This window comes from Streptomyces sp. NPDC057271, from assembly GCF_042668715.1.
In the GTDB taxonomy this organism is placed as follows: Bacteria; Actinomycetota; Actinomycetes; order Streptomycetales; family Streptomycetaceae; genus Streptomyces.
The window spans coordinates 1-43,039 of the sequence record NZ_JBHUYJ010000007.1; the positions used below are offsets into that span (position 1 = coordinate 1).

Annotated in this window: 43 protein-coding genes, 2 pseudogenes and 1 riboswitch; of the genes and pseudogenes, 25 read left to right on the top strand and 20 right to left on the bottom strand. The window is 72.4% G+C overall.

Going from position 1 to position 43,039, the window contains the following annotated elements:
- Positions 1–500: DUF2690 domain-containing protein (locus ACFUJR_RS05175; RefSeq protein ID WP_383450227.1), on the top strand; the 500-nt coding region annotated here is incomplete at its 5' end.
- A gap of 188 nt (positions 501–688) precedes the next feature.
- The gene (locus tag ACFUJR_RS05180) at positions 689–1,678 is read left to right on the top strand and encodes a malate dehydrogenase (protein WP_383181569.1); all 990 of its coding nucleotides are present in this window, start codon (positions 689–691) and stop codon (positions 1,676–1,678) included.
- 189 nt (positions 1,679–1,867) lie between these two features.
- On the opposite strand, the pseudogene ACFUJR_RS05185 reads toward ACFUJR_RS05180, so the two are convergent.
- A pseudogene (locus tag ACFUJR_RS05185) lies at positions 1,868–2,104 on the bottom strand (isocitrate lyase/phosphoenolpyruvate mutase family protein); the annotation flags it as partial.
- Positions 2,105–2,163: 59 nt separating this feature from the next.
- Positions 2,164–2,676 (bottom strand): carboxymuconolactone decarboxylase family protein, encoded by a 513-nt coding sequence (locus ACFUJR_RS05190; RefSeq protein ID WP_383163309.1) that lies wholly within the window; start codon positions 2,674–2,676, stop codon positions 2,164–2,166.
- A gap of 47 nt (positions 2,677–2,723) precedes the next feature.
- Here ACFUJR_RS05190 and ACFUJR_RS05195 point away from each other — a divergent pair, with 47 nt between their 5' ends.
- Positions 2,724–4,136, top strand: a complete 1,413-nt coding sequence (locus ACFUJR_RS05195; RefSeq protein WP_383163308.1) for a PLP-dependent aminotransferase family protein — start codon at positions 2,724–2,726, stop codon at positions 4,134–4,136.
- A gap of 297 nt (positions 4,137–4,433) precedes the next feature.
- Here the strand turns inward: ACFUJR_RS05195 and ACFUJR_RS05200 are convergent, their stop codons facing one another.
- The gene (locus ACFUJR_RS05200; RefSeq protein WP_383163321.1) at positions 4,434–5,252 is read right to left on the bottom strand and encodes a hypothetical protein; all 819 of its coding nucleotides are present in this window, start codon (positions 5,250–5,252) and stop codon (positions 4,434–4,436) included.
- A gap of 90 nt (positions 5,253–5,342) precedes the next feature.
- On the opposite strand from ACFUJR_RS05200, the gene ACFUJR_RS05205 reads away from it, so the two are divergent.
- Complete coding sequence (locus tag ACFUJR_RS05205) at positions 5,343–5,633, top strand: hypothetical protein (protein WP_383163306.1); 291 nt, start codon at positions 5,343–5,345, stop codon at positions 5,631–5,633.
- 29 nt (positions 5,634–5,662) lie between these two features.
- Positions 5,663–6,847 (top strand): glutathionylspermidine synthase family protein, encoded by a 1,185-nt coding sequence (locus ACFUJR_RS05210; RefSeq protein ID WP_383163304.1) that lies wholly within the window; start codon positions 5,663–5,665, stop codon positions 6,845–6,847.
- Here ACFUJR_RS05210 and ACFUJR_RS05215 read toward each other — a convergent pair.
- A complete protein-coding gene (locus tag ACFUJR_RS05215; RefSeq protein WP_383163302.1) occupies positions 6,837–7,529 on the bottom strand; it encodes a polysaccharide deacetylase family protein in 693 nt (230 codons plus the stop codon). The genes ACFUJR_RS05210 and ACFUJR_RS05215 overlap by 11 nt on opposite strands.
- Before the next feature lie 230 nt (positions 7,530–7,759).
- Complete coding sequence (gene rocD / locus ACFUJR_RS05220) at positions 7,760–8,965, bottom strand: ornithine--oxo-acid transaminase (protein WP_383163298.1); 1,206 nt, start codon at positions 8,963–8,965, stop codon at positions 7,760–7,762.
- A 109-nt stretch (positions 8,966–9,074) separates the two neighbouring features.
- A riboswitch (ZMP/ZTP riboswitch) is annotated at positions 9,075–9,165 on the top strand.
- A 79-nt stretch (positions 9,166–9,244) separates the two neighbouring features.
- Here rocD and glyA point away from each other — a divergent pair.
- The 3 genes from glyA (at position 9,245) to ACFUJR_RS05235 (ending at position 12,579) form a co-directional block, all read left to right on the top strand.
- Complete coding sequence (glyA, locus tag ACFUJR_RS05225; RefSeq protein ID WP_383163297.1) at positions 9,245–10,534, top strand: serine hydroxymethyltransferase; 1,290 nt, start codon at positions 9,245–9,247, stop codon at positions 10,532–10,534.
- 343 nt (positions 10,535–10,877) lie between these two features.
- Positions 10,878–11,891 (top strand): tryptophan--tRNA ligase, encoded by a 1,014-nt coding sequence (gene trpS / locus ACFUJR_RS05230; RefSeq protein WP_383163295.1) that lies wholly within the window; start codon positions 10,878–10,880, stop codon positions 11,889–11,891.
- A gap of 94 nt (positions 11,892–11,985) precedes the next feature.
- A complete protein-coding gene (locus ACFUJR_RS05235) occupies positions 11,986–12,579 on the top strand; it encodes a 2'-5' RNA ligase family protein (protein ID WP_383163293.1) in 594 nt (197 codons plus the stop codon).
- Positions 12,580–12,610: 31 nt separating this feature from the next.
- On the opposite strand, the gene ACFUJR_RS05240 is transcribed toward ACFUJR_RS05235, so the two are convergent.
- Together ACFUJR_RS05240 and ACFUJR_RS05245 are read right to left on the bottom strand one after the other, a co-directional pair.
- Complete coding sequence (locus tag ACFUJR_RS05240; RefSeq protein WP_383163291.1) at positions 12,611–13,366, bottom strand: decaprenylphospho-beta-D-erythro-pentofuranosid-2-ulose 2-reductase; 756 nt, start codon at positions 13,364–13,366, stop codon at positions 12,611–12,613.
- 76 nt (positions 13,367–13,442) lie between these two features.
- Complete coding sequence (locus ACFUJR_RS05245; protein WP_383163289.1) at positions 13,443–14,807, bottom strand: FAD-binding protein; 1,365 nt, start codon at positions 14,805–14,807, stop codon at positions 13,443–13,445.
- Between the two features lie 539 nt (positions 14,808–15,346).
- Here ACFUJR_RS05245 and ACFUJR_RS05250 point away from each other — a divergent pair.
- Genes ACFUJR_RS05250 through ACFUJR_RS05260 form a run of 3 tightly spaced genes read left to right on the top strand, consistent with a single transcriptional unit; the run spans position 15,347 to position 17,790 of the window.
- Positions 15,347–15,700: a hypothetical protein gene (locus ACFUJR_RS05250; RefSeq protein WP_383450229.1), complete on the top strand. Its 354-nt coding sequence runs from the start codon at positions 15,347–15,349 to the stop codon at positions 15,698–15,700.
- Positions 15,693–16,661 carry a decaprenyl-phosphate phosphoribosyltransferase gene (locus ACFUJR_RS05255; protein WP_383163287.1) on the top strand — a complete coding sequence of 323 codons (969 nt, stop codon included), beginning with the start codon at positions 15,693–15,695 and terminating at the stop codon, positions 16,659–16,661. Before ACFUJR_RS05250 ends, ACFUJR_RS05255 begins: the two co-directional genes overlap by 8 nt.
- Positions 16,662–16,713: 52 nt before the next feature.
- On the top strand, positions 16,714–17,790 hold the full coding sequence (locus tag ACFUJR_RS05260; protein WP_383163286.1) for a YhjD/YihY/BrkB family envelope integrity protein: 1,077 nt from the start codon (positions 16,714–16,716) through the stop codon (positions 17,788–17,790).
- Between the two features lie 346 nt (positions 17,791–18,136).
- Here the strand turns inward: ACFUJR_RS05260 and ACFUJR_RS05265 are convergent.
- A pseudogene (locus tag ACFUJR_RS05265) lies at positions 18,137–19,177 on the bottom strand (D-alanyl-D-alanine carboxypeptidase); the annotation flags it as partial.
- Between ACFUJR_RS05265 and ACFUJR_RS05270 the strand changes: the two are divergent.
- From ACFUJR_RS05270 to ACFUJR_RS05280, 3 genes are all read left to right on the top strand, one after another.
- Entirely contained in the window at positions 19,116–19,361 is a 246-nt protein-coding gene (locus ACFUJR_RS05270) for an SCO4848 family membrane protein (RefSeq protein WP_383163284.1), read from the top strand. The pseudogene ACFUJR_RS05265 and the gene ACFUJR_RS05270 sit on opposite strands and share 62 nt — an antisense overlap.
- Before the next feature lie 12 nt (positions 19,362–19,373).
- On the top strand, positions 19,374–20,699 hold the full coding sequence (locus tag ACFUJR_RS05275; RefSeq protein WP_383163282.1) for a metallophosphoesterase: 1,326 nt from the start codon (positions 19,374–19,376) through the stop codon (positions 20,697–20,699).
- Positions 20,700–20,946: 247 nt separating this feature from the next.
- Complete coding sequence (locus ACFUJR_RS05280; RefSeq protein ID WP_383163281.1) at positions 20,947–22,503, top strand: ABC transporter substrate-binding protein; 1,557 nt, start codon at positions 20,947–20,949, stop codon at positions 22,501–22,503.
- Between the two features lie 63 nt (positions 22,504–22,566).
- On the opposite strand, the gene ACFUJR_RS05285 is transcribed toward ACFUJR_RS05280, so the two are convergent.
- Genes ACFUJR_RS05285 through ACFUJR_RS05295 form a run of 3 tightly spaced genes read right to left on the bottom strand, consistent with a single transcriptional unit; the run spans position 22,567 to position 24,234 of the window.
- On the bottom strand, positions 22,567–23,340 hold the full coding sequence (locus ACFUJR_RS05285; protein ID WP_383163319.1) for a TetR/AcrR family transcriptional regulator: 774 nt from the start codon (positions 23,338–23,340) through the stop codon (positions 22,567–22,569).
- A gap of 29 nt (positions 23,341–23,369) precedes the next feature.
- The gene (locus tag ACFUJR_RS05290; RefSeq protein WP_383163280.1) at positions 23,370–23,792 is read right to left on the bottom strand and encodes a thiol-disulfide oxidoreductase DCC family protein; all 423 of its coding nucleotides are present in this window, start codon (positions 23,790–23,792) and stop codon (positions 23,370–23,372) included.
- A gap of 10 nt (positions 23,793–23,802) precedes the next feature.
- Positions 23,803–24,234, bottom strand: a complete 432-nt coding sequence (locus tag ACFUJR_RS05295; RefSeq protein WP_383163278.1) for a hypothetical protein — start codon at positions 24,232–24,234, stop codon at positions 23,803–23,805.
- 156 nt (positions 24,235–24,390) lie between these two features.
- Here ACFUJR_RS05295 and ACFUJR_RS05300 point away from each other — a divergent pair, with 156 nt between their 5' ends.
- Positions 24,391–25,176, top strand: a complete 786-nt coding sequence (locus ACFUJR_RS05300) for an alpha/beta fold hydrolase (protein ID WP_383163317.1) — start codon at positions 24,391–24,393, stop codon at positions 25,174–25,176.
- Here the strand turns inward: ACFUJR_RS05300 and ACFUJR_RS05305 are convergent.
- The gene (locus tag ACFUJR_RS05305; RefSeq protein WP_383163276.1) at positions 25,148–27,619 is read right to left on the bottom strand and encodes a DUF4132 domain-containing protein; all 2,472 of its coding nucleotides are present in this window, start codon (positions 27,617–27,619) and stop codon (positions 25,148–25,150) included. The two genes, ACFUJR_RS05300 and ACFUJR_RS05305, sit on opposite strands and share 29 nt — an antisense overlap.
- Before the next feature lie 441 nt (positions 27,620–28,060).
- Here ACFUJR_RS05305 and ACFUJR_RS05310 point away from each other — a divergent pair, with 441 nt between their 5' ends.
- Positions 28,061–28,594, top strand: coding sequence for a MarR family winged helix-turn-helix transcriptional regulator (locus tag ACFUJR_RS05310; protein WP_383163274.1), 534 nt, complete (start codon positions 28,061–28,063; stop codon positions 28,592–28,594).
- Here ACFUJR_RS05310 and ACFUJR_RS05315 read toward each other — a convergent pair.
- The 7 genes from ACFUJR_RS05315 to ACFUJR_RS05345 all read right to left on the bottom strand — a co-directional run bounded on the left by ACFUJR_RS05315 (position 28,581) and on the right by ACFUJR_RS05345 (position 33,882).
- The gene (locus ACFUJR_RS05315) at positions 28,581–28,787 is read right to left on the bottom strand and encodes a hypothetical protein (RefSeq protein ID WP_383450231.1); all 207 of its coding nucleotides are present in this window, start codon (positions 28,785–28,787) and stop codon (positions 28,581–28,583) included. The two genes, ACFUJR_RS05310 and ACFUJR_RS05315, sit on opposite strands and share 14 nt — an antisense overlap.
- A 182-nt stretch (positions 28,788–28,969) precedes the next feature.
- Positions 28,970–29,512, bottom strand: a complete 543-nt coding sequence (locus ACFUJR_RS05320; RefSeq protein ID WP_383163272.1) for a hypothetical protein — start codon at positions 29,510–29,512, stop codon at positions 28,970–28,972.
- A gap of 113 nt (positions 29,513–29,625) precedes the next feature.
- Positions 29,626–30,384 (bottom strand): succinate dehydrogenase iron-sulfur subunit, encoded by a 759-nt coding sequence (locus tag ACFUJR_RS05325; protein ID WP_331907562.1) that lies wholly within the window; start codon positions 30,382–30,384, stop codon positions 29,626–29,628.
- Positions 30,384–32,138 carry a succinate dehydrogenase flavoprotein subunit gene (gene sdhA, locus ACFUJR_RS05330; RefSeq protein ID WP_383163270.1) on the bottom strand — a complete coding sequence of 585 codons (1,755 nt, stop codon included), beginning with the start codon at positions 32,136–32,138 and terminating at the stop codon, positions 30,384–30,386. The genes ACFUJR_RS05325 and sdhA overlap by 1 nt, the downstream gene beginning before the upstream one ends.
- Before the next feature lie 25 nt (positions 32,139–32,163).
- A complete protein-coding gene (locus ACFUJR_RS05335; protein WP_260229269.1) occupies positions 32,164–32,637 on the bottom strand; it encodes a succinate dehydrogenase hydrophobic membrane anchor subunit in 474 nt (157 codons plus the stop codon).
- An 8-nt stretch (positions 32,638–32,645) separates the two neighbouring features.
- Positions 32,646–33,026, bottom strand: a complete 381-nt coding sequence (gene sdhC, locus ACFUJR_RS05340) for a succinate dehydrogenase, cytochrome b556 subunit (RefSeq protein ID WP_352191932.1) — start codon at positions 33,024–33,026, stop codon at positions 32,646–32,648.
- 172 nt (positions 33,027–33,198) lie between these two features.
- On the bottom strand, positions 33,199–33,882 hold the full coding sequence (locus tag ACFUJR_RS05345) for a 2-oxo-4-hydroxy-4-carboxy-5-ureidoimidazoline decarboxylase (protein WP_383163268.1): 684 nt from the start codon (positions 33,880–33,882) through the stop codon (positions 33,199–33,201).
- A gap of 335 nt (positions 33,883–34,217) precedes the next feature.
- Between ACFUJR_RS05345 and ACFUJR_RS05350 the strand changes: the two genes are divergently transcribed.
- From ACFUJR_RS05350 to ACFUJR_RS05360, 3 genes are all read left to right on the top strand, one after another.
- The gene (locus ACFUJR_RS05350; RefSeq protein ID WP_383163266.1) at positions 34,218–35,840 is read left to right on the top strand and encodes a glycoside hydrolase family 20 protein; all 1,623 of its coding nucleotides are present in this window, start codon (positions 34,218–34,220) and stop codon (positions 35,838–35,840) included.
- A 94-nt stretch (positions 35,841–35,934) separates the two neighbouring features.
- A complete protein-coding gene (locus tag ACFUJR_RS05355; RefSeq protein WP_383163264.1) occupies positions 35,935–36,585 on the top strand; it encodes a DUF4328 domain-containing protein in 651 nt (216 codons plus the stop codon).
- A gap of 58 nt (positions 36,586–36,643) precedes the next feature.
- Complete coding sequence (locus ACFUJR_RS05360; protein WP_383163262.1) at positions 36,644–37,195, top strand: hypothetical protein; 552 nt, start codon at positions 36,644–36,646, stop codon at positions 37,193–37,195.
- A 246-nt stretch (positions 37,196–37,441) separates the two neighbouring features.
- Here the strand turns inward: ACFUJR_RS05360 and ACFUJR_RS05365 are convergent, their stop codons facing one another.
- A complete protein-coding gene (locus ACFUJR_RS05365) occupies positions 37,442–38,176 on the bottom strand; it encodes a Clp protease N-terminal domain-containing protein (RefSeq protein WP_383163260.1) in 735 nt (244 codons plus the stop codon).
- Between the two features lie 75 nt (positions 38,177–38,251).
- Between ACFUJR_RS05365 and ACFUJR_RS05370 the strand changes: the two genes are divergently transcribed.
- The 6 genes from ACFUJR_RS05370 (at position 38,252) to ACFUJR_RS05395 (ending at position 42,867) form a co-directional block, all read left to right on the top strand.
- Positions 38,252–38,944: a maleylpyruvate isomerase N-terminal domain-containing protein gene (locus tag ACFUJR_RS05370; protein ID WP_383163258.1), complete on the top strand. Its 693-nt coding sequence runs from the start codon at positions 38,252–38,254 to the stop codon at positions 38,942–38,944.
- A gap of 56 nt (positions 38,945–39,000) precedes the next feature.
- The gene (locus ACFUJR_RS05375) at positions 39,001–39,444 is read left to right on the top strand and encodes a hypothetical protein (protein WP_383163256.1); all 444 of its coding nucleotides are present in this window, start codon (positions 39,001–39,003) and stop codon (positions 39,442–39,444) included.
- Positions 39,445–39,561: 117 nt separating this feature from the next.
- Complete coding sequence (locus tag ACFUJR_RS05380; protein ID WP_383163255.1) at positions 39,562–40,140, top strand: RNA polymerase sigma factor; 579 nt, start codon at positions 39,562–39,564, stop codon at positions 40,138–40,140.
- The gene (locus tag ACFUJR_RS05385) at positions 40,137–40,817 is read left to right on the top strand and encodes a hypothetical protein (protein ID WP_383163253.1); all 681 of its coding nucleotides are present in this window, start codon (positions 40,137–40,139) and stop codon (positions 40,815–40,817) included. The genes ACFUJR_RS05380 and ACFUJR_RS05385 overlap by 4 nt, the downstream gene beginning before the upstream one ends.
- Before the next feature lie 260 nt (positions 40,818–41,077).
- Positions 41,078–41,740, top strand: a complete 663-nt coding sequence (locus ACFUJR_RS05390; protein ID WP_383163315.1) for an RNA polymerase sigma factor — start codon at positions 41,078–41,080, stop codon at positions 41,738–41,740.
- Positions 41,740–42,867, top strand: coding sequence for a hypothetical protein (locus ACFUJR_RS05395; protein ID WP_383163251.1), 1,128 nt, complete (start codon positions 41,740–41,742; stop codon positions 42,865–42,867). The genes ACFUJR_RS05390 and ACFUJR_RS05395 overlap by 1 nt, the downstream gene beginning before the upstream one ends.
- Positions 42,868–43,039 lie beyond the last annotated feature (172 nt).

Genomic DNA, 43,039 nt, shown 5'->3' on the forward strand with positions numbered 1-43,039 from the left:
TCCTCGGCCCCTTGTTCGCCGTCGTCGCCGCTGTCTTCCTCACCGACCTCGGTACCGACTTTGGCACCGACGCCCGGGGCGGCACGGCCGCGGGGCCCCTCACCGCCGCCCCGGGCACCGCGCCGAGCACGACGCTTCCCGCCGGAGTGAAGTGCACCGGCGCCGGCTGCACCGGCCAGGACCCCGAGGCGATGGGGTGCGGCGGCACCTCCGCCACCACCGTCTCCCGGACCCCGTTCGGCGTCGCCGGGCTGCTCGAAGTGCGGCACAGCAGGATCTGCGGCGCCGCCTGGGCCCGGATCGCCGGGTCCGGGCCCGGCGACACCCTGCGCATCACCACCGGCGGCGCCGACACGAGCCAGGACGCCGTCGGCCAGGACGCCACCGTGGGCGCCGACCCCGACGCGTACAGCCCCACGGTCGCCGTCACGCACGCGGCGGACGCGACCGCGTGCGTGACGCGGACGAGCGGCGCGCGGGTGTGCACCGGCGGTCGCTGACCCCGGTCGGGTGGCAGTGAGCCGGACCACAAGGGGGCGGGGGTTGGACGGGTCCCGGGTCGGATAGCCTGACCGCTGGATATCTCTTCACGTCGAGACATCGGGCCGACCGATCGATCGTCGATCAGGAGAGGTGTCCGACACCAGGGGCAGGGACCCCCACCGCCAGCTGTCTTACGGAGATCGCCATGACCCGCACTCCCGTGAATGTCACCGTCACCGGCGCGGCCGGCCAGATCGGCTACGCGCTGCTCTTCCGCATCGCCTCCGGCCACCTGCTCGGCGCGGACGTGCCGGTCAAGCTGCGCCTCCTCGAGATCCCGCAGGGCGTCAAGGCCGCCGAGGGCACCGCCATGGAGCTCGACGACTGCGCCTTCCCGCTGCTCAAGGGCATCGACATCTTCGACGACCCGAACCAGGGCTTCGAAGGCGCGAACGTGGCCCTGCTCGTGGGCGCCCGCCCGCGTACCAAGGGAATGGAGCGCGGTGACCTGCTCGCCGCCAACGGCGGCATCTTCAAGCCGCAGGGCAAGGCCATCAACGACCACGCCGCGGACGACATCAAGGTCCTCGTCGTCGGCAACCCGGCCAACACCAACGCCCTGATCGCCCAGGCGGCGGCCCCGGACGTCCCGGCCGAGCGCTTCACCGCGATGACCCGCCTGGACCACAACCGCGCGCTCTCCCAGCTCGCGGCCAAGACGGGCGCGTCCGTCGAGGACATCAAGCGCCTCACCATCTGGGGCAACCACTCGGCCACCCAGTACCCGGACATCTTCCACGCGGAGATCGCCGGCAAGAACGCCGCCGAGGTCGTCGACGACGAGCAGTGGCTGGCCGACACCTTCATCCCGACCGTCGCCAAGCGCGGCGCCGCGATCATCGAGGCCCGTGGCGCGTCCTCGGCCGCCTCGGCCGCCAACGCCGCCATCGACCACGTCCACACGTGGGTCAACGGCACGGCCGAGGGCGACTGGACCTCCATGGGCATCCCGTCGGACGGCTCCTACGGCGTTCCGGAGGGCCTGATCTCCTCGTTCCCCGTCACCTGCAAGGACGGCAAGTACGAGATCGTCCAGGGCCTGGACGTCAACGAGTTCTCCCGCGCCCGCATCGACGCCTCGGTGCAGGAGCTGGCGGAGGAGCGCGACGCCGTCCGCGAGCTCGGCCTCATCTGAGACCACCGCGTGGCGCGACCGACGGGTTGACGCACCGACGTACCGACGACCGCCCCCGGCCTTCCAGGCCGGGGGCGGTCGTGCGTGAGCCCCCGGCGGCCCCCCGCGGCCCCCGGCGGCCCCCCGGCGGCCCCCCGGCGGCCCCCGGCGGCCCCTCCGCGGTCCCCCGCGGGCCTCGCGGATCTAAGCCCTGGGCGGCAGCCCGTAGCCGCCCTCCAGGTCGGCCGTGACCGGTACGGAGACGGCCCGCACGATCCTCGCCACCGCCGCGAACATCTCCTCGGCCGGGGTCTGTCCGTCCTCGTACCCGAGGGAGGCGGCGATCCCGGCGCTCGGCGTGGCGAGCGTCGGGAATCCCGCCTCCTCGAAGACCCGGGCGGACGCGGCGTCCCAGGGGCCCGGGACGATCAGCGGTGCTCCACCCATCCGCCGGGCGTGCAGGGCGCGCACGGTCCGGGCGGCGGGTGCCTCGGGGGTCGGCCCGGTCAATTCCCGTACTGCCCGGGGGTGTAGTGGCCGGGGGTCATGCGGGTGGTCACGGCGATCCGGTTCCAGGCGTTGATGACGGTGATGGCGCCGATGACCCGCGAGAGCTCCGTCTCGTCGAAGTGGGCTGCGGCCCGCGCGTACACCTCGTCCGGGACGAAGCCGTCGGTCAGGACGGTGACGGACTCGGTCAGGGCGAGGGCGGCGAGCTCGCGTTCGGTGTAGAAGTGACGCGACTCCTCCCACGCGGACAGCTGGACGATCCGCTCGACCGACTCGCCCTCCGCCAGCGCGTCCTTGGTGTGCATGTCGATGCAGAACGCGCAGTGGTTGATCTGCGAGGCCCGGATCTTGATCAGGTGGTAGAGGGTCGGGTCGATGTCCTTCGCCGCGGCCTGTTCGAGCCGGAGCATCGCCCGGTAGAACTCCGGAACCCGCTCGGCGAGGTTGAGGCGGGGGGCGTGCTCGTCGGCGTGGGCGTGGGTGGCGACGTCCTTCGTCGTGGTGGTCATGGCTCTCACCGTACGAGCGCGATGGCGCAGGAGTATGGTCCATTCGCATGGCAGAAGACCGGGCCACTCTCGGGGTCGACCTCCATCTGGACCTGCGCGGATCCGGCCTGCGTACGGGGCTGATGGACGCGCTGCGGGAGGCGGTGCGCAGCGGGCGTCTGAAGGCGGGCGTACGGCTGCCGTCCTCCCGCTCGCTCGCAGCCGACCTGGGGATCGCGCGCAACACCGTCGCCGACGCCTACGCCGAGCTGGTCGCCGAGGGCTGGCTGACCGCACGGCAGGGGTCCGGGACCCGGGTCGCCCCGCGGGCCGTGCCGCGCCGGCAGGTCACGGCGGGCGTCCGTCCCACGACGGCGGCCCGGCGGGAGGCCGCGCGGCCGACGTACGACCTGAAGCCGGGCTCGCCGGACCTCGCGTCCTTTCCGCGCGCCGGATGGCTCAAGGCCTCCCGGCGTGCCCTGACCGCCGCGCCCAACGAGGCCTTCGGGTACGGCGATCCGCGCGGCCGGATCGAACTGCGCACCGTGCTCGCCGAGTACCTCGCCCGGGCGCGGGGCGTCCACGCGCGGCCTGAACGGATCGTCGTCTGTTCGGGGTTCGTGCACGGGCTGATGCTGATGGCGCAGGTGCTGCGGGCGCGGAAGGTGCGGGAGGTGGCGGTCGAGTCGTACGGGCTCGACGTGCACTGGGAGCTGCTGACCGGCGCCGGGCTGAGGCTGCCGGCCCTGCCCTTCGACGAACTCGGCACTCGGACCGAGGAGTTGTCCGGGATGAAGGGTGTGGGGGCGGTGCTGATGACGGCCGCCCACCAGTTCCCCCTGGGCGGGGCGCTCCACCCCGACCGGCGGTCGGCGGCGGTCGACTGGGCGCGGGCCGCGGGCGGGCTCGTCCTGGAGGACGACTACGACGGGGAGTTCCGCTACGACCGGCAGCCCGTGGGCGCGCTCCAGGGCCTCGACCCGGAGCGCGTGGTCTATCTGGGCACCTCCAGCAAGTCCCTGGCGCCCGGGCTGCGGCTGGCGTGGATGGTGCTGCCGGAGAGTCTGGTGGACGAGGTGGTCGCGGCGAAGGGCCGGGTGGACTGGGTGTCCAGCTCGCTGGACCAGCTGACCTTCGCGGAGTTCCTGGGCTCCGGGGCGTACGACCGTCACGTACGGGCGATGCGGCTGCGGTACCGGCGGCGCCGGGACGAGCTGGTGGCGGCGGTGGCCGAACAGTGCCCGAAGACGCGGGTGAGCGGGATCGCGGCGGGTCTCCACGCGGTCCTGGAACTCCCGCCGGGCCAGGAGCGGGAGGTCCTGCGGTCCGCGGCCTGGCAGGGCCTCGCCCTCCACGGCCTCGACCGCTTCCGCCACCCGGACGTCCCGCAGACCCAGGACGGCCTGGTGGTCGGCTACGCAACCCCGCCGGACAGCGCCTGGTCCGGCGCGCTGGCGGCCTTGTGCCGCGTGTTGCCGTGAGGCCGAGGGCCACGAGGAGGGAGCCGACGGCTCCGGTGGCTGGGGGGTTTCTGGCGGGGGAGCGTGACGGCTCGGGTGGCTGTCGGGTTTCTGGCGCGGGAGCCTGGCGGCTCCTGTGGCTGCGGGGCCCTTGGCGCGGAGCCTGACGGCTCCTGTGGCTGGGGGGTTTCTGGCGCGGGAGCCCGGCGGCCCCTGAGGCTGCTGATTCCTCGGCGCCGGAGCCCGGTGGCTCGCGCCGGATCCCGGCGTGAGGCCGCCGTGGCCTCGCCGTGGGCCTGGCAGCCGCGGCCGGGTCACTCAGCGTGCGGCCGGTGCCGGGGGTTCTCCGAAGCGGGCCAGGAGCAGCGCGCCGCCCACCGCCACCGTGAAGCCCAGGATCGCCAGCCATCCGAACCCCTCCCGCGTACGGTCGCCCAGCCAGACCACGCCGACCAGCGCCGGGCCGATCGTCTCGCCGACGACCGCGCCGGCCGTCGCCGTCGTCACCGAGCCGCGCTGGAGCGCGGAGGTCAGCAGGACGTACGCCGCCCCGCCACCCAGGAGCAGCGCGTACACCGCGGGGTTGGCGAGGTCCCAGCTGTCGATCAGCCGGACCGCCACCTCCACCACCCCGAAGCCGAAGCCCGCGCAGAGGCCGAGCGCCAGCGCCCGCCGCCGGCCGGGCAGCCGCCCGGCGGCCGCGCCGAAGCCGAGGACGGCGAACGCCGCCGCGAGCATCGTCCACCGCAGCGCTTCCGACGAGCTCTGCTCGCCCTCCGGGCCCGAGGCGAGGGCGAGCATCACGAGCCCCGCGCAGACCACGGCCACCGCCGCCCACTCCATCCGGTGCAGCCGGACCTTGAGCAGCCAGGAGGCAACCACGGCCGTGACCGCCAGACTCGCGGCGAGCGCCGCCCCCACCACGTAGATCGGCAGCGTCAGCAGGGCGACGACCTGAAGCCCGAAGCCGATGCCGTCGAGCGAGAGTCCGGCCAGATATCGCCACTGCCGCATCACCCGCAGTTGCAGGACCACGTCGACGCCGGCACCCGTTCCGAGCTCCGCCGCCCGTGCGCCGAGTGCCTGCAACACCGACGCCATGCCGAAACAGAGCGAGGAACCCAGAGCGCAGATCATCCCAAAGAGCACGAATGGACTCTAGTGCGAGGCCGCTCCGCCACCGGCCTAAACTGTGCGGTCGCGACCACGGGATGGGGAGGCTGTTTCATGCGCAGGCTGAGGTCGAGCACGGTCGTGCTCGGCGGTATGGGGGTTCTCGCGGCGACCATCACGTCCTGCGGCTCCGAGCCCGACAGGCGGTGTGTCGACCCGCTGACCCGCGAGAAGCTGCCGAGCTACGAGTGCGAGAGCGGCAGCGGCAGCGGCAGTAGCGGCTCCGCCCGCGGCTCGTACTACTACGGCGGCAGCGTCAGCGACAACCGGGTCAGCGGCGGCAGCTTCGACAAGACGGCCGTCGACACCGGCGGCTTCGGCTGCTCCGGTTCCGGTGGCGGCTGAGCGTACCGACGACGGACGGACCGAGCGACATGCGGCGGCACACGATCGACCCCCGGCCGGGGTGGCAGCAGACGGTGGAGGAGCAGGGGCTCGTCTACCCCCTGACCCGCTACCCCGACGGCTCCCTGCGCCCGTACTGGGACGAGAGCGCCTACTACTCCTTCACCCTGCCCGAGGTCGAGGCCCTGGAGGAGGTCGTCGAGGAGCTGCACGCGATGTGTCTCGCGGCGGCCGCCCACATCGTCGAGAAGGATCGTTTCGCCGATCTCGGTGTCACCGACCCCCGGCTCGCCTCGCTCGTCGCCGAGTCCTGGCGCCGGCGCGCTGAACTGCCGTCGCTCTACGGCCGGTTCGACCTCCGGTACGACGGTGCGGGCCCGGCCAAGATGCTGGAGTACAACGCCGACACGCCGACCTCGCTGGTCGAGGCGGCGAGCCCGCAGTGGTTCTGGATGGAGGAGCGCTTCCCCGGCGCCGACCAGTGGAACTCGCTCCACGAGCGGCTCGTCGACGCCTGGAGGCGGCAGGCGAAGCTGCTTCCGCCGGGCAGCCCGGTGCACTTCGTCCACTCCGACGGTGACGAACTCGGCGAGGACCTGATGACGGTCGCGTATCTGCGCGAGACCGCTCAGCAGGCCGGGCTCGACACGGAGGCGCTGTCGGTCGAACAGATCGGCTGGGACCGGCTGTCGGGGCGGTTCGTCGACGACCGGCTGCGGTTCATCCGCAGCTGCTTCAAGCTCTACCCGTGGGAGTGGCTGACGACCGACCGCTTCGGCCCGTACGTGCTCGACACCCTCGACAACGGCGGCGGTACGGGCACGACGTGCTGGATCGAGCCGGCCTGGAAGATGCTGCTCTCCAACAAGGCCCTCCTCGCGATCCTCTGGGAGCTCTACCCGGGCCATCCGAACCTGCTGCCGGCCTACCTCGACGGCCCGCGCGAACTCGCCGCGACCGGCGGCTACGTCGCCAAGCCGCTCCTCGGCCGCGAGGGCGCGGGCGTCACCGTCCACGAGCCGGGCGCGGCGCCGGTCGTACGCGACGAACCCTGCTGCTACCAGGGGTTGGCCCCGCTCCCGGACTTCGAGGGCAACCGCGTCGTGCTCGGCGCGTGGGTCGTCGAGGACGAGGCGGCGGGGCTCGGCATCCGGGAGTCGGCGGGCCTGATCACGGACGAGTACGCCCGCTTCCTGCCGCACGTCATTCTGTGACGTACTCCCTGAGCGGTGCGGGCCTCAGGCCGGCGGCCTCGGCGGCGGCCAGGGCGCGGGGCAGATCCTGCTCCAGTGTCTCGTTGAAGTGCAGCAGGACGATGTCGCCGGCCCTGAGCGTCGGCGTCGGCGGGGTCCACTGACCCCAGGTGGTGAGGTCGTACGTCCAGGTCACCACGGCCTTCGCCCCGCAGGCCCGGGCGGTGGTACGGGTGGTCTCGTCGTACGTCCCGTAGGGCGGGCGCAGGAGGCGGGGCCCGTCGCCGAACTCGGCGAGGTGCCGCTCACGCGCCCCGCAGACCTCCGCCTTCTGCCCGGCCGCGTCGAGCGTCGTCAGGTCCGGGTGGTCGACGGTGTGGTTCTCGACGCGGGAGCGACCCTGGTCGAGCAGGCTGTGGAAGTAGCCGGAGTGGTACGAGTAGGCGCCCGGGAGCAGGAAGAGCGAGGCGGGCACCCGGCGGTCCAGGAGGAGCTTCGCGGCCGCCGGGTCGTGGAGCCAGCCGTCGTCGATGGTGATGAAGACGACCGGGTCGGCGGTCTCGACGCGGGAGACGACGGGGACCGGCTCGGGCCAGGCCGCCTCGGGGGCGGCGTGCACCGGGCCTCCGCTCGCGCCGAGCAGCGCGAGCGGGACGAGGGCGGCGACGGCGGCGGCACGCAGCGCGCGGCGGGGTCTCGGCATGGCCGCATCATTGGCCTAGACCAACTCCGCTGTCAATGCCCCGAGTTGTCCCCACCGCCCCTGCGACGGCCACGGCCACCGCCCCTGCGACGGCCACGGCCACCGCCCCTGCGACGGCCACGGCCACCGCCCCTGCGACGGCCACGGCCACTGCGACGGCCACGACCACCGCCACGGCGACGGGCACGGCCACCGCGACCGCAGCCGCCACCGCCCTCAAGCGGACCGGATCACTCCGAGAGAACCGCCCGCAGCTGCTCCAGACCCCAGTCGAGATCCTCCTTGCCGATCACCAGCGGAGGCGCGATTCGGATCGTCGAACCGTGCGTGTCCTTCGCCAACACCCCCCGCTTCATCAGCCTCTCGGAGATCTCCCGGCCCGTGCCCTTCGACGGCGCGATGTCCACCCCGGCCCACAGGCCGCGCCCGCGCACCGCCTCCACCGCGCCCCCGCCCACGAGCAACCGCAGTTCCGCGTGCAGATGCTCGCCCAGCTCCGCCGCCCGCTGCTGGTACTCGCCCGTCCGCAGCATCGCGATCACCTCCAGGGCCACCGCGCAGGCCAGCGGGTTCCCGCCGAACGTCGACCCGTGCTCACCCGGCCGGAACACCCCGAGCACATCCCGGTCCGCGACCACCGCCGAGACCGGGACGACCCCGCCGCCCAGCGCCTTGCCCAGCACGTACACGTCCGGCACCACACCCTCGTGCTCGCACGCGAACGTCCGCCCGGTCCGGCCGAGGCCCGACTGGATCTCGTCCGCGATGAAGAGCACGTTCCGCTCACGGGTCAACTCCCGCACCCCGCGCAGATACCCGGCCGGCGGGACGAGCACCCCGGCCTCGCCCTGGATCGGCTCGAGGAGCACCGCCACCGTGTGCGCGGTGACCGCCCGCTCCATCGCCGTCAGATCGCCGTACGGGACGATCTCGAACCCCGGCGTGTACGGGCCGTAGTGGTCGCGGGCCTCGTGGTCCGTGGAGAAGCTGACGATCGTCGTCGTCCGGCCGTGGAAGTTGTTCGCCGCGACCACGATCTTCGCGTGCCCGTCCGGCACGCCCTTCACCTCGTACCCCCACTTCCGGGCGGTCTTCACGGCCGTCTCGACGGCCTCCGCGCCTGTGTTCATGGGCAGGACCATCTCCTTGCCGCACAGCTCCGCGAGCCGTGTGCAGAACTCCGCGAACCGGTCGTGGTGGAACGCCCGCGACGTGAGCGTCACCCGCTCCAGCTGCGCCCGCGCGGCGTCGATCAGCCTCCGGTTGCCGTGCCCGAAGTTGAGCGCCGAGTACCCGGCGAGCATGTCGAGGTAGCGGCGTCCCTCGACGTCGGTCATCCAGGCCCCGTCCGCCGAGGCGACGACGACGGGAAGGGGGTGGTAGTTGTGCGCGCTGTGCGCCTCCGCGGAAGCGATCGCGTCTTGCGTACTCGACACGGGATCTCCGTTCGTCCTGCGGGCCAGGGGGCGTGTGTGGCTCCCTTTCCTATCGTCGCTCGGATGCCGGACGAAGAAACCTCTGCGACGGCGCGCCCGCTACTCTGGAAACACGCACGGCGACTGGCGTACGGGGAATCGACCCTGGGGGAGCCGTGCGCGGCAGACCACACGAGATGCCGCCCGCCTGGGCATCTTCGGGACCGAACATCCCGTGTGGTGCCGCCCAGCAGGACTGAGCCGTGCCCCGGGATCCACCGAACGCCCGGAGGAACCGCCATGACCGTCACCCCGCAGGCCGCCGATCTCGCCGCCCGCCACCCCGCCCTGGCCGCCGCCGACCCCGAACTCGCCGCGCTCGTCGGCGCCGAGGAGCTGCTTCAGGCCGAGACCCTTCGGCTGATCCCCAGCGAGAACTACGTCTCCCGGGCCGTGCTCGAAGCCTCCGGGACCGTCCTGCAGAACAAGTACAGCGAGGGCTACCCCGGCCGCCGGTACTACGAGGGCCAGCAGAACATCGACCAGGTCGAGACCCTCGCCGTCGAGCGCGCCAAGGCCGTCTTCGGCGTCGACCACGCCAATGTGCAGCCCTACTCCGGCTCGCCCGCCAACCTCGCCGTCTACCTCGCCTTCGCCGAGCCCGGCGACACCGTGATGGGCATGGCCCTGCCGATGGGCGGCCACCTCACCCACGGCTGGGGCGTCTCCGCCACCGGCAGGTGGTTCCGCGGCGTGCAGTACGGCGTACGCCAGGACAACGGGCTCGTCGACCTCGACCAGGTCCGCGAGCTCGCCCTCAAGGAGCGGCCGAAGCTGATCTTCTGCGGTGGCACGGCGCTGCCCCGCACGATCGACTTCGCCGCCTTCGCGGAGATCGCCCGCGAGGCCGGGTCCGTGCTCGTCGCCGACATCGCCCACATCGCCGGCCTGATCGCGGGCGGCGCACACCCCTCACCGGTCCCGCACGCCGACGTCATCTCGACCACCACCCACAAGACCCTGCGCGGCCCGCGCGGTGCCATGCTGATGTCCCGCGAGGAGCACGCCAAGGCCCTCGACAAGGCCGTCTTCCCCGGCCTCCAGGGCGGCCCGCACAACCAGACCACCGCCGCCATCGCCGTCGCCCTGCGCGAGGCCGCCCAGCCCTCCTTCCGCGACTACGCCCACGCGGTCGTCGCCAACGCCAAGGCCCTCGCCGAGGCGCTCCTCGCGCGCGGCTTCGACCTGGTCTCCGGCGGCACCGACAACCACCTGATCCTGATGGACCTCACTCCCAAGGAGGTCCCCGGCAAGGTCGCCGCCAAGGCCCTCGACCGCGCCGGGATCGTCGTCAACTACAACACCGTCCCCTACGACACCCGGAAGCCCTTCGATCCCTCCGGCATCCGCATCGGCACCCCCTCCCTCACCTCCCGCGGCCTCGGGACCGCGCACATGGAGCTGGTCGCCGACTGGATCGACCGCGGCGTCGCCGCCGCCGGCTCGGGCGACGAGGACGTGCTGCGCACGATCCGCGCCGAGGTCGCCGAACTGATGGCGGCCTTCCCGGCCCCGGGCCTCCCGGCCTGAGCCATCACCGGGCGGGCGCCCGGCCGCAGGCCCTGCGGGGCCCCGAGCAGGCCGCCCGTCCGGGCGCGGCCCCGCCGCCCGCACTGTGTTCCTCGTCTCATCGACCACGATCCGCAGCAGCCGGGGCCGGAACGCCGCCCCTCCTCGGACCGCCTCAGCGACCGGTACGCCTTGAGGAACGCCTGCCGCACGACGTCCTCCGCCTCCGCGCCCGCGCCGCACCGCACGCCGCCGCCCTCAGCGCGCCCGACGTGTGCGTGCGAGCCAGCGCCGCGTACGCCTCCGAGCGGATCGGTTCCCGGCCCGGGATCAGTTCGTTCCGGCACCTGAGAGAATGTGGGGCATGGCCTCTGACAGTCCCCGTGTGCTCTCCGGAATCCAGCCCACCGCAGGCTCGTTCCACCTCGGCAACTACCTCGGTGCCGTGCGCCAGTGGGTCGCCCTGCAGGAGTCCCACGACGCCTTCTACATGGTGGTGGACCTGCACGCGATCACGGTCCCGCAGGATCCCGCGGAACTCCGTGCCAACACCCGGCTCGCCGCCGCGCAGCTGCTCGCCGCCGGCCTCGACCCCGAGCGGTGCACGCTCTTCGTGCAGAGCCACGTCCCCGAGCACGCGCAGCTCGGCTGGGTCATGAACTGCCTCACCGGCTTCGGCGAGGCCTCCCGCATGACGCAGTTCAAGGACAAGTCCGCCAAGCAGGGCGCCGACCGGGCCACCGTCGGCCTGTTCACGTACCCGATCCTCCAGGTCGCCGACATCCTGCTCTACCAGGCCAACCAGGTCCCGGTGGGAGAGGACCAGCGCCAGCACATCGAGCTGACCCGCGACCTCGCGGAGCGCTTCAACGGCCGCTTCGGCGAGACGTTCACGATCCCGGCGCCGTACATCCTCAAGGAGACGGCGAAGATCTACGACCTGCAGGACCCGGCGATCAAGATGAGCAAGTCGGCGTCGACGCCGAAGGGCCTGATCAACCTCCTCGACGAGCCGAAGACGACCGCGAAGAAGGTCAAGAGCGCCGTCACCGACACGGAGACGGTCATCCGCTTCGACCCGGAGACCAAGGCCGGCGTCTCCAACCTGCTCACGATCATGTCCACGCTCACCGGGACGAGCATCCCCGACCTGGAGAAGAGCTACGAGGGCAAGATGTACGGAGCGCTGAAGACCGACCTGGCGGAGGTCATGGTGGACTTCGTCACGCCGTTCCGGTCCCGTACGCAGGAATATCTGGACGACCCGGAGACGCTGGACGCGGTCCTGGCCAAGGGCGCGGAGAAGGCCCGCGCGGTCGCCGCGGAGACGCTGGCGCAGACGTACGAGCGGATGGGCTTCCTGCCCGCGAAGCACTGAGTCCAAGGACTCTGGCCTCAGAGGTGGTGCAGGCCGCACACTGGCGGCTGCACCACCATCGCCCCGATATGACACGACTATGGAGGAGAACGACGTGGGGACCGTAACGCTCGGCGTTTCGATCGCGGTCCCGGAGCCCTACGGCAGCCTGCTCCAGGAGCGGCGCGCGGGCTTCGGGGATCCCGCCGCGCATGGCATCCCCACGCACGTCACCCTCGTGCCGCCGACCGAGGTGGACGAGGCGCGGCTGCCCGCGATCCAGGCACATCTCGCCGAGGTCGCCGCGGGCGTCCGCTCCTTCCCCGTGCGCCTCAGCGGCACGGGAACGTTTCGCCCGCTCTCCCCGGTCGTCTACGTGACGCTCGCCGAGGGCGTCTCCGCCTGCACCTGGCTCCAGGAGCGGGTACGGGACGAGTCCGGGCCGCTCGTGCGTGAGCTGCAGTTCCCGTACCACCCGCACGTCACCGTCGCGCACGGCATCGCCGAGGAGGCGATGGACCGCGCCTACGCCGAGCTGGCCGACTTCGAGGCCGCGTGGACCTGCTCCTCCTTCGCCCTGTACGAGCAGGGCGCGGACGGGGTGTGGCGCAAGCTCCGGGTGTACGAGTTCGGCGACGCGCGCCCCGTCACCGCCGTCCCGGCCCAGGCCGGCGCGCCGGTCGACCAACCGTCCCCGACGGCGGGCTGACCCGGCCCGCCGCCCGCGCGCGCTGCCGGTGTCAGACCGGCAGCCGACGGAACAACGGCCTCGGCACATGCCGGAGCGCCGACATCACCATCCGCAGCGCCCCCGGTACCCACACCGTCTCCGAGCGCCGCCGCAGCCCCAGCTCGATCGCCGTCGCGACCACCTCCGGCGTGGTCGCCAGCGGGGCCTCGTCGAGCCCCGCGGTCATCCGTGACCGTACGAAGCCGGGGCGTACGACCATCACATGCACCCCGGTCCCGTGCAGCGCGTCCCCGAGCCCCTGGGCGAACGCGTCGAGGCCGGCCTTGGACGAGCCGTAGATGAAGTTCGCGCGGCGGGCGCGCTCACCGGCCACCGACGACAGCACCACCAGCGAGCCGTGCCCCTGCGCCTGCAGCGCGCCCGCGCAGATCAGCCCCGCCGAGACGGCGCCCGTGTAGTTGGTCTGGGCGACCCGGACGGCGGCGAGCGGATCGGCCTCGTCGTGCGCCTGGTCGCCGAGGATCCCGAAGGCGAGCAGCACCATGTCGATGTCGCCCTCGGTGAAGATCTTGCCGAGCCGCTCCTCGTGCGACGTGGTGTCGAGCGCGTCGAACGGCACCGTCCGCACCTCCGCGCCGAGCGCCCGCAGCGAGTCCGCGGCGGCCGTCAGGGCGGGCGAGGGGCGCCCGGCGAGCCACACCGTGCGGGTACGGCGGGCGATCAGCCGGCGGGCCGTGGCGAGCCCGATCTCGGAGGTGCCGCCGAGCAGGAGCAGGGACTGCGGGGCGCCGAAGGCATCCTTCATGACGATCAAACTCCTCGGAGAGTGCGATACGGAGGGCGGTTCGGAGGGCGATGGGAAGGGGGGCTCGGAGGGCGATTCAGAGGGCGAGGCGACGGGAGAGGTCGGACGTGAAGACGGAGCGCGGGTCGAGCGTGGCCCGCAGCGCGCGGAAGTCGGCGAGCCTCGGGTACATCGCGTCCAGCAGTTCCGGCCGCAGCCGGGAGTCCTTCGCGAGGTAGACCCGGCCGCCCGCGTCCGCCACCTCCTCGTCGAGTTCGTCGAGGAAGGCGCCGAGACCGGAGAGCCGGGTCGGGATGTCGAGCGCGAGCGTCCAGCCGGGCGCGGGGAACGAGAGCCAGCCCGGGTCGCCCGTGCCGAAGCGCTTGAGCACGGCGAGGAACGACGGACAGCCGCGGCGCGCGATCCGCTTCACGATCCGGCGCAGTGTCTCCTCGTGTCCATGGCCGACGACGAACTGGTACTGGACGAATCCGCCGCGCCCGTAGATCCGGTTCCAGTGCGGAACGCCGTCCAGGGGGTGGAAGAACGTGGACATCCGCTGGAGCTCCCCGGTGCGGCAGCGGGGCGCCCTGCGGTACCAGAGTTCGTTGAAGAGACCGACGGCCGTGCGGCCGAGCAGCCCCTCGGGGACGAGCGCCGGGGCGGCGGGCAGGTGGCCCGGGCGGAAGGCGAGGGGTGCGCGGCGGGCGCGGCGGTCGCTCACGGGGATCGCGTCGAACGGGGCGTGGTCGCCGCGGGTGAGGACGGACCGGCCGGTGGCGGCGCCGCGCGCGAGGAGGTCGATCCAGGCGACCGAGTAGCGGTAGCGGTGATCGCCGGCGCTGAGCCGGGCCATCAGCTCGTCGAGGTCCGCGGCACGTTCGGTGTCGACGGACATGAGGGAGGTCTCGACGGGGAGCAGCCGGAGGGTCGCGCAGAGGATCACGCCCGTCAGGCCCATGCCTCCGGCCGTGGCGTCGAAGAGGTCCGTGCCGGGGAGGACGGTGCGGATCTCCCCGTCGGCGGTGAGGAGTTCGAGGGCGGAGACATGACGGCTGAAGGAGCCGGAGACGTGGTGGTTCTTGCCGTGGATGTCGGCGCCGATCGCACCACCGACCGTGACGTACCGGGTTCCGGGGGTGACGGGGACGAACCAGCCGAGCGGAAGCAGTACCTCCATCAGACGGTGCAGGCTGACACCGGCGTCGCAGACGACCGTGCCGTCGACGGCGTCGACCGAGCGGATCCGGTCGAGGCCGGTCATGTCGAGGACGGAGCCGCCCGCGTTCTGCGCGGCGTCGCCGTAGGCGCGGCCGAGGCCGCGCGCGATGGAGCCGCGGGCACCGCAGGCGCGGACGGCTTCGGATGCCTCCTCGTACGTCCGGGGGCGGTGCACGCGCGCGAGGGTGGGAGCGGTGCGACCCCAGCCGGTGAGGGGCTCGTCGTCGGTGTGGGCAGCCATGAAGGCGACCGTATCGCCCGATCTAAGCGTTATGACTGGTTTGCTCTCAGTTCGACGAAATGGGTGATTAAAGGAGTGTCAGGAAAGATTGCCGTGCGGTGGCCGGGCCGCCGGGTCAGAGTCACCCCTGGGTCGATGGAGGAGCCCGTCGAGAACCGGGGAGGCGGAGCCGATGCGAAACGCGGACTGGGCCGGGGCCGAGAGGAGTCTGCTGGCCGTCCTGCGCGGCTGCGGGCGCCGCGCGCCCGTGGCCACGGCCGCCCGCGCGCTGTCCTTCGGCGGCGAGCACGGCGCCCTCTGGCTCGCCGCCGGCCTCGTCGGCGCCGGGCTTGACCGGGACAGGCGATCCGGCTGGCTGCGCGGTACGGTCCTGGTCGCGGGCGCGCACCTGGCGAGCATGGGCGTCAAGCGGGTGGTCCGGCGGCCACGGCCGGGGACGGCGGAGTACGAGCCCCTGGTCCGTACGGCGGGCCGGCACTCCTTCCCCAGCTCCCACGCCACGTCCGCCGCCGCGGCCCCCCGCACCGCTGGGACCGGCCGTGCTGCCGGGGGCGGTCGCGCTGCCGGGACCCCCCGCACCGCCGCGGCCCCCCGCGCCGCTGGTGCCGGGCGTGCTGCCGGGGGCGGTCGTGCCGCCGGGGCCGGCCGTGCTGCCGGTGCCCGCCGTGCCGCCGGGGCCCGCCATGCCGCTGGTGCCGGGCGTGCTGCCGGGGCCGGGCGTGCTGCCAGGGGCGGTCGCGTCGCCGGTGCCCGCCGTGCCGCCGGGGCCCGTCGCGCTGGCGGGGGCCGCTCTCCGTGCGACCGCACGGGCCGCCGTACGCGCGCGTGGAGCCCGTGTTCGCCGGGCCCGCGCGGCCACCTTCGCCGTGTTCACCGGTGGACGCCGTGGCTGAGCACGCCACCGGCGGCGCCGTGCTCGACCAGCCCGTCGCCGTACGAGACCGCCGGCGCGGGCACGGACGCCGGCGGGCGTACGCGGTGGGCGCCGGGCTCGTCAGGACCGCGCGGCCCCGGCAGTGGGTCAAGAACGTGCTCGTCCTCGCCGCGCCCGTCGCCGCCGGGCAGCTCGTCGCCTGGCACACGGCCGCCCGACTCGCCCTGGTCTTCGCCCTGTTCACGGCCGCCGCGTCCGCCGTCTACCTCGTCAACGACGCCCGCGACGCGGCCGCCGACCGCGCCCACCCCGTGAAGTGCCGCCGCCCGGTGGCCGCCGGCCTCGTCCCCGTACCCCTCGCGTACGCCACCGGCTCCCTCCTCGGCGTGGGGGCCGCCGTCGCGAGCGCGGTCCTGTGCAACCCCATGACCGCCGCGCTCCTCATCGCGTACCTCGTCATGCAGATCGCGTACTGCCTGCGCCTCAAACACGTCCTCGTCGTCGACCTCGCCGTCGTCACCACCGGCTTCCTGATGCGGGCCATGGCCGGCGGGGTCGCGCTCGGGATCCCGCTCTCCCGCTGGTTCCTCATCACCACCGGTTTCGGCGCGCTCTTCGTGGTCGCCGCCAAACGCTACTCCGAGGGCGTCCAGATGGAGGACGCGCACGGCGCGACCCGCGCGCTGCTCACCCGGTACACGACCGGATACCTACGCTTCGTCTGGCAGCTGGCGGCCGGGGTCGCCGTTCTCGGCTACTGTCTCTGGGCCCTGGAGAGCGGCGGTGTCGCCACCGGCAGCCTGCTCCCCTGGCGCCAGCTCTCCATGATCGCCTTCATCCTCGCCGTCCTGCGCTACGCCGTCTTCGCCGACCGCGGCTCCGCCGGCGCCCCCGAGGACGTCGTCCTGCGCGACCGCCCGCTCGCGGTCATCGGCCTGGTCTGGGCGGCGATGTACGGCGTGGCGGTCGCGGATCTGTGAGGTCGCCGGAAGCACGCCGTATCGGCACGAGATCAAAGGGTACGCGTACGACATGGACTGGCTGAGCAAGCTCCCCGTCATCGGCCCCTGGGTCACCCGGCTCATGAAGACGCACGCCTGGCGTTCGTACGAGACCCTCGACGCCGCTCACTGGGCCCGGCTCGCCGCCGCCATCACCTTCATCAGTTTCCTGGCGCTGTTCCCCCTGATCGCCGTCGCCGCGGCGGTCGGTGCCGCGCTGCTCAGCCAGGAGCAGCTCGACAGGATCGAGGACAAGATCACCGACCAGGTCCCCGGCATCTCCGACCAGCTGAACATCGGCGGGCTCGTGGACAACGCGGGCACGATCGGCCTCGTCGCCGGCGCCCTGCTGCTCTTCACGGGCATCGGGTGGATCGGCTCGATGCGGGACTGTCTGCGCGCGGTGTGGGGGATCGACGACCAGGACGAGGGCAATCCCGTCGTACGCAAGGGCAAGGACGCGCTCGTCCTGCTCGGGCTCGGAGCGGTCGGGCTCTGCTCGCTCGCCGCGTCCTGGCTCGGCTCCACCGCCGTCGGCTGGTCCGCCGACCGGGTGGGGATCTCCGGCGAAGGGGCCACCGGGATCCTGCTCCAGGCGGCCTCCGTCGCCGTCGCCGCCGTGGCGGGCTTCCTCATCCTGCTGTACCTGCTGACGCTGCTCCCCGGCGTCCACCCGCCGCGCCGCCGCCTGGTGGTGGCGGCGGTGATCGGAGCGATCGGCTTCGAGCTGCTGAAACTGCTGATCGGCGGCTACATGCGGGAGGTCGCGGGGAAGTCGATGTACGGCGCGTTCGGTGTGCCGGTCGCGCTGCTTCTCTGGATCAACTTCTCCGCGAAGCTCCTGCTGTTCTGCGCCGCCTGGACGGCTACGGGGTCACGGTCCGATCCGGACCACCCGGAGCTTCCCGAGGGCCGGGACCCTGAGCCGGGTCAGGACCCTTCGAGCCGTCAGGACCCTGAACCGCGTCAGGACCCTCCGCGCCGTCAGGACCCTGAACCGCGTCAGGACCCTCCGCGCCGTCAGGACCCTGAACCGCGTCAGGACCCTCCGCGCCGTCGGTCCGAGGGCGGCGGCGGACCAGCTCCGGCAGCGGCCAGCGACGGTTGACGAGGAAGACGGCGCCCGCGAGCAGCACCAGCAGGCCGCCGACGATCGCGAGCGCGGTCCCGACGCCACCGACCCTCCCCCCGGCGGCGGCCTGCTGCGCGGTGTCCGAGTCCGGGGCGTTCTTGCCGGGCGCCGGGGACGAGCCGTCGCTCTCGGTTCCCGGGTTCGTCACGGCGGACTTCGGCGGGACCAGCTCGCCCACCGGCTGTACCTTGCCGGCCGCGGCGAAGCCCCAGTCGAGGAGCCGGGCGGTCTCCTTGTAGACCGCGTGCTGCTCCTTGGACGACGGGTTCAGCACCGTCACGAGCAGGACTTTGCCATTACGCTCCGCAACGCCGGTGAAGGTGGAGCCGGCATGCGTGGTGTTGCCGTTCTTGACGCCGGCGATGCCCTGGTACGGCGCGACGCCCAGGTCGCCGGTCAGCAGCCGGTTCGTGTTCTGGATCTCGAAGGTCTCGCGCTTCTTCCCCGGCTTCTCCTCACCCGGGAAGGCGGCGCGGGCGGTCGCGGCGTACTCCCGGAAGTCCGCGTTCTGCATGCCGCTGCGCGCGATCAGCGTCAGGTCGTACGCGGACGAGACCTGGCCCGGGGCGTCGTAGCCGTCCGGCGACACCACATGGGTGTCGAGGGCCTGGAGCTCGTCGGCGCGGTCGTTCATGTCCTGCACGGTCTTCGCGATGCCGTTGTTCATCGAGGAGAGCACGCGCACGGCGTCGTTGCCCGAGCGAAGGAAGACACCGAGCCAGAGATCGTGGACGGTGTAGGTCTGCTTCTCCTTGATCCCGACGAGGCTCGATCCCGCGCCGAGGCCGGCCAGGTCCTGGGGCGTGACGGTGTGCGTCGTCGTCCGGGGGAACTTGGGCAGCACCGTGTCCGCGAAGAGCATCTTGAGCGTGGAGGCCGGGGCGAGGGGCCAGTGGGCGTTGTGCGAGGCGAGCACATGACCCGTCTCCGCGTCCGCGACGATCCACGACCGCGCGCTCAGCTCCATGGGCAGTACCGGCGCTCCGGGCCCGAGCCGCACCTGCGTACCGGGCACACCGAGCAGCGACCCGCCGACCGACGACATCTTGGCGGGCGGCTTGGGCTGCTTCTCCTCCTTGTTGTCCGCGGTGTCCGCGTGGGCGGGAGCGGCGGTGAGGAGCGGAAGCAGCGCAGCAGCAATGACCGCCCAAGCGGTCTTCTTCGAAGCAGACACGATCGAAAACGTACAGGCACGGCCCAACGATCCGAACCCCGCCGGGCGGTTCGCCCGGACACCACCACTCGGGTGCCCAGGACGCCCCGGAGACGAGGTGCCCGGGGCGGGTGGTGATACTGAGGGTATGAAGCTCAGCCGTCCCGTCTCCTGGTTCCTGCTCGCCTTCGGGGTGTGGAGCTGGTTCATCTGGGTCACTTTCGTCAAGAACCTGTGGAACGACGGGAGCGGTCTCGCCTTCGACGACGCGGGCGAACCGACGGCCTACTTCTGGGTTCATCTGCTGCTCGCCCTCACGTCCTTTGCTCTGGGGACGGTGGTCGGCGCGATCGGGTTGCGTGGAGTGCGCGCGTTGCGACGCGAGCACGGATAGGGGTTGGGGCGCGTGCTCGTCTTTCTGCTCGTGTTCGTCGTGATCCTCGGCCTCCTGGCGGCGGTTCACAGGTACGTGTGGCAGCGCCTGGTGCGCGATGTCACCGCGCGGGGGAGCGTGGCGCGGCGGCTGGGGACCGTGGCGGCGTTCGTGCTGCCCGCGCTGTCGATCTCCGCCCTGGTCTCCGCACGGGCCGGCGCCCCCTTCTGGCTCCAGCAGGTCGTGGCCTGGCCCGGCTACCTGTGGCTGGCCGTTCTGCTGTACCTGACCCTCGCCCTGGTGGTCGGGGAGGCCGTACGCCCGTTGCTGCGGCGTGCCCTTGAGCGCCGGGCGGCCGCCCCGAGCCCTTCTCCGGCCCCCGCGCAGGCTCCCGCCCCCACCCCCGCCACGGTCCCGCCCTCCGCTCCCGCCGCCACGGCCCCCGCCGCCCCCGCCGCTCCTGCCGAGAGCGACGAGTCCCCCGCCTCCGCCGAGAGCGGCGAGGCCGCGGGCGTCGCCGATTCCACCGCCGTCTCGCGGCGGCTCTTCGTCTCGCGTGTCGTCGGCGGGGCCGCCGCTGCCGCCGCCGTGGGGACCGTCGGCCACGGCACGTACGGCGTGCTGCGCGGGCCGCGCGTCAAGCGGGTGACCGTACCGCTGGCCAAGGTGCCGCGGGCCGCGCACGGGTACCGCATCGCCGTCGTCTCCGACGTCCACATCGGGCCGGTCCTGGGCCGCGCCCACACGCAGCGCATCGTGGACGCCGTCAACCGCGCCCAGCCCGACCTGATCGCCGTCGTCGGCGACCTCGTCGACGGCAGCGTCGAGAACCTCGGCCCCGCCGCCGAGCCCCTCGCGCAGCTCAGGGCCCGGCACGGCTCCTTCTTCGTGACCGGCAACCACGAGTACTTCTCCGGCGCCGACGCATGGGTCGACCATGTCCGCGAACTCGGCCTGCGGCCGCTGCGCAACGCACGCCAGGAGATCGCGGCCGGATTCGACCTCGCGGGGGTCGACGACATCGCCGGCGAGAGCGAGGGCCAGGGCCCGGACTTCGCCGCCGCCCTCGGTGACCGCGACCGCGCCAGGGCCGCCGTGCTCCTCGCGCACCAGCCGGTCGTCATCCACGACGCCGTACGCCACGGCGTCGACCTCCAGCTCTCCGGCCACACCCACGGCGGTCAGCTCTGGCCCGGCAACTACCTCGCCGAGCTCGCCAACCCGACCGTCGCCGGTCTGGAGCGGTACGGCGACACCCAGCTCTACGTCTCGCGCGGTGCGGGCGCCTGGGGCCCTCCGGTCCGCGTCGGCGCGCCCTCCGACATCACCATCGTGGAGCTGGCCTCCCTGCAGGCATGAAACAGGCCTCCCGGCAGGCATAGAAGGCTATGTCCGGCATAGCGGGATGGTGTAGCGGAATGGGTCACTCATCGCACTGGGGTCGATACATGCCGTTGAGTCCCCCGAAGTCGCTCATCGCGGACATATACCTGCACTGTGAAGGTTTACTCTTCCACTTGTGAAATCCGTGTGATTGGGTGACGCCATCGCGGCATGGCTCGGTGCCGCCGCGCCAGGGGTGGGCTCGAAAAAAGGAAGCACGGCAATGCGGTCGAAGGTCCGTCTGCGGATCCTCATCACTTGTGGAGTTCTGGTGGCCGCGGGGGTGGGAGGCTGGCAACTGCTGCCTTCCGACGACGTCCGGACCGACCCGATCACGGTCGGCACCACGGACGAGGTCACCTCGCTCGACCCGGCCGGAGCGTACGACGCAGGCTCGTGGGCGATGTACAGCAACGTCTACCAGTCGCTGCTCTCCTTCAAGCCCGGGTTCGTCACGCCGGTCCCCGACGCCGCCGAGAACTGCAAGTTCGTCGGCACCCGGCTCATGACGTACGAGTGCGAGCTCCGGGACGGCCTGACCTTCGCCGGCGGCCGCAAGGTGACGGGCGAGGACGTCAAGTACTCCTTCGAGCGCATGCTGAACATCAAGGCGGACGTCGGTCCGGCGCCGCTCTTCGCGACCCTGAAGAACGTCGTGGCCGACGGCCAGAAGGTCACCTTCCACCTGACGGGCCGGGACGCGACCTTCCCCCTGAAGCTCGCCACGGGTGCCGGTTCGATCGTCGACCGTGACCAGTACCCGGCCACGCGGCTGCGCGAGGGCACCACGGTCCAGGGCACGGGGCCGTACGTCCTCAAGGAGTACAAGCCCGGCGAGAGCGCGCGCCTGGAGCCGAACCCGAACTACCGGGGCGCGGTGGAGAAGCGCGGCGGAACGGTCGTCGTGAAGTACTTCACGGAGTCCGAGCAGCTCGCCGACGCCTGGGAGAGCAAGCAGGTCGACATCGCGCACCGGCAGATGCCGCCGGAGTTCCTCTCGACGGTGAAGGACGGCAAGGACACCGCCCGGATCACCGAGGCGCAGACGGCCGAGATCCGCAATCTCTACTTCAACGTGAAGCCCGGCTCGCCGATGGCGGAGAAGGCGGTCCGGCAGGCCGTCGCCGCGGTGATCGACCGTCCGGCGATCGTCACCGGCGCCTACCACGGCACGGTCGAGCCCCTGTACTCCCTCATTCCGCAGGGCTTCAACGGCCACAGCACCTCGTTCTTCGACACGTATCCCGAGCCGTCCAAGAAGAAGGCGAAGAGCCTGCTGGAGGACGCGGACGTCGAGACGCCGGTGAGCTTCACCCTCGGCTACCGCAAGGACGCCACGTACGGCGCCGAGGCGGCCGAGCTGAAGCGGCAGCTGGAGGCGAGCGGCCTGTTCGAGGTGGATCTGGTCGAGGCGGAGTGGAAGGAGTTCCAGCAGGGGTACGTGAAGGGCGACTACGACGCCTACCCCGTCGGCTGGCTCCCCGACTTCCCCGACTCCGACAGCTTCACCGCCCCGCTGGTCGGCACGGACAACGCGATGCACAGCGGCTTCGGCAGCAAGAAGATCGACTCGCTGATCTCGGCGACGCAGCAGTACAGCGACCGGGCGGCGGCTGCCAACGACTTCGAGGACATCCAGGCCGAGGTCGCCAAGGACGTCCCGCTGATCCCGCTCTGGCAGAAGAAGGACTACGTCCTGGCGACCACCGAGGTCGCCGGCTCGCAGTACCTGACCGACGGCACCGGCATCTGGCGCCTCTGGGAGCTCAGCTGGATCTGACGGGCATGGGCTCAGGTGCCGGCGGTTCGGTCCCTCGGGGCCTGAGCCGCCGGCACCGGTCCGTCAGCCCTTCGACGGCTTCGCTCGCTTGGGTTTGCCCGAGGCCGCCATCCCGGCCGCCGTCGGCATGAAGTCGGCGAGGAGGTCATGGGTCTCGCGGACCAGGGGGCGCAGCAGCCGGAAGCGCGAGAGCGAGATCGCCCGGGCGGTGACGGGTGCGAGGCGCTCGACGAGGCGGCGGCTGTTGGCGCAGCCCTCGGAGCGGTCGTACACCCAGAACAGCACCAGCCCCATCTGCTGGAGCCAGAGCAACTGGGGCAGCGGCTCGGCCAGTTCGGGGTCGACCTTGACGTCGGCCCCGGAGATGACCCTGCGATGGACCTCGATCGCGGCCTCGCGCGGGCCCTCCGACTCGGGGGAGAAGGGGCTGAGCGGGCTGTCCGGGTCGGCCGCGTTCTTGAAGAACTGGGCCGCGAACTCGTGGTACGGCTCGGCGATGTCGAGCCAGCCGAGGAGGACCCCGCGGATGCGGGCCGTGAGGTCCTTCTCGCCGCCGTCGAGGATGTCCGCGACGGCGGCCTGGTGCTCCTCGGCGATCCGGTCGTAGAAACCCTGGACCAGGTGTTCCTTGGAGGCGAAGTAGTAGTACGCGTTGCCGACGGAGACCCCGGCCTCCTGGGCGATGGCCCGCATGGTCGTCTTGTCGTAACCGCGCTCCTTGAAGAGCCGGAGCGCGGTTTCGAGAATGAGCGTGCGGGTCTGTTCGCTCTTGGCCGCCTTGGCCGGGGCCTTGGCCCCGGCGTCGGCTCCGGTCCGCTCGGGCTCGGCGGGCTGCACTTCCTTCACGTCCTTCACAGTGCCCGAGCCTAGCCGGGCGTGCCGGGCACTTCGCAGCGCCCGTCCTCGCACGCCGGTCCGCCGCCCCTGGTCGCCTCGCGCCACTTGGCGGCGGCCAGGACGGTCGCCCGGGCGAAGGGCTGTCCGGCGGGTGTGGCCAGCCAGTGGGCCCTGGGCCGGTGCTCGGCCAGGGCCCAGAGGCAGACGATCCACGCGGAGGCGGCGCGGTAGACCTGCCCCCGGTCCCCGATCACGGTGATCTCCCTGAGGGTGGACTCGTGGTCGAGCCCGGGGAAGCGGCGCCTGGCCTCCTGCGAGGCGGCCGGGACGAGGTCGAGCGGGACGAGTTGGCGTTGCCGCAGCAGCCAGTGACGCAGATGGACGCAGAGCGAGCAGTCGGCGTCGTACAGCACGGTGAGGCGGTGTACGGGTGTCACGGGCGGCCGGCTCATCCGTCTCTCCTCACGCTCCGGCGACGGGCGGGGCCCAGGGGCCCCCTGCGGGGCCGGTCCAGCCCTGCGGCGGCACCGGCGGAACCTGCTCGCGCTCCATCACGCCCCGGCGGCGGATCTTGTTGAGGACGTAGACGTTGCCCAGGTGCATCACACCGAGGACGAGGAGGACCACGCCGAGCTTGACGGACAGGGCCTCGAAGAGCCCCCGGGCGTCGGCGACGGCCTCGTCCTGACTGAGGTAGAGCGCGACGAAGCCGAAGTTGACGAGGTAGAAGCCGACCACCAGGAGGTGGTTGACGGCCTCGGCGAGCTTCTCGTTCCCGTGCAGGACGTCTGCCAGGAAGATCCTTCCGTTACGGCTCAACGTGCGGGCGACCCAGACGGTCAGGGCCACGCTGATGAGCAGGTAGACGATGTACGCGACGACAGTGAGGTCCATGCCCCACCCTCCCTTGAACGCGTTCAAAAGCTGGCGGTCATGACTCTAGACCGTCGTTTGAACATGTTCAAGTGAGGGGCGACCGGCGGGCGGGGGGCCGGGGGAGGGGCCGGGAAATCCGTAGGTGATCGGGGAGCCCGGCACCTAAGGTGACGCCTGATGCTTTCCTATGACGTGGCCGGTGAAGGCCCTTCCGCTGTTGTCCTGCTCCACTCCGGCGTCTGCGATCGGAGGATGTGGGACGCGCAGTTCGCGGCGCTGGCCGCCGCCGGTCACCGCGTGGTCCGCTGCGACCTCCGCGGCTTCGGCGACACTCCGATCGACCGCCCGCACACCCACTGCGACGACGTCGTCGCACTCCTCGACGCCCTCCGCGTCGAACGGGCCGCGCTCGTCGGCTCCTCCTTCGGCGGCGAGGTCGCCCTGGAGACCGCCGTCCGCCACTCCGGGCGCGTCTCCGCGCTCGCGCTGCTCTGCTCCGGCATACCCGACTACAACCCGAGCGACGAACTGCGCGCCTGGGGCCGGCGCGAGGACGAGCTGCTCGAAGCGGGCGACGTGGACGGGGCGGTCGCGCTCAACGTCGACACCTGGCTCGGCCCGGAGGCCGACGACGAGGCGCGCGAGCGTGTACGGGTGATGCAGCGGCGCGCCTTCGACGTGCAGCTCGCCGCTTCCGACGAGGTCGGCCCCGTCGACGCCGGTGTGACGTCGGCGGAGCTGGCCGAGACCGACCTGCCGTGCCTCGTCGTCTCCGGGGCCCACGACCTGCCCGACTTCCGGGCGATGTCGGCCCGCCTCGCGACGCTGCTGCCCGGCGCGCGTCACGTCGAACTGGAGTGGGCCGCCCACCTTCCCGCCCTGGAGCGCCCCGAGGAGACGAGCGAGCTCCTCGTCGGCTTCCTGGCGGAGGTCACAGCCCCCGGCGTATCCGCGAGCTGATCGTGCGGTCGGTGATCCCGGCGTCGGCGGCGAGCAGGAACGCCTTCGAGAGGATCACCGACAGCATCCCGCCGTCCTCCTCGAACGGCAGGAAGACCTTCTCCGGGCCCTGCGGCGAGCGGTCCGGCCCGAGGGACAGCGGGTCGTCCTCCGGCTCCATCAGGACGTTGCCCGAGCCCAGATGGATCCGGTACGCGCGCAACTCGCCCCGGACCCGCAGGAAGCGGTCCGTCAGTTCCGTACGGTCCGCGATCCCGGTGCGCGGCAGCAGCCGCGCCAGCGTCTCCCGGCGGATCCGGGCCGGGGCGGTCAGCTCGCCGAAGGACCGGCTCTCCCAGTACCCGTCGTACGCCCGCTCCTCGCCGCGGTCCCGCCACTCCGGGTCCGCGCCGATGGACGCCACCGCCACGAACAGGTCGACGTCCCGCAGTGCCTCGGACAGCACGAGGGACGGTACGTCGGCCGGTGCGACCCGCTCCCAGACGCCCCGCGCCCCGGCCGAGGCCACGCGGCGCTCGAAGCGGACCTGGTCGGTGGAGCAGAGCACGGCGACCCCGTCGGGGGAGCTGCCCGCGTCGACCGGCTCGACGAAGAACCGGGCCCGCCAGAACATCCCCTCGCCGACCGGCAGATCACCCCGGCGCGGCAGCTCCCGCACCATCTCGGAGGAGCCGCCCTCCCCGAAGTACCCCAGGTGGTCACCGGTCCAGCCGCGCTCGGACATGAGGGCGCGTGCCCGGCCGTAGCGCAGGATGTGCCCGGCGAACCGGTTGGAGTACGCACCGGTCGCCACCTCCTCCGGGGTGAGGGGGTACACCTCGCGGAAGACCTGCTTGAACGGCTGGCGCAGCTCCCGCTCCGTCAGCTCCGCCCGCCACTCGGTCACTTCCTCGGCCTCGGCCCGGATCGGATGCCACAGCCGCAGCCGGGACCCGGGGGTGACCGGGGTCGCCGTGCCGTCCGCGCCGGCCAGCGCCCAGCCGCCGCCGGTCCGCTCGGGAACCCCCGCCGTCCAGCGGCCCACGGCCTCCGGGGCGACCTCCCACAGCAGTGTGCGGGCGGCGCAGCCGGTCACCGGGTGGTCGATGTAGTACCGCTCCCAGTCCCCCGCGGGCCACGTCGTCCCCGCCGCCAGATGCTCCTCCAGCCGGGCCCGCTCCACGGCGAGCAGGGTCCGGAGCTCCTTCAACGCGGTGCGGAGCGGCGCCAGTCGCTCACCGTGCGCCTCACGGACCGCCTTCGGCGCCGACTTGAGCACCTGGCCCTGGGGGCCCCGGAACGACAGCGAGGCCACGCCGGGCTCCTGCACGGAGAGCACCGCCGTGTACTCCCCGAGCGTCTCCTCCCGCATCCCCCGCCCGTCGAGCCCGTGCGCCGGGGTGCCGCGCTCGCGCAGCATCGACGGCGTGAGCCCGGCCCGCCCCGAGACCGCTTCCAGGGCCTTGGCGGCCGCCTTGAGCACTGTCCGGTTGCGGACCTTCCCCCTGACCCGTCCGAGCCACTGGACGGCCTGCTCGCCGTCCGGTCCTCCGCACTCTCCCAGAACGGCGACAGCGGTGGTGGCCAGCGGCTGGCTGCGGCACTCGCCGCCCGACCCGCCGATCCCCGTGCCCGCGTGCAGTGCGACGGCGCCGGTCAGCGGGACGCTCCATCTCGCGTCCAGGTCGAGGGACGCCCACAACAGCCCCCGGACGAGACACGTGTTGCCGTCGCCCGCGAGACCCCAGCCCCTCATGCCCCACGGGTTGAGGTCGGTCACCTCGTGTTCGGGCCGGGCGGCGATCCCCTCCAGCAGCCGCCGCACCAGTTCCGTGCCGGAATCCGTCTCCGCAAGCAGCGCCGAGGCCTTCCTGCGCCAGGTCCTCGTGGCCCTGACCTTGTCCATGCTCGCGCAGTGCGCGAGGAAGGCCGTCACGCCCCGGCCCGCGAGCAGTTCCCCGTGCGCGGCCCGCATCGCGGGGCCGTAGTCGTCGTGGGCGTCCAGCAGATGCCGGGGCAGCCGGCCCTCGGAGACCGGCGTCTCGCGGCGCAGCAGCGCGTCGATCCGGTCGCGTATCCCCGCGAACTCGTCGCTCTGGTGGACACGGAGGTTCTCCGCGGTCCGGCGCAGCGCCCGCACCCGGGGCCGGTCGAACTCCTCGGCCTGCTCGGCGGCCGACAGCGCGATGGGGGCGAGCGCCCAGAACCTGTCCCGCAGTTCGTGGGGGGCGACGGCGGCGTCGTTCCCCATCAGTCGCGCGAGCAGGATGTCGGACTCCGCCGTCGACCAGCCGAGCTCCTGCCCGGCGAGCCGGTCGAGCGCGCTCGCCACGGCCGGATCGGTACGCCGGCACATCGCCCCGTGGAGCAGCAGCGCGCTCTCCCGCCGCGACGCCGCGTCCAGTCCGTCCAGGAACTCCCGGACCCGGCCCGTCTCCAGTGCCGCGTACAGTCCGCTCTTCATGCTCGTGGTCCCCACCATGCGTACGAAGGTAGGCCACCCCACCGACATTGATGCTGATACTCGGGTTCCGGTGGTCGTGGCTCTCCCACTGACTGACGCCCTGCTGGGCTGTCAGCGACACTCCGGCCCTCAGCGGTTGCCGACGACTCCGCCGATGGGCAGCAGGAGCAGCTTGGGGACCATCGCGATCCGGTGGCCTCCCGGACGGCGACGGCCAGGGCGGCGGGGATGGCGGCGTCGCCGAGAAGCGAGAGGGCGCGGCCGGTGAAGAGGATGCGGAAGGGGCGGGCGCACAGGGGATGGGGGCCAGGAGCGGGTGTGGGCAGGGTGACCGTGCCGGAAGGGGCGGGGGCATGGCGGGGAAGGTGGTTCGGTGTCAAATGGTTCGTCAACGAAATATTCGTTTGCGAAGAATCATGGAAGGCGACGTACGATCGGTTTATGGAGCCGAGCGAGCCCACAGGGCCCCCACCGCGGGACTGGACCGACGAGCACGTGACCCGCTGGCGGCCCGTCCTGCCTGGTCTCGACCCGGTGGTGGAGGGGGCCGTGACCCGGATGAAGAAGCTCTCCGTCCATCTGCGGCGGGTCCGCGAGCAGTCCCTCGTCGACTTCGAGCTGGAACGCCACGAGTTCGACACGCTCCACAAGCTCGCCGGCCGCGGCGGCACCGCGGCACCCTCCGAACTGGCCCAGGACCTCGACCTCGCCCCCGCTTCGGTCACCGGCCGCCTCGACGCCCTGGAGAAGCGGGGCTTCGTCCGCCGTACGCAGTCCACCACCGACCGCCGCCGGGTCGTCGTGCAGCTCACCGACTCCGGCCGGGAGACCTGGATCGGCGCGATGGACGTCCTCGGTCACGAGGAGGAGCGGCTGCTCGGCGTCCTCGACGAGAAGGAGCGGTCCCTGCTCAACGACATGCTCCGCCGGATCATGATCGTCGCCGAGGAGCCGGACGGGCTCAGGGCGCCCTGATCGATCCGGCCGTGCCCGCGTGCCGCCAGGAGGCGGGTGCGGACACCGAAGGCCCCGCCCAGGCACCGGCGCGCGTACCGCCGCCCGCCGGTGCGGCGGCGGCCGGCGAGCCTGCCCCGGTCCTGCCCACGAGTGCGGCCCCGGCCGCGACCGCCGCCGGCCGATCTGCCCTGCTGATCGCTGAGTTCGTCATGGATCAAGGCTCCCGCCCCCGGAGCCCCCGGACCATCGGGGAAGCCCCTGGCAGGACCCCGGCCCGACCCGGGCACGCCCCTGACGCACGCCCCTGACGCACACCCCTCACGCGAACCGCTGACGCGAACCGCTGACGCGAACTCCTGAGCGGATCACGCCGGCGCCCAGCCTCTGAACCGCTCAGACACTCAGCGAGCGGGCGAAGTTGACCTGGTTCATCACCCAGTGGAAGGTGTCGGGACCCGTCGCGGGGATCATCGTGGAGTGGTGCCGACCGCCGCTGGTCACCGTGATCTGGATGAAGCCGGTCGTCTGTTTCTCCTTCATCAGCAGGAACAGCAGGCCCAGGAGGCAGAAGATGAAGAAGACGACGGCCAGCACGATCGCGACCGTGGGCAGCTTCTCCTCCGTCCGCGACATGTCCATCGCGTTCCACACGGCGCCCTTGAGCGGCATCGCACCGGCCGGCGTGATGATCTGGTCCCCGACGACGGTGATGTCGCCGAGGCTCAACAGCGGTGCCCCGCCACCGCCCTGAACCATCGGTGGATGCTGCGGCGGCACCGGCAGGCCCGCTGCCAGGGTCGGCTCGTACGAAGGCCCGGGCGCCGCCGGCGGGTACCCGTAGCCCGGCGTCCCCTGTGGATATCCGTAGGCGGGCGTCCCCGGCTGGTCGGGTCCCCACTTGTACTCACCGTCCGCGTAAGGGTTCGGCTCGCTCATCAATCCCCGCTCTCCCCGAAGTGTTTCGGACACATGGTTCGGACATGGAAAACCCGAAGGCCCGTTCCTGCACGCCGCAGCGTACAGAAACGGGCCTCCGGCCGTGGCGACGGTCAGAAGCGACGCGTGATCAGCGCGCGCTTCACTTCCTGGATCGCCTTCGTGACCTCGATGCCACGCGGGCAGGCGTCCGTGCAGTTGAACGTCGTGCGGCAACGCCACACGCCGTCCTTGTCGTTCAGGATCTCCAGGCGCTGCTCGCCCGCCTCGTCACGCGAATCGAAGATGAAACGGTGCGCGTTGACGATCGCGGCCGGGCCGAAGTACTGCCCATCGTTCCAGAAGACCGGGCAGGACGACGTGCACGCGGCGCACAGGATGCACTTCGTGGTGTCGTCGAAGCGCTCGCGGTCCTCGGCCGACTGCAGACGCTCACGCGTCGGCTCGTTGCCCTTGGTGACCAGGAACGGCATGACGTCCCGGTACGCCTGGAAAAAGGGCTCCATGTCGACCACGAGGTCCTTCATCACCGTGAGGCCCTTGATGGCCTCTACGGTGATCGGCTTCTCGGGGTTGATGTCCTTGATCAGCGTCTTGCAGGCGAGCCTGTTCTTGCCGTTGATCCGCATCGCGTCCGAGCCGCAGATGCCGTGCGCGCACGAGCGGCGGAAGGTCAGCGTGCCGTCGACGTCCCACTTGATCTTGTGGAGGGCGTCGAGCACACGCTCCTTCGGGTCGATCTCGATCTGGAAGTCCTCCCAGACCGACGCGTCCGACACCTCGGGGTTGAAGCGGCGGATCCGCATCGTGACCGTGATGTACGGGGAGGCGGCGGACTCCGCCTCGACCTTGTCCAGTACGGGGGTAGCCATCAGTACTTACGCTCCATCGGCTGGTAGCGGGTCTGGACGACCGGCTTGTAGTCGAGACGGACGGTCTCGGAGCCGTCGTCGCCGACCTCGCGGTACGCCATGGTGTGGCGCATGAAGTTGACGTCGTCGCGGTTGGGGTAGTCCTCGCGGTAGTGACCGCCGCGGGACTCCTTGCGCGCCAGGGCCGAGACGGCCATGACCTCGGCCAGTTCGAGCAGGTTGCCCAGCTCGATCGCCTCGAGGAGGTCCGTGTTGAAGCGCTTGCCCTTGTCCTGGATGGACACGTTCTCGTAGCGCTCGCGCAGCTCGGCGATCTTCTCGACGGCCGTCTTGATGGTCTGCTCCGTACGGAACACCATCACGTTGGCGTCCATCGTCTCCTGGAGCTCACGGCGGATGTCGGCCACCCGCTCGCTGCCGGTGGAGTTCCGCAGCTTGTCGATCTGCGCGACGACGAGGGCCTCCGGGTTCTCCGGCAGCTCGACGAAGTCGTGCTTGGCGGAGTACTCGGCGGCGGCGATGCCGGAGCGCTTGCCGAAGACGTTGATGTCCAGCAGCGAGTTGGTGCCGAGGCGGTTGGCGCCGTGCACCGACACGCAGGCGACCTCGCCGGCCGCGTACAGGCCCGGGACGACGGTGGTGTTGTCCGCCAGGACCTCACCCTCGACGTTGGTCGGGATGCCGCCCATGGCGTAGTGCGCGGTGGGCTGGATCGGGATCGGGTCCGTGTACGGCTCGATGCCGAGGTACGTACGGGCGAACTCGGTGATGTCCGGGAGCTTGGCGTCGAGCTGCTCCGGCGGAAGGTGCGTCAGGTCGAGGTAGACGTGGTCGCCCTCGGGACCGCAGCCGCGGCCCTCGCGGATCTCCGTGTAGATGGAGCGCGAGACGACGTCACGGGACGCGAGGTCCTTCATGACCGGCGCGTACTTCTCCATGAAGCGCTCGCCGTCCTTGTTGCGGAGGATGCCGCCCTCACCACGGGCGCCCTCCGTCAGGAGGATGCCCATGCGCCAGATGCCCGTCGGGTGGAACTGGAAGAACTCCATGTCCTCCAGCGGCAGACCGCGGCGGTAGCAGGCCGCCTGGCCGTCACCCGTCAGGGTGTGCGCGTTGGAGGTCACCTTGAAGAACTTGCCCGTGCCGCCGGAGGCGTAGATCACGGCCTTGGCCTGGAAGATGTGGATCTCACCGGTGGCCAGCTCGTAGGCGACCACGCCGGCGGACTTCTTGACGCCGTCGACCTCGGTGATCAGCTGGTCCAGGACGTAGAACTCGTTGAAGAACTCCACGCCCTCCTTGACGCAGTTCTGGTACAGCGTCTGGAGGATCATGTGACCGGTGCGGTCCGCGGCGTAGCAGGACCGGCGGACCGGGGCCTCGCCGTGGTTGCGGGAGTGGCCGCCGAAGCGGCGCTGGTCGATGGTGCCGTTCGGGGTCCGGTTGAACGGCAGGCCCATCTTCTCCAGGTCGAGGACGGCGTCGATGGCCTCCTTCGCCAGGATCTCGGCGGCGTCCTGGTCGACCAGGTAGTCACCGCCCTTGACCGTGTCGAAGGTGTGCCACTCCCAGTTGTCCTCCTCCACGTTGGCGAGCGCGGCGGCCATGCCGCCCTGCGCGGCGCCCGTGTGGGAGCGGGTGGGGTAGAGCTTCGTGAGGACGGCGGTGCGGCTGCGCTTCGTCGCCTCGATGGCGGCGCGCATGCCGGCGCCGCCGGCGCCGACGATGACGGTGTCGTACTTGTGGATCTTCATGACGTGGATTACCTCAGCCCCGTGCCTAGCGGATGTTCGGGTCGAAGGTGAAGATCACCAGCGTGCCCAGAAGGATGGTGAACACCGTGGCGGTGTACAGCAGGCCCTTGAGCCACAGGCGCGTGTTGGCCCGCTCCGCGTAGTCGTTGATGACCGTACGGAGGCCGTTGGCGCCGTGCAGCATGGCGAGCCAGAGCATCAGCAGGTCCCAGACCTGCCAGAACGGGGAGGCCCAGCGGCCGGCCACGAAGGCGAAGCCGATCTTGGAGACGCCGCCGTCGAGGAAGAGCTGGATCAGCAGGTGGCCGAGGACCAGGACGACGAGGACGATGCCCGAGAGGCGCATGAAGAGCCACGCGGCCATCTCGAAGTTGCCTCGCGTAGCCCGCGGCGTCTTGCCGGTGCGCTTGCGGGGGGCCTCGATGTACGGGGCCGGGTTGTCCACGTCGTAGGAGGCGCCCTCGACGGGACCGATCGCGGAAGTGGTGTCAGCAGACATGTCTGGCGTCAGCTCCCGAACAGTTCACGTGCGGCGTGGCCGAGGACGGGGTAGATGGAGCCCGCCATCAGCACGACCCAGATGCCCACGACGGTCCAGAGCATCTGCTTCTGGTAGCGCGGGCCCTTGGACCAGAAGTCCACGGCGATGACCCGCAGGCCGTTCAGCGCGTGGAAGAGGATGGCGGCGACCAGGCCGTACTCGAGGAGTGCGACGATCGGCGTCTTGTACGTGGCGACCACGTCGTCGTACGCCTCGGGAGAGACGCGGACGAGAGCGGTGTCCAGCACGTGTACGAACAGGAAGAAGAAGATGAGGACGCCGGTGACTCGATGAGCCACCCAGCTCCACATTCCTTCCCGGCCGCGGTACAGCGTTCCAGCCGGCACGGAAAAACCCTCCGGGAGCGGGGATCAGGGTCGGCCGGCTTCTCTGTCGGTCTGACCCGGCCGGGTACGGTCCACCGGCCCCGGTCATCGTAGCGACGACTTGTCGGTTCGCTCGCGCGGGGTCCATCGGTGTGATCAAACAGGCACGGACGGGCTATCGTCGGCGCCCGAATCACCGCATTCCGGACGCCTGTACGGGGGAGGGCGCCGCGCCGGGGGAGGGCGCCGCGCCGGGAGCGAGCGCCGCGCCGGGGGAGGGCGCCGCGCCGGGAGCGAGGCCGGCGCCCGGAGCGAGCGTCACGCCGATGTGGTGGGTGAGGCGGGCGCGGGCCAGCCGGCGCAGCTCGTCGGCGGCGACCACCCGCTCCTCCTCCGGCTCGTTGGCGAGCCGGGACCGGATGCCGGCGAGTACCTGGTCGAGGCGCTCACCGGGCCGTACGCCGTCGAGGCTGATCACGAAGGCGTGCCCGAACCGGCTCTCGTACGCGGCGTGGGCGGCCCGCAGCGCCGTGTGCGCGGCGGGCGGGGCGTCGGGATGGGGCGCGGCGGAGGACTCGGCGGCCAGCGCCTTCTGGCGCTCGGCCACCGACAGGTCGTAACCGGCCTCGTCGGCTGCGGCGAGCAGTGCGTCGAGCGTCGGGTACGGACGGTGCGCGGTCACCCGTTCGGCCCAACGGGGGCTGTGGCAACAGGAGAGGAGCAGCTCCTCGGCGACCTCGGCCGGTACCGCGTTGAAGCACGCGAGACCGTCGGGCGTGGCGGGGCCGTCGGGCGTGGCGGGACGGCCGGGCGTGGCGGGCGGTGCGAGGGCGGCGGGGGCGCGGGGGGTGGCGGGCGTCGCCGCCGGGACGCGCACGGCGAGGTGCCGGGGGTCGCCCTGCTGGGCAGGTATCGCGAGGCACGCGGGGTGCGGCGGATCCGCGGGCGTCGCGGGCGTCGCGGCGGGTGTCCCGGGCTTCGCTGCGGCGCCCGGGTTCCGGTTCCGGGACGGGGCGCGGGTGTCGCTGGTCAGCGTGGACTCCGGGAAAGGTGGGGTGGGTGTGACGCAACGTTATCGAGGAGGTGCGGGAACTGTCCGACCGATGCACGAATTTCACCCGGAAGGGAGAGTTTCGGAACGTGTCCGTGACGTTCCGGGGTCGGCATCCTGCCCCGAATGGCCGCACGTGACCGCCTGAGGGAGGATTCCGAATGATGCGGTACGCCATACGAAGGCCCCACGCGGGCCCCACCCTCCTCGCGGCCGCGGTGGCACTGGCCACCGTGACCTCCTGCTCCGACGGCGCGTCCTCCGGCCCCGGGGGACCCACCTCCGGCGCCGGTACGCCGTCGCCGGTCACCAGCGCCCCGGCGAGCACGCCGCCGCCCAGCCCCACGCCCACCCGGACGTACCCCCTCTCCTCCGCGCCTCGCACGGTCCCCGCCGTCCGCTCGCACGAGGCGGCCAGGGGCCCCGGCTGGCGCCCCACGCCCCAGGCCGGTGTCGTCGTCGCCGAGGGCAGCGAGGGCCTCGCCGACGAGGGCCGGCTGCTCGCGGGGGAGCTCAAGATCGCGTACCGGGGGGCCGCCGCCGCCCGCGCGGGCGATGTCGAGCTGGCCCTCGGCGGCAAGGGCGCCCCCGAGTCGTACACGCTCACCACCCGCGACGACCGGGTCAGGATCACCGGCCCCGACCAGGCCGGGGTCTTCTACGGGACCCGCACCCTCAAGCAGTCGGTGAACGGCTCGGGCGCGATGCCCGAGGGCACCGTCACCGACGCGCCCGCCAAACCCCAGCGCGGTCTGAACCTCGACATCGCCCGCAAGTTCTTCACCGCCGAGTGGATCGAGGCCCGGCTACGGGAGATGGCGGACCTCAAGCTCAACCAGTTCGGTCTGCACTTCTCCGACGACCAGGGGTTCCGGATCGAATCGGACACCCACCCCGAGATCGTCTCGGCCCAGCACCTCACCAAGGCCGAGGTGCGCCGGATCCTCGCCCTCGCGCAGACCCTGCACATCACCGTCGTGCCCGAGGTCGACTCGCCCGGACACCTCGGCGCCGTGCTGCGCGCCTACCCGGACCTCCAGCTCCGCAACGTCCAGGGAGTCCCGCGCCAGGGCGCCATCGACATCTCCAAGCCCGCCTCGGCGCGGCTCGTGGACGAGCTGCTGCGCGAGTACGCCGGGCTGTTCCCGGGCGGCTGGTTCCACGTCGGCGCCGACGAGTACCAGGCGCTGACCGTCCGCGACCCGGCGGCCTCCTACCCGCAGCTGGCCACGGCGGCGCGCCAGAAGTACGGCCCCCAGGCGGGCGTCCAGGACCTGGCGGAGGGCTGGCTGAACGACCGGGCGGCCGTGGTCCGCTCCACCGGCAAGGTGGCGAAGGCCTGGAACGACGGCTTCTTCCGGGGCGGGGTCGTCCAGGCCGACAAGGACATCGAGGTCGAGTACTGGACCGGCAAGGAGATCGGCGCCCGGCCGCCGGCCGAGTACCTGGCCGAGGGCCGCAAGGTCGTGAACCTGAACGACGAGTTCCTGTACTACGTCCTCGGCGAGCCGAACCAGTTCACGTACCCCACGGGCCGCCGCATCTACGAGCAGTGGACCCCGCGGGTGCTGCGCGGCACGACCCCCGTACCCGCGCGGTACGACGCCCAGATCCTGGGCGGCCGGTTCGCGGTCTGGTGCGACCTGTCGCAGTCGCAGACGCAGGCGCAGGTGGCGGAGGGGATCCGGATGCCGCTGACGGCGACGGCGCAGAAGCTGTGGGACGCGCGGACGCCGACGATGAGCTGGGAGCAGTTCGGGGCGCTGGCCGCGAACGTGCGCTGAGCGGGTGGGAGTACGCTCCCCCAGCGCGGTGGCCGCCCGGGCCGCCCCGGTGCCTCGGGGAGGGGTGCCGCTCACCCCTGGGGGTCCACCCGCCATGCTCCGCAATCCCGTCGGCCTGTCGTACGCCGTGGTGGCGCTGCTCGCGGCGACGGCGGTGACCGATGTCGCCCTCCTCGCGGCGGCTCTCGACGTACGGCTGCTGATGACCGGCGACGTGAACGACCACCCGGACGCCGCGGGCTTCTCGCACCTGGCGCTCGACGTCGCGTCGGTCTTCCAGGTGCTGAGCCGGCTGGCGCTCGCCGTCGTCTTCGTCATCTGGTTCTTCCGGGTCCGCAAGAACGCCGGGGTCTTCGCGCCGGACGGGCACCGGGGCGGTCCGGGCTGGGCCATCGGCGCGTGGTTCGTCCCGGTCGCCAACCTGTGGTGGCCGCGGACCGTCGCGGCCGGCACGTGGCGGGCGAGCCGCCGGGGCGCGTACGGCGACGGCGTGAGCAGGGACGAGTCCCTGGCCCTGCTCAACTGGTGGTGGACCTTCTGGATCCTGACGAACCTGGTCGGCTCCTTCGCGGAAGCGGTGTACGACGACGCGGACACGGTCGAGGAGTTCGCGGCGGGGGCGGGGTTCCTCATGGGCGCGGCCGTCGTGGACATCGTCGCCGCCGTTCTCGCGATCCTGTTTGTCCGGCGTTTGACCTCTATGCAGCACCACAAGGCCACTGGCATGATTCCGGCCGCGCAGTGACGTAATCGCGCCAAGTGGCGCAGTAAGGGAAGTACTGCGTCCGCAACGGGAGGCCCCGATGAGCCTGCTGGAACTGATCGACCGCGCCGACGAACGGAGTCTGGCGGCCTCCGGGCTCGCCTGCCTGGACCGGTGCCTGCCGCTGCTCGCACCCGACGGCGGCGAGGTGCTGCGGCCCGTCTGGGCGGCGGTGGCCCGCGGGGACGGCGGGGCGTGGGGCGAGGCGGTCGCCAAGGCCCGCGTGGAGCTGGAAGGTGCCGGTACGCAGGAGGGCGAGGCGGCCGGGCTGGTACGCGAGATGCTGGGCACCGCGCCCGCCGAGTGGGCCGACGGGCCGCTGCGGGCGTGGGCCTCCGGATGCTCCGTCACCGCGCTCGCCCTGCACGGACGGTACGACGCCGCCGAAGTCACCGACGAGTCGATCGCGCGCTGCCGGGCCGGGGACGGCTCCGGCGCCGGCCCGCTCCTCGCCGGTGAGCTGCGCAGGCAGGAGACCGTCCTCGAATCGGTCGCGCACGGCCCGACGGGTCTGCGCCGGGCCCGCGAACTCTCCACGGAGGGCGGTCGAGTCCTCCGCGCCGTGGTCTCCCGCCGCGCCCGTACGGCCTGAGTCCAGGCCCGACCGGAGCGGCGCACGGGCCGGTACGGAGCCAAGGGCCCGTCGCGCGGGGCAGGAACGGCCGATTGGCACCGGGGCGCGCCGGGCAGGAACGGCCGACGGCACCGGGGCGCGCCCGCCGGAACCGTCGGCGATTCCGTGGCGCGGCCCCGGACCCGCACGGGCCCTGTCGGGACGTGGTGCGGACGGCCGGGGCCCCGCGCCCGGACGGCCAGGGGCGCCGCGGGCGTCTCGCCGTCACTCCGACGGCTTCACCGCGATCAGTTCGATCGCCGCCGCGATGTCCGCCTCCGCCTGCGCCTTGTCGAGGCCGAGGCTCGTCAGGGGGCCCTCGCCGTCCTCGAACTCCAGCAGTGCCAGCAGGATGTGCTCCGTACCGACGTAGTTGTGGCCGAGCCGGAGCGCCTCGCGGAAGGTCAGCTCCAGGACCTTCTTCGCCGCCGCGTCGTACGGGATGAGCTCGGGCACCTCCTCGGCCGCCGGCGGCAGCGTCGGGGTGACCGCCTCGCGCAGCGCCTCGGCCGTCACGCCCTGCGCGTTCAGCCAGTGCACCGCGATGCCCTGGGGCTCCGCGAGCAGCCCGAGAGCCACGTGCCCCGTGCCGATCTCGGCGTTGCCCGCGGCCGCGGCCTCGCTCTGGGAGGCCACGACCACGTTCCTGGCCCGGGGCGTGAACCGGCTGAACCCGGCGTTCGCGTCCATCTTCTCCGCGTCCGGGTCCTTGGGGACGAAGCGCTTCTGCGCCGCCTGACGGGTGACGCCCATGCTCTTGCCGATGTCGGTCCAGGAGGCGCCGGAGCGCCGGGCCTGGTCGACGAAGTGGCCGATCAGATGGTCGGCCACGTCGCCGAGATGGTCTGCCGCGATCACCGCGTTCGACAGTTGGTCGAGCGCGTCGGTGTGGCTCTTCTTGATGGCTTCGATGAGGTCGTCGAGCCGGACGGGAATGGTCTTGCCGACTGGTTTCGTCATAGAGGCAACCCTAGGTTGACAGTCAGGGGGTGTCAACCTTCGGTTGACAGTTCGACGCACGTCATGATGATCGCCATGACGACGACGAGCGACCCCACCACACCCGGCATCACCGCCGACGACCTCCAGCACGCCGTCCGCCTCTCCCTCACCACCCTGCGCGGCGCCGCGGCCGCCACCGCCGCCGCGGACTGGCAGCGCCCCGCCGGCACGCTGACCTGGACCTGCTGGGAGACCGTCGAGCACCTCGCCGACGACCTGTTCGCCTATGCCGCCCAGCTCGGCCTCGACGCCCCGGCGCTCGACACCGAGGTGCCCTTCCTCTGGGAGCGGCGCCGCGAGGGCGGCCCCGCCAACGTCACGTACGCCGACCCCCGGGCCGGGACCACGGGGCTGCTCCAGGTCCTGGAGTCCTGCGGCGCCCTGCTGACCGCCGTGGTCCGCACGGCTCCGGCAGACCGGCGCGCCCACCACGGCTTCGGCCGCTCCGACGCCGAGGGCTTCGCGGCCATGGGCATCGTCGAGACGCTCGTCCATACGCACGACATCGCCGCCGGCCTCGGCGTCCCGTTCCACCCGCCGGCCGGCCTGTGCGGCCGGGTGCTCACCCGGCTCTTCCCCGACGCCCCCGCGGACACGGACCGCTGGCCGACCCTGTTGTGGGTCACCGGCCGGGGCGAACTCCCCGGGCGCGAACGGCGCACGTCCTGGCGCTGGTTCGGCGAACCGCGCACGGAGGGGGAGGCGGCCCCTGATCTGACGGTGTGACCAGCGCCACCTCCGCCACCTGTGACACTTGCGCCCCATCGGTCGCTTGGTTGGGCATGTACCGGGAATCCGACAACGCGCCGGCCATGCCGTCCGCCGACGGAATGCGTGCCTACGTGTCCCATGTCGTCGAGCGGCTCACGGCCCGTAGCCGGCTGCCGCTCGACTACTCCGTGGCCAGTCTCCGCCTGGTCGACCTGATCGTCGACGGGCTGCGCCGCGACCACCCCGACCGTGACCGGGTCGACGGCGTCCTCCGGGGCCTCGGCGCGTACACCGGCGAGGTCGTCGTGCGCCGGGCGGGCGCGCGATGGGTGGACTTCGACGAGAGGCAGCGGGAGTTCTTCCGCCAGCCCGTCGGGATACGGATGCCGGACGGGCGGGTCTGGAACCCGCTCGGAAAGGTCGTCAACCGGTTCGAGGCAGGTCCGGAGGAATCCGTACAGCGCTTCTATCTGCTGCTGCACGGGCGGGCCAGGACGCCTGTGCGCTGTCTGTGAACCAGTGACGTTTCGACGCCTCCGCGCGCTGATAAGAAGGGGGACGGCGCGTCGCGCCCTGCCTCACGAGGGGCATGGGCACGGTGTGCGGTGCCGAGTCGGCACGAAGAGGGAAGTGTGGGCGCGTACGACGCGGAACTGGGCATTCTGGTCGAGCGCGCGCAGCGCGGGGACGAGGACGCCTTCGCGGGCGCCTACCGTCTCGTTCACCCCGGACTGCTCGGCTACGTACGGGGCCTGGTCGGCGAGGACGCGGAGGACGTCGCGTCCGAGGCCTGGCTGGAGATCGCCCGTGACCTCGGACGGTTCCGTGGCGACGGGGTGGGATTCCGCGGCTGGACCGCGGCGATCGCCCGCCACCGTGCGCTCGACCATCTGCGCCGGCAGCGGCGACGGCCCCCCACCTCCTTATTGGAGCGGGACGTGTGGGAACTGCCCGGCGGTCTCGACACGGCGGACGCCGCCCTGGAGAGGCTGTCGACGCAGGAGGCGCTCGCCCTGGTGCGCACCCTGCCGCGCGACCAGGCCGAGGCCGTACTGCTGAGGGTGGTCGTCGGCCTGGACGGGCCGGCGGCGGCCCGCGTCCTGGGCAAGCGCCCCGGTGCGGTCCGCACGGCGGGCCACCGGGGGTTGAGGAGACTGGCGGGACTGCTCGCCGCCGCGGAGCCGCCGCGACGGCGGAAGGATGGGACATGACACGCGAACCGGACGGGCTCGCCGCCGCGCTGAGCGCGGCGCTGCGGCGCGAACAGGACGGTGCCGACGCGGGCGAGGTCCGGGCGCGCGAGGCCTACCGGGCGGCGCGGGACGCCGACGCGAACGCGGTGCGCCGCACCAGACGGCGGGACGACTGGCGTCCGGCACCGGTACGAGGACGGTGGCGCGGTTCTCTGCGGACCACCGCCTTCGGGGTGGCCGCGACGGTCCTCCTCGGCGGTGTCGCGGTCGCCGCGTCGGGCACCCTCGAACCGGCCCGGCCCGCCCCGCCGACACCGGCGACCGTGCCGGACGGCCCTGAGACCTTCGGGACTTCCGAGTCCTCCGGGGCCGAGGCTCCCCGGATTCCCGAGGCTCCCCGGATTCCCGAGGCTCCCGGGACTCCCGAGGCTCCCGGGACTCCCGAGGCTCCCGGCGTCGGCCGCGGCGGGTCGGCCGTGCCCACGTCGACGGGCGAGGTTCGGGACCGGTCCTCGGAGGAACTCCGCGGCACGTCCAAGGGCAAGGCCAAGGGTCGGGCCAAGGGCCGGGGCGGCGACAAGGACACGCCCCACGGCAAGAGCGTCGGCAGCAGCCACAAGGGCGAGAAGGCGGCCGGGGGCGACAGCGGGAGCCACGGCATGAACGGCCCGAGGGCAAGGAGCCGCAAGCACTGAGAAAGGAAGACGACCGGGGTCGCCACCCCCCACAGGAGAGACCCCGGTCGCCGTCCGCCGGAGCCGCAGCACGGCCCCGTACTCCCTTCAGCGCCGTACAAGCGATTTCTGTCACACCGCCGCCCATGTCCCAAGTTGGTTGCGGGTTGCACAATCAGTGGACGAACGTGGACGGGGCGCCGGACAAGGACGTAGCGTGCTGATGCGTGCCGGATGGTGCGGCGGTGATGACCAGCCGTGATGGACGAACAGGGTGTGGAGTGCTGGGGGAGGACGCGGAGCTGACGGCCGCGCTGCTCGCTGCGCAGAACGGGGACGAGGACGCCTTCCGTACTGTGTACCGCGCCGTGCACCCACGGCTTCTCGGCTACCTGCGCTCACTCGTCGGTGACGCCGACGCGGAGGACGTCGCCTCCGAGTCCTGGCTCCAGATAGCCCGCGATCTCGACCGCTTCAGCGGCGACGCCGACCGGTTCCGCGGCTGGGCGGCCCGCATCGCCCGCAACCGGGCGCTCGACCACATCCGGATGCGGGGCCGGCGCCCCGCGAGCAGCGGCGACGAGACCGAACTCACCGACAAGCCCGCCGACTCCGACACCGCGGACGAGGCACTGGAAGCACTGACCACCGGCGACACCATGCATCTGATCGCCCAGCTCCCCCAGGACCAGGCCGAGGCCGTCGTGCTGCGGGTCGTGGTCGGCCTGGACGCCAAGAGCGCCGCCGACACCCTGGGCAAGCGCCCCGGCGCGGTCCGCACCGCCGCGCACCGCGGCCTCAAGCGGCTCGCCGAACTCCTCGCCGACGGCGACGGCGGCCAGGCCTCCCTCGGAGGCGTACCACCGCAGCGCGGTCGCAGGCCGGGGGCTCCGGTCCCCGGTGGTGTGACGCAATCGCGCCCGCGGACGCAGAAGGACATGTGATGGCCGACGAGTACCAGTGGCTCGACCAGGACGCTGCGGAGCGGTTGCTGCGCGGCGAGCCGGTCGACGCCGTCGACGATCACGCGCGCGCCGAGGCGATGCGGCTCGCCCAGGCCCTCGCGGCGGCCCGCCCGCCCCATCCCGCCCCCACGGCACCGGCCGAACTTCCCGGGGAGGCCGCCGCCCTGGCAGCCTTCCGCAAGGTCAGGGCCGAGCGCGGCCTCGCCGCGGCCCCGTCGGTCTTCGGCACCGCCGAACTCGGCGCGGTACGGATCGGACGGTCGCCCGCCACCCGGCGCTGGGGCCGCTCGCTGCGGTACGGACTGGCCGCCGCGGTCGCCGCCGTGGCGGTCGGCGGGGTGGCCGTCGCCTCCGGCACGGGCCTGCTGCCCTTCACCGCGGACCGCCCCGCTCCCGCCGGTTCCGTGTCGGCGGTGGACACGCCCGAGCCGATCGCCTCGGACGACTCCGCGGAGCGCCCTGACGTCCCGGACGCATCGGGCTCCCCGGAGCCAGGCGCCACCACGGGCACGCCCTCGGCGCCGCCCACCGCCGAGGGCGCCACGCCGGGTGCCTCCACCTCGACGCCCGCCCCTCCGGCCACGGCCGGAAACGGCGGCACGGGAGGCGAGGGCGGCAGGGGCGAGGCCACCCCGGAGCCGGGGACGAGCACGGGCGGCCCGTCGGAGAAGGACGCGGAGTTCGGCGCCAAGATCGTCAACGCCTGCAAGGAGTACCGGGCCGGCCGCCTCGACGACGCCGCCAAGAAGCGGCTGGAGAAGTCCGCGCGCGGCGGCGAGACCGTACGGCGCTTCTGCGACCGCGTGCTGGGCGGCGACTCGGCCGGCGGCGAGGGTGACGACGACCCGTCCGGGGAGGGCGAACGAGCGGGTTCCGCCGAGCGCACCGACGACTGGGGCGGCGGCGGGAACACCCGTACGTCCGACTCGGGCACCGGTCACGCCAAGGGGTCCGCTCCCAGCCTGGACCGCGCCCCGGTCCGTATCGATCTCCGCGCCCCAGTGCCGGCCCGGACCGGCGCCCCGCGCCCCGTCACGGACGTCCCGGACCGCACCGGAAACCTCGTCCCAGCCCTGGCCGGCGACCTCGTGACGAACCAGGTGTGACACTTTTCGGCCCGTCGGCGCAGTACTGAGTGAGCCGACTGGTCATCGGCCGCGCGTGAGCCGAGGTTCCCCCCGTACCTCCGGCTCCGCGCACCCGGCGCGGGGGGGGGGAAGGTCCCCCAGGCCCCCCCCCCCCCCCCCCCCCCTCGCCCCCCTTTGGTGCCCACCACGG

Excerpts from the sequence above, each read along its gene's own strand:
- ACFUJR_RS05180 (WP_383181569.1), top strand. The coding sequence starts at position 689 with ATGACCCGCACTCCCGTGAATGTCACCGTCACCGGCGCGGCCGGCCAG.
- ACFUJR_RS05190 (WP_383163309.1), bottom strand. The coding sequence starts at position 2,676 with ATGACCACCACGACGAAGGACGTCGCCACCCACGCCCACGCCGACGAG.
- ACFUJR_RS05195 (WP_383163308.1), top strand. The coding sequence starts at position 2,724 with ATGGCAGAAGACCGGGCCACTCTCGGGGTCGACCTCCATCTGGACCTG.
- ACFUJR_RS05200 (WP_383163321.1), bottom strand. The coding sequence starts at position 5,252 with ATGATCTGCGCTCTGGGTTCCTCGCTCTGTTTCGGCATGGCGTCGGTG.
- ACFUJR_RS05205 (WP_383163306.1), top strand. The coding sequence starts at position 5,343 with ATGCGCAGGCTGAGGTCGAGCACGGTCGTGCTCGGCGGTATGGGGGTT.
- ACFUJR_RS05210 (WP_383163304.1), top strand. The coding sequence starts at position 5,663 with ATGCGGCGGCACACGATCGACCCCCGGCCGGGGTGGCAGCAGACGGTG.
- ACFUJR_RS05215 (WP_383163302.1), bottom strand. The coding sequence starts at position 7,529 with ATGCCGAGACCCCGCCGCGCGCTGCGTGCCGCCGCCGTCGCCGCCCTC.
- glyA (WP_383163297.1), top strand. The coding sequence starts at position 9,245 with ATGACCGTCACCCCGCAGGCCGCCGATCTCGCCGCCCGCCACCCCGCC.
- trpS (WP_383163295.1), top strand. The coding sequence starts at position 10,878 with ATGGCCTCTGACAGTCCCCGTGTGCTCTCCGGAATCCAGCCCACCGCA.
- ACFUJR_RS05240 (WP_383163291.1), bottom strand. The coding sequence starts at position 13,366 with ATGAAGGATGCCTTCGGCGCCCCGCAGTCCCTGCTCCTGCTCGGCGGC.
- ACFUJR_RS05245 (WP_383163289.1), bottom strand. The coding sequence starts at position 14,807 with ATGGCTGCCCACACCGACGACGAGCCCCTCACCGGCTGGGGTCGCACC.
- ACFUJR_RS05260 (WP_383163286.1), top strand. The coding sequence starts at position 16,714 with ATGGACTGGCTGAGCAAGCTCCCCGTCATCGGCCCCTGGGTCACCCGG.
- ACFUJR_RS05270 (WP_383163284.1), top strand. The coding sequence starts at position 19,116 with ATGAAGCTCAGCCGTCCCGTCTCCTGGTTCCTGCTCGCCTTCGGGGTG.
- ACFUJR_RS05280 (WP_383163281.1), top strand. The coding sequence starts at position 20,947 with ATGCGGTCGAAGGTCCGTCTGCGGATCCTCATCACTTGTGGAGTTCTG.
- ACFUJR_RS05290 (WP_383163280.1), bottom strand. The coding sequence starts at position 23,792 with ATGAGCCGGCCGCCCGTGACACCCGTACACCGCCTCACCGTGCTGTAC.
- ACFUJR_RS05295 (WP_383163278.1), bottom strand. The coding sequence starts at position 24,234 with ATGGACCTCACTGTCGTCGCGTACATCGTCTACCTGCTCATCAGCGTG.
- ACFUJR_RS05305 (WP_383163276.1), bottom strand. The coding sequence starts at position 27,619 with ATGAAGAGCGGACTGTACGCGGCACTGGAGACGGGCCGGGTCCGGGAG.
- ACFUJR_RS05310 (WP_383163274.1), top strand. The coding sequence starts at position 28,061 with ATGGAGCCGAGCGAGCCCACAGGGCCCCCACCGCGGGACTGGACCGAC.
- ACFUJR_RS05315 (WP_383450231.1), bottom strand. The coding sequence starts at position 28,787 with ATGACGAACTCAGCGATCAGCAGGGCAGATCGGCCGGCGGCGGTCGCG.
- ACFUJR_RS05320 (WP_383163272.1), bottom strand. The coding sequence starts at position 29,512 with ATGAGCGAGCCGAACCCTTACGCGGACGGTGAGTACAAGTGGGGACCC.
- ACFUJR_RS05325 (WP_331907562.1), bottom strand. The coding sequence starts at position 30,384 with ATGGCTACCCCCGTACTGGACAAGGTCGAGGCGGAGTCCGCCGCCTCC.
- sdhA (WP_383163270.1), bottom strand. The coding sequence starts at position 32,138 with ATGAAGATCCACAAGTACGACACCGTCATCGTCGGCGCCGGCGGCGCC.
- ACFUJR_RS05335 (WP_260229269.1), bottom strand. The coding sequence starts at position 32,637 with ATGTCTGCTGACACCACTTCCGCGATCGGTCCCGTCGAGGGCGCCTCC.
- ACFUJR_RS05350 (WP_383163266.1), top strand. The coding sequence starts at position 34,218 with ATGATGCGGTACGCCATACGAAGGCCCCACGCGGGCCCCACCCTCCTC.
- ACFUJR_RS05355 (WP_383163264.1), top strand. The coding sequence starts at position 35,935 with ATGCTCCGCAATCCCGTCGGCCTGTCGTACGCCGTGGTGGCGCTGCTC.
- ACFUJR_RS05360 (WP_383163262.1), top strand. The coding sequence starts at position 36,644 with ATGAGCCTGCTGGAACTGATCGACCGCGCCGACGAACGGAGTCTGGCG.
- ACFUJR_RS05365 (WP_383163260.1), bottom strand. The coding sequence starts at position 38,176 with ATGACGAAACCAGTCGGCAAGACCATTCCCGTCCGGCTCGACGACCTC.
- ACFUJR_RS05370 (WP_383163258.1), top strand. The coding sequence starts at position 38,252 with ATGACGACGACGAGCGACCCCACCACACCCGGCATCACCGCCGACGAC.
- ACFUJR_RS05375 (WP_383163256.1), top strand. The coding sequence starts at position 39,001 with ATGTACCGGGAATCCGACAACGCGCCGGCCATGCCGTCCGCCGACGGA.
- ACFUJR_RS05385 (WP_383163253.1), top strand. The coding sequence starts at position 40,137 with ATGACACGCGAACCGGACGGGCTCGCCGCCGCGCTGAGCGCGGCGCTG.
- ACFUJR_RS05395 (WP_383163251.1), top strand. The coding sequence starts at position 41,740 with ATGGCCGACGAGTACCAGTGGCTCGACCAGGACGCTGCGGAGCGGTTG.